Source organism: Bradyrhizobium sp. WD16 (assembly GCF_024181725.1).
Classification (GTDB): domain Bacteria; phylum Pseudomonadota; class Alphaproteobacteria; order Rhizobiales; family Xanthobacteraceae; genus Bradyrhizobium_A.
Window position 1 is genome coordinate 5217762 of the sequence record NZ_CP028908.1, and the last position, 54586, is coordinate 5272347.

Here is a 54586-nt window from a genome sequence, read left to right on the forward strand (position 1 = left end):
GCCGATGAGATCGTTCGAAGGATAGTCGTTCTCAGGGCACGTTCTCAAACAGGCCGCGGTCATGGATTTCACAACCGATCGCCCCGTCCCGCCGGCCAAAGCCGCCGCACGCACGAGCGGACAGGCATCCAGGAGTGCCTCTCCACTCCTGGTGGCTGGTGGTCCGATTCCAACATTCGCATCTAGCTCGGCTCCCGCCCGAATTTCTGGCGCATCTCTCTGCCCGCGTGGACAAAGAGCGCTTTGGCGGCCGGCGCTACACCAAGCATGTGCATGCAAGCATGCACCATTCCTTGGAGGAGAATGAGCTTGGCCGGAACGCCCCCCTCTTGAAGCTTTCGCGCATAGGCTTCGCCTTCACTGCGCAGCGGATCATATTCGTTGACCATGATCGTCGCTGGCGGCAAACCGGATACGTCAGCCCGCAATGTCGCCGCGTACAAGGGAGGTGTCGACATTTGCCCTCCCAGATACGCATCCCAGCAGAACCTCATTGTATCGCGCGTCAGATAGTATCCGTCGGCGAACTCCTCGTATGAGGCTGTATCGAGATCGGTATCAACGGCCGGATAGAAAAGGAGCTGATGGGCGATAGACGGACCACGGCGATCTCTGGCTAGCAGCGCGACTGCGGCAGCCAGATTTCCTCCGGCGCTGTCGCCGGCGATGGCGATACGATGTCCGTCGATCCCCAGTTCGCCCGCGTGGTCGGCGACCCAGCAAAAGGCACGATAGAAGTCTTCCAGTGGAACAGGATACGGATGCTCCGGGGCTAGCCTGTAACCGACCGAAACGACGACACAACCCGTTGCATTTGCGAGGGCGCGGCACGGATTGTCGTACGCCTCCAGCGAGACGAGGCACCATCCTCCGGCATGCGCGAATACGATGGCAGGCTGTTTTTCGCCCTTCTTCGTTCCGGCCGGCCAATAGGCCCTGACCGGAACGACGACATCAGGCTCGTCCCCTTCCACAGCAATGTCTTCAATTCGGTCGACAGCTTCCAGCACACCCTGCATCGACATCAGCGCGCGGTCGGTATTCGACCGGAGCTCGTCAAGAGATGCTGGTCGAGTGGTGGGCATGCGTGCCAGGAACGCGGCAATGTCTGCGTCGATCGTCACTTGCTTAACCCCTCAAGGAAAAAGGGAACGACCTGCGCATTGAACTCCTGCGGGCATTCTTCCATTACGAAGTGACCGCAGTCGCGGACGATATTCCCCCGCAAATCCGTCGCGTGCGGACGCAGCGTTTCGATCGGGGCGTCAGCGGTGGCGAATTCAGCGCCGATCGCAAGAACCGGCATGGATAGTGGCCTGCTCGCACGCTCCCGATTCTGCCGGATCGTCTCTGGGATAGCGCGGTAATAGGCAAATCCGGCCCGGATTCCTCCTGGCGTTCCGTAGGCGCCGGCATAAACATCCGCAGCGACCCGATCCCTTCGGTGGGACCATTTGTCGAACATGAAGCTCAGATATTCCTTCTCCCGCCCCGATGTAAGGAACTCCGGCAAGTCCAGAACCTGATTGAACATGAAATGCCAGAGGAAAATATTGTCGGATGGTGGCACGAAGATCTGTGGCGCGGGAGCCAGACCGGGGATGACGGCCTCTGTCAGCGCAATCCTCTCCACCGCCTCCGGATAGTCGCTCGCCAACGCATATCCGACCCACATCCCCACATCATGTCCGGCGACGCAGTAACGCTGGTGGCCAAGCCGGATCATGACCTGATGCAGCGCGCGAGCGGCCGAACCCGTGTCATAACCGCTATCCGGCTTATCGGAGTAACCAGCACCGACCGGATCGACGGCAACAACCTGGAAGCCATTCTCGGCCAGTGCCACCATGATATGGCGCCAAGCATACCAAGTCTGCGGCCATCCAGGGATTAAGAGAACCGGCTTGCCGTCGCCAAGGACAGAACAGTGAATTCTCTGCCCGTCGACGCGGACATAACGGTGCATGAGACCATCGGACGCAACGTCCAGCCCAATCGAGTTTGCCATGATGTATTCCTTGGAAAGGACGTCAGAAAATGCCGAGGATCTTGTTCATCTGAGCCGCGCTCAGAGGCGTTCCGGCAAAATCATCGAAGATTTTTTCCGTGACCTGAATGGTGTGGTCACGAATAAAGGCCGCCCCCTCGCGAGCGCCGTCTTCCTGATCCTTCAGGCAGCACTCCCATTCGAGCGTAGCCCAGCCTTCGAAGTCGTATTGGGCAAATTTCGAGAAGATCGAGCGAAAGTCGACCTGTCCATCACCCAGGGACCGGAAACGTCCCGCGCGTTCGATCCATGACTGATAACCGCCATAGATGCCCTGGCGTCCGGTGGAGTTGAATTCGGCATCCTTGACGTGGAACATGCCGATCCGCTCATGGTAAATGTCGATGAAGTCGAGATACTTGAGCTGCTGCAGGACGAAGTGGCTGGGGTCGTAGAGAATTCGGCACCGACTATGCCCGCCGACACGCTCGAGCAGCATCTCGAAGCTGACGCCGTCGTGCAGATCTTCGCTGGGGTGGAGTTCATAGCACAGATTGATGCCCTGCTCATCACACGCGTCGAGCACAAGCTTCCACCGTCGAGCCAGTTCGTCGAAGGCAGCTTCGACCAATCCCTCGGGGCGCTGCGGAAACGGGAAGAAATATGGCCAGAGAAACGAGCCGGAGAATGTCCCCATCTCGGTCAGCCCAAGTCGGCGCGAGGCCCTAGCCGCAAGCTTGATCTGTTGCAGCGCCCATTCGCTTCGAGCTGCAGCATTTCCGCGAAGCTCTTCGGGAGCGAAGGCGTCACACATCACATCGTAAGCCGGATGCACGGCAACGAGCTGCCCAAAAATGTGCGTCGTCAGTTCGCTGATGACCAACCCGTGCTCGGCCAAGACGCCAGAAACTTCATCGCAGTATGTCTGGCTCTCGGCGGCCTTGCGAACGTCGAACAAGCGCTGATCCCACGCAGGAAGCTGGAGGGCCTTGAAACCCAGGTTGCCGGCCCAGCCCGCAATGGTTGCCAGTTGGTTGAAGGGAGAGAGAGCATCACTGAACTGCGCCAGATGGATGCTTGGACCTTTGATCCGCTTCATCGCGCCACCATTCTTTGTCAGTCGCTAAAGAATGCGACCTTGCAGGAGGATGTCAAGGGGGTTATTTGTTGATCGATCAAGAATAGAGCAGCGGCATGGCTGGCAGGCCCAGAGAATTCGACAGAGACTTGGCCCTTGAGCGGGCTCGCGACCTCTTCTGGGCGCGGGGCTATGAGGGCACATCGATGTCCGATCTGGTGGCTGGCTTGGGCATCGCCTCGGCACGGATCTATGCGGCCTTTGGTTCCAAGGAGGCGTTATTCCGCGAAGCCATCGAACATTACGAGGCAAGAGAGGGCAGCTTTGCCGAACGCGCCCTGTCTGGGGTCAAGGACGTTCGCTCCGCCTTGGAAAACATGTTCCGGGAAGCCGTAAGGCTTTACACGACGGGACAGAGGGGATGCATGGTCGTTTCGGCGGCAACCAACTGTGCGCAGGAAAATACGGCCGTGAGCGCCTGGCTGGCCGAACATCGAAAAGCAAGAACCCAGTCGATCATTGAGCGTCTGCGGGAGGCGAAACACTCTGGCGAAATTCCGGACCACATTGATGAGGTGGCGCTCGGCGACTGCTGCGCAACGCTGCTTCACGGTTTATCAGTGCAGGCCCGGGATGGTATTGACCGCCATCGGCTGGACGCCATGGTCGATGCGTTCCTTGCGGCGTTTGATCTCATGATGGGCGGGAATAGTCGTCCAGATGTCCGGCTGAAACGATCATGAATGCCGTCTCTGCGTCGCGCGCGCTCAGCTCACGCGCAGGACTCCCGTTAAAGTCACATAAATATGAGATGGCAACCATGCGTATCTCGGCCGCAAATGTCGCGGACGCCGGTGCCGCCCGACGATAGCCGGAGCCTCGGAATCATTCACCCTTTAGGATAAAGCGGTCACGATGGGCTGACAGGCTCAGTCGATACAGAAGCCGTTCCAGCGCATAGCGCGTCAGCAGAATCCTGAAAGTCCGTGCGTTCGACGCGAGACCGGTCGAGCAGACGAGCCCGCACCGAAGCGCCAACGTTTTTTCTTGGTTCACGCGCCATCGGCCACCGTCGCTTCCACATAGTCACCTCTCCCGTCGGACGAACGTCGATGCGGAGAGCCCGCCTGGCCGACACGACGATCTACGAGATGGAACAGCGCGGCGAGTTATGTCGGCCCATTCCAGGAGCATGTGCCGCCGCTGCGGTTCGTATTCCGCTTTGTTGTAGACGCCGCGCGATGAGCGCCCGTCCTCGTGAGCTTTGTTTGATTTCAGCTAGTTATGCCGACGTGGTGATAGTTCGCGAAACGCCGCGAACCACATCATGTCATTCCCACTCAATTGTTTGAGATCGTTGCAACCACTTGAATTTGTTGCAAAAAGTATTTTTCCGTTCAAATACTACCGGCTCAGGTCGCGTCAGAAAACTACAATACTGATTTTATTGAAGAATTTCTGCTGGCCTTTGCAAGCCATCTATCGGCCACTATCGGATCTTTGCACGCCATTCCAGGCCTGACGCCCAAAACAGGTCAAAGCCAAAAGTGCCGTCAGCGCTTGTAAGATCACCCGCCCAGGCGTTCGTTAAAGGCATCAGCGCGGCTGCCCTTGGCCCGGCGCTCCAGCAGAGCCCGCTCGCGCTCGTTCGTGGCAAGGGCGGCGGCAAGGGCGAATGCTTGGCGGGCGTCCTCCACGCGACCGAGCCGTTCCAGAAGGTCGCCGCGCACACTTGGCAACAAGTGATAGGTTCTCAACTCTGGAGCCCCGGCGAGGCGTTCCACTATTTCGAGTGCGGCGGCCGGCCCGACAACCATCGCCACAGCCACCGCCCGGTTGAGTTCGACGACCGGCGAATGGGTCAGTGCTGACAAATGCGCATAAAGACCGGCAATGCCTGCCCAATCCGTATCCTCCGGGGCGGATGCGCGTGCATGGCAGGCGGCGATGGCGGCCTGCAGGCCGTAAAAGCCCGACCCTCCGCCAAGCGCCTGTGCGCGAGCGAGGGCGTTCAGGCCGCGCCGTATCTGCAACAGGTCCCACCGACGGCGATCCTGATCCATGAGAAGGATGGGGTCGCCTTCGGGACCGGTGCGCGCTGCATTGCGCGATGCGTTCAGTTCCATCAGCGCGACCAGGCCGTGGACTTCGGGCTCTTCGGGCGTCAGGGAGACAAGGACGCGACCAAGACGGCGCGCTTCGTCGCAGAGTTCCGGCCGCAGCCAGTCGTCACCGCGCGCGGCGGTATAGCCCTCGTTGAAGATCAGGTAGATGACCTCCAGCACGGCGGGCAACCGTTGAGCCCGCTCCTCCCCGCGCGGAGTTTCATAGGCGATGCCCGAGTCCGATAGCAGACGCTTGGCGCGCACGATGCGCTGCGCGACCGTCGCCTCCGGCAGCAGGAATGCGCGGGCGATCTCCCCGGTGGTGAGGCCACAGATCATGCGCAGCGTTAATGCGGCGCGCGATGGGGGCGGCAGCAGCGGATGACAGGCGGTGAAAATCAGCCGCAACATCTCATCACCAATGTCGTCATCGAGGGCAGAGTCGAAATCGGGCATCGCGTTTTGCTCGGCCTCCAGCGACACCGCGATCATCGCAAGTTTGCGGGTCAGCATCGGTGTGCGGCGCAAATGCTCCTGCGCGCGGCGTCTGGCGGTGGCCATCAGCCAAGCGCCCGGACGTTCGGGAATGCCGGCCGTTGGCCACCGTTCCAACGCCGCGACGAGCGCATCCTGGGTCAGTTCCTCAGCCAGCGGCACGTCGCGCAGCATCCGACTCAGGCTGGCGGTCAGCCGGGGCTGCTCGATCCGCCATGTGGCAAGGATCGCGCGGTGGATATCGCTCTCCGTCCCGCTGGCCGCCAAATGTCAGGCGCCCCTGGTCATCGAGCCGGCAATTCCGCGGATTTCACAGATGCCTTCCCAGCCGGGCATATGGTCCTTGTGCACTTGCATGAATTCCCGCGCGGCGGCGAGAGCCTCGTCAGGCCCCGGTAGATCAAAAATCGCGAACCCGCCGATCATCTCCTTGGCTTCGATGAACGGCCCATCGATTACCTTCATCTCTCCCTTGTCGATGGTCACCTGGGCACCCGTGGCCTGCGGAAATAGGCCGCCATCGTCTAGCATCCGGCCGGCCTGGATCTCCCGCTGCGCCATCTTGTGCATGACCTCCATGAGCGCCGGCGTTGGTTCAGCGGCATGATTCGACTTGACGATGAATAGGTAGCGCATCTCTCTTACTCCCTCGACGGTCGGCGGCGCCATCGCTGCCAGATCATGCCGTCATCCTGTCGATGGATGAGCCTCAGCAAAATCGACATGATAGCGAAAAAAATTTGCGTCGAGGAGATTTTAACTCATCACCTCCTCAATGCCACCAGACAGGAGCACTCCGACCCACTCCAGCAGCTTTGCATCACCCGCAGATCGGACCGGCAGATAGAAAGGAATAGGCCAGTTCAATGGGAATGAAAAACGGATGATAACAGCAATAAAGCGAGGGTGAAAATCACCGCAGAAACTACGCCATTGCCGCCGTTTGTATCCGTCACTCCCACTCGATGATTAACCGGAGCGGTAAGTATTTGAATTTTCGATGAATGCAAAACTGAGAAATCGACGCTTACCGTCATATATACCGTCAGATTCGCACGCAATTGATTTTCCACAATAAATGTATCGCGGTGCGCGGCGTCGATCTGATCGTTCGCATTATATACGAAGTGCGGGATCAATAGCTAGAGCCGATCGCAAAAGCCTGTGATTTACTGCGATAGACAACGAAGCGCCGTGCGCGTTTCGCGCTGCTCTGCAGGCTACACATTCGATGCCCTCCAGCCTTCGCCGGGCTTCCAACGCTCGTATCGTCGCCGGGAACGCCAAAGACGGATCCGCCCGTTGTTGGGCAAACCGATATCGCGGGTTTGGAAGTCACCTCTTCGGACTGACCAACCATACAAGGTGCGTAGACTGAGACGTCGCTCCCTGCTGGCACCGTCAGCGGCCGCACTTGCCGACAAAAATGCCTAAGGCAATGCACTGTCTCCTGCGCTTTGCGGTCCCTCTAGAATTCATTGCATTAGGTGGGATCGGGCGAAAAGAAGTCCGGCAGGTCATGTCTGAGTTTGGCGACGAGCTCATGATCTGGGAAGCGATCGATGGCCATCGTCCAAATCGCCAATGCCTCAATCTTCTCCCCCCTGTTCCAGTAAGCACCGCCGAGATTGAACATCGCCAGATCGTAGTGGGGATCCAGCGCAAGGGCCTTCTCATAGGCGTCGATCGCTTGCGCAGAATGCCCAAGGTCGCCGTAAGCCGCGCCGAGCTGAAACCAGCTCATAGCATCAGGCTGGATACGCTCGGCCTGTTCGCGCAAGATCGGCAGACTCTCTTCAAACCGACCGAGAAAGTTGAGGGCAGTCCCGAGACAGTAGCCGTAGTGACCGCCCGCCAGATCGTAGGCCTTCCGAAAACAGAGCTCAGCCTCGGCCCAGTCCGCCTCATCTTGTGCCCAGTGCCCAAGGCGATCCCATAAGAGGGCGGCTTCATCCTTGTCGTCGATGTGCTCGATTTGTCTGTTAAACTCGTCCCGAAATCCCGCGTAAGTCCGGCCGACATCCTGTCCCTCCGCTCGCAGGTACAAAGTCGACAACAGCAACTCGCGACGGCCTCCGGAGCTCTCGGGGTGGGCACCGACATAGCGGTGCCAGAAGCCCAGCGCCTGGCGCGCATTCTCCGCCGTTGTCCGACCGAAGCTCGCCACCAGCCGTGCGAAAAACGGCCAGATCCATGGTTCACAATCAGCTTGCGCAAGGAGGCCATTGATCTCACGGAACGCCGCGCTCCCCTCTCCCATGTTGAAGAGCACGTTGGCTCGCCACCCTGCAACGCCGGCTGCCTTGACGCGCGTAGGGTCGGTGAAGACGGCCTGATCCAGATGCGTGAGGGCATGCTTCCACTCGCCCTGGCGCACGTAGAACAGGGCCAAGGCATTGTGCGCTTCAGGAAGGTGTGGGTTCAGCCGCAAGGCTTCGCGATAGTGCTCGACTGCTCGCTTCTCATCTCCGAGCCGTTCAAAGCTCGTCCCGACGTTCTTATGGCCTTGGGATGCTAGGTCCGGCGAATTGGCGAACGCGGGGTCGGCGAGAGCCGCCTCATAGGCGGCCTTGGCGTCCTCCTCCTGGCCGAGCGCAGAGAAGGCATTGCCGATCGTGTAGTGAAGGCTGCCCCGCTCGTAGCGGCCCAGGTCGAGCTGACTCCTGAAAAACGTCACGGCGGCTTCGATCCGGGTGCGCGACCGACTTAACCCCGCCATCCCTAGGTTGACCTCAGCCATGTAAGCCGGGCCCATGGCTTCGTTGCCCACCCCGAGCACCGCCGCGAACCGATCGAACGCCGCGCTGATCACTACGTCGGCGTCCTGATTGTAGAGGTGCGCAAGGAGTTGGCCGGCTAGGGCCGGATCGTCCGGAACATGGATGTCCGGAATACCGCGCCGAACGAGACCAGCGACATCGCCAGGCGCTGCCCGTGTCTGCTCGATCCGACGATCGCGCGCCGCCCGCGCCGCGGATCTAGCCAAAGTGGCCAGCCGATCCAGCCGCGCGTTCGTCAGCTCGTCAGTGAAATTGACGGTGAGCGATTGCTGGTGGGTCCAGTTTTTTCCCGCGTGCTCGTATTGGTGGAGAACAGTCTCCGCTGGGCAGATGCGCAGCGACGACGTCGGGATGTGATAAGCGGCGTAGAAGCTGTGCGGGTGCATCAGCAGGTAATTCAGGTTTGAGCGGCTGACCTCAATGCTGAGAGAGCCATCCGCGTTGAGCGGGCGCTCTGTCCCTTTGAGCTGCACGTGGACCCTGACGTTGGTCGCCTGCTCCTGGTCGACGACTTCGACTTCGCAGTCCGTACCATAGTCCTTTCGGTCGGCGCGTTGGAGGATGAAGCGACCGCTCGCCGTGAGGCGCCCCTGGAAGGCCGTTTCCGCCTTCTCTTCCGCGACATGATTGGCGTCACGCTTCGGCAGATCGTCGAGGTGGTCCAGATCGTCAACCATCCCTATCCCTTACGGGTAATTAAGGCGAAGTCCGTGGCGCCAGCTTTCGCGGACAGCTCCGGCCAATTCTTGTTGAAGTCGGGCAGGTTGGCGTGCTCGAGCGCCGCAGTGGCCACCGCAGCACAGTAAGCGATCCCGACATGCACGGTCGATCCCAAGAAATTGAGGAATCGAGTCAGATCTGGCGGGTAAGCTAGGTCGGTATCGCTGCCAAAGATGCGGTGCCGTTCGCCATCCACGAAGGTGTTGATCGCGCTCTCCAACACTGCGTAGCCCAGAAACGCCTCGGCCGGCGCGCCAGGTTGCGTCAGAACGGCGTTGAGCTCGGGCCTGCGCGGCGACAATGAAGGTGAGAACGCAGCGACAATCAGGATGAGAGAGCGCCGGCGGGGGCGGGACGAAGGGAGGGCGTAGCCCGACCGGAGGACCGCTCCCGCCGGCGGCGTCCGTCTCGGGCCCTCTGGCGGCCGGGTGTGGTTAGCGCAAGCTGTTGATTCGTCTCGACAACGAGGGGATCGACGCCTTGCCTGGCCGCCACATCACCGATCACCAGATGAGGCTATACATGAGTTACCGACCGACGTTATCGGCCGAGGCCGCGGCGGCCAAAGCCGGGTTTTCGACCGCGACTGCCTATCGGATCGAGGCCGATCCACGGCTGCCGTCGCAGAAAGAGGAGCCCAGGGGCCGGCGGCGGCCTGATCCGCTCGCGCCCTACTGGGAGGCCGAGATCGAGCCGATCCTGAAGGCCGCACCCGGGATCCGGGCGATCGGCGTGCTGGACGAGTTGCGCCGGCGGCATCCCGATCTCAATCCCAACATCCGACGGACGCTGGAGCGCCGCATCACTGCCTGGCGCGCGCTCAACGGTCCCGAGCGGGACGTCATCTTCCGCCAGGAGCACGAGCCCGGGCGACTCGGCCTGTCGGACTTCACCGATACCAGCGCGCTTCGCATCACCATCGCGGGTGCTGTGCTCGATCACCGGCTCTATCACTTCCGCCTGGCGTTCTCCGGCTTCGAGCATGCCCATGTCGTGCTCGGCGGCGAGAGCTTCGTCGCCCTCGCCGAGGGCCTGCAGAACGCGCTGTGGGCGCTCGGAGGCGTTCCCAAGGAGCATCGCAGCGACAGCCTGTCGGCGGCGTTCCGCAACCTGACGCGTGATGCGCGCGAGGACCTCACGCAGCGCTACACCGCGCTGATGAGCCATTACGGCATGGTGCCCACCCGCAACAATGCCGGCATCGCGCACGAGAACGGTTCGATCGAGAGCGCCCACGGCCATCTCAAGCAGGCGCTGGAGGATGCACTGCTGCTGCGGGGCTCGCGTGACTTCGCCGACCTCGATGCTTACCGTGCCTTCGTCGATGTGGTTGTCGGTCGACGCAACGCCAATCTCGTGAAGCGGATCGCGCTCGAGAAGGAGACGCTGGCGCCGCTGCCGAGAAGCCGCACCAGCGACTTCGAGGAGAAGGTGATCCCGGTGACGTCATCGGGCGGCTTCATCCTGCGCCGCGTGTTCTACACCGTGCCGTCGAAGCTGATCGGCCATCGTCTGCGCGTGCGCATCTTCGACGATCGCCTCGAATGCTTCCTCGGGACCACGCAGGTCGCAACGCTGAGACGTGGCCGGCCGGTGTCGGAGAACCGGGGCGGCCATGTCGTCGATTATCGGCACGTCATCCACGCCCTGCGACGCAAGCCGATGGCGCTCGCCAATCTCGTCTATCGCGACCAGCTGTTCCCGCGGGCCGCCTACAGACGAGCGTTCGAGATCTTGCGCGAGCGATACGATGATCGGCATGCCTGCAAGGTGACGGTCGAGCTTCTCGCCCTGGCCCACGAGCGGGCCTGCGAGGCCGAGCTCGCCGATACCATCGCCATCGATCTCGATGCCGGACGGCTGCCCGATCTCGCCGCGCTGCGCGTCCGCTTCCGGCCCGAGAAGGCGCCGATCCCGCACGTCGCCGTCGAGCTGGCTCCGCTCGCCGCCTACGACGAGCTGGCCTCCGTCGGCTTCGTGCCGGTGACCTCGAACACCGGAGATGCAGCATGACCGGAATGACGACATCGATCGATGCCGCCCGCGTCGAACTGCTGCTCACCGAGTTGCGCCTGCCCAGCGTTAAGGCGATCTGGCCGAAGCTCGCAGCGCAATCGGACAAGGAAGGCTGGCCCGCCGCACGCTTCCTCGCCGCGCTCGCCGAGCACGAGGTGGCCGACCGTGCCCGCCGCCGGATCGAGCGGCACATGGCCGAGGCACGCCTGCCCGCAGGCAAGACGCTCGCCACCTTCGACTTCGACAGCGTGCCGATGCTGTCCAAGGCGCAGGTGATGGCGCTCGCCTCCGGCGATGTCTGGCTCGAGACCGGCTCCAACCTGCTGCTGTTCGGTCCGCCTGGCGTCGGCAAGAGCCATCTCAGCGCGGCCATCGGCCTGGCTCTCGTCGAGAACGGCTGGCGCGTCCTGTTCACGCGCACGACCGATCTCGTGCAGCGGCTGCAGATGGCGCGGCGCGAGCTGGCGCTGGAGGCGACCATCGCCAAGCTCGACCGCTACGACCTGCTGATCCTCGACGACATCGCCTACGTGTCCAAGGATCAGGCCGAGACCAGCGTCCTGTTCGAGCTGATCGCCGCCCGCTACGAGCGGCGCTCGCTTCTCATCACGGCCAACCAGCCGTTCGGCGAATGGGGCCGCATCTTCCCCGATCAGGCGATGACGCTCGCGGCCATCGACCGTCTCGTGCACCACGCCACCATCATGGAGATGAACGTCGAAAGCTACCGCCGCAAGGCCGCCCTTGGCCGCAGGCGCGGCGCTGGCCGCCCGCCGGTTCACGCCACGCCGAAGGAGATCGAGAAATCTGCTGATTGACGCTGGCAGCGCTTCATGATTGTCGCCCAGCGTCAATCAGCCCTTGCCAAGCCGACCATCCGCGACAATGATCACAGCATCCGGCTCCAATCTTCTCATCCAGATTGACGCCCAGTTCTCATCCAGATCGTCGCGCTATACGGGCCGCCATTCGAGGGTCTTCTGACTGAGCGCCGGGTTGACGTGACCAACCGCAATGTTCCGGATGTACTTGGCGAACTCGAAGTTGCGCCGATGCGGCGTGATGATCTCGGAAATCGCCGGATGATCCTTGTAGAGTGCACGACAGATCAGCTCGAGATCGGTGACGTTCGCGCAGGATACCAGGAGCTGTTTCATCAGAATAAGCCGGACGCCGTCATCGGTGGGGCCGGCTTCAAGGGCGGCGTCGGCGGCGACGAGATCGCCGTGGGCCAGGCGGGCAGAAATAGCGATATGAACAAAATCCATGAACTGACTCACTCAAGCGTTAACGGTCCGGAGCCTGTCCGTTCCGCACAAAATGGTCGAAAACGTCACTCTCCTCTTCTTCCTCCTGAAAGCGTGGGCCGTCTGCTTCAAATTGCAGCACGGTGATTTCCTGATCGTAGCGATCGGAGCGAAGGCATATCTCGTGCACCGGCTCGGGAAACCAGACTCCGGCTTGCTGCGTGACTCCGATCAACGCCGCATCGGAATAGTCGCGTCGTGCAGCGAAGGCCTGCACGGGAAGTTCGAATACGGTGTCCCGCGTGCGGATGTAGCGCCCTGATTTAAGCGCTGCGTTGCTAGGCTTCGCCCAATGGGCGAACCCCTCATTCGACACCACCATGATTGCCCGGGTCTCAGTGTATTCGAGCCAACGCAAAATCGCCGCAGTCAGCGAAACGCCATAGCGCTTTGCGAGCCGACTGAGCGCTTCGAAATCGGTCCGAGCCTTCGCCGGCAGTTGGCGACGGAAGTCGTGAAACGGCATCAGCAACGCTGCGGCGAACTCGTCGGCTTCCTGCTCGATGCCGGCCCCGCTACGACGAACCACCGCATTCTCGTCGCAATAGATGCCGCCGTCGAAGCCCTCTTCTTCTTCGATCAACTGGCGGTGCAGGACGTAGTGGGCGAACTCGTGCCCCACGGTGAACGAGCGGCGTCCGTCTGACTGGCCGACATGGTACATGATGGCCCATTGGCGCGGCCTCGCCTCGCCATAGACCAACGCGCCGACGCAGCCCGGAATATTGCGCTCCACCACCTCGTGGATCGGGCCGTCGGGCGCGACCTTGCGCGAGTACTCCAGCGCGAGGCTGATCACGTCGACCGGAGCGCGATCAAACCGATCAGCTCCAAGGACCAGGTCGAGCATCTGCGTGATGCGCGCCGCCTCCTTCAGCGGCCGGGGTCGGTTCGGCTCGCTCATTTGCGGGTCTTTGTGTCCAGGATGCGGGCCATCTCGCGAATCTGCCGGCGCGTCTCCTCCGGCAGGCCGCTATACTGCCGGAAGAAGGCGGTATCCTCCGCCTCGCTGAGCGTCTGCGTGTCGGCCCCGAACAGGTAGTCGACGGTCACCCCCAGCGCGCCGGCAATCGCAGACAGCTTCTCGGCGGACGGCCGGGGCGGATTCTTGTTTTCGAGCTCCCAGATATAGCTTTTCGATGACCCGGTCTCCTGCGCGAGCTGATCGAGCGTCAAGCCCTTCTTCGTTCGTAAGTTCTTGATTCGCTCACCAAATTTCATAGCCGGTCCTTCCAATCAATCCGTCCCGCGTCGCGTTCGGAGTAGCGATATTCTAAGTTCCTTGACAGACGCATTCAAGCTCCTCATCTTGTTCGGAGTAGACGTACAGATGTTGATATCATCCCGAACATCGCGCGGGCGGTGGCGAGATGCTCAGACGCAGCCCAGCCCGCCGTGGAGATCGATGTGAACATCCAACTTGCGCCGGCAGGCCTCAATCCTTTCGACGATCCCCTCGACCGTATCCTCGCCGAGATTGCGCTAAGCGTTCAGCTGCCACCCTCGCTGCACGACAAGGCGAAGTCGCGTTACGAGGCGGTGCGGCGCCATCTCGAGGCCACGACCGCCTTCGTCGACCAGATCGAGCACTTCTACCCGCAGGGCTCCATGGCGATCGACGCCACGATCTCGACGCGTGGCACCGACGACGAGTACGATCTCGACATCGTCTCGCAGCTCGGCGGCCGCTTCCGCGGCATGGCCCCTCTTGAAATCCTGACCGATCTCGAAGCTGCGCTCGCCGACTATCCCGTGCAGCGGGTGCTGCGACAGACGCGCTGCGTCACTCTTTTTTACGCCGACAAGATGCATCTCGACGTTACTCCGTCGCTGCGCGTCTACGGCACGCTCGATCGCGAGAGCCTGATCACCCACGCCAAGGGTCCGCGCCGTTCGGCCAACGATCGCCTCGTCGACATGAACGCCTATGGCTTCGTGCAGTGGTATGCGAGCAGGACCCCGCTCGAATTGCGCATGGCGAAGGCGTTCCATCGGCGGTGGCTTGACCATGCCGGCCTTGCCGCTCGCGCCGACGCCGATGTGGACGACGTTCCGGATCAGTGCGACTTCATCGTCAAGAACACTGCGACGCTCGCCCTCCAGCTCCTTAAGCGCTTCCGCAACATTCGCTACGCCAGTTATACCGGCCGCATTCCGCCGTCGGTGATGCTCTCCTACTACGCCGGGCTCGCCGCGCAGCCGAACATGTCGCTCAGCGCCATGCTCGTTCGCCTTGCGAGCTGGATCATCCGCGACATCGAGCAGGCTTCGCTCTACGGACGGCTCCTGCATGTCGCCAATCCGGTCTGCGAGGCCGATGTCTTCACCGACCGTTGGCCGGAATCCATTGCTCAGCAGGACGAATTCGCCGGGCACCTGGGCGAGCTCGTCCGTTCGCTCGAGGCGATGCGCAAGGGCGAGATGTTCCCCAACACGATGATAGACGCGTTGCGCGAGAACTTCGGAGATCGCGTCGTGACCCGGGCCGCCGACCAGATCGCCACCGAGATCGGTGGCGGCATCCAGCAATCCCGTCAGCTCTATACGCGGCGCGGCGGCGTGCTGTTGCCTTCCGCCGCTGCAGTCGCCGCGCCGATCGTCAATCCGGCGGTTTCGGCGGCCCGGCCTCACACCTTCTTCGGGCGCAAGATCTGATGATGGCGGCGATCCTCTCCATCGACGAGCAGGTCGCCGCCATGAAGGCGACCTGGCCGCAGTTCGCGGCACGCCGGATCGACCGCCGCGCGCAGTCCGCGCGGTGGGTGGGGAGCGTGAGGCCGCAATATGCGAGCTACTCGCTGGAGATCCGCTGCGAGCTCGGGTCGTTCCCCGAGGTGCGGGTGCTATCACCGGAGCTGATCCGATTGCCCGGTAATTCCGAGGGGCAACTGCCTCATGTCTACCCGCCGGCCGAGGATCCGACCCTTTGTCTGTTCGACCCCCGTGAAAGGGAATGGACACCGGCGATGACAATCGCAAGCACGACCGTGCCTTGGGCGCTCGACTGGCTCGCTTGCTACGAACTTTGGTTGATGACCGGGCGGTGGACCGGCGGCGGGCGCCACGCCGGACAGGACCTCGGCGAGGCAAGGGAGACAACAAGATGAACTATGTTCCGCCGCGGCGATCGGACGGCACCATCCAGCACGCGCGCCTGAAGCAGCCGTGGCCGCTGGGCCGGCCTTTCCGCATCCTCTCAATCGACGGTGGGGGCATTCGCGGCGTCTTCCCTGCAGCGGTGCTGGCCGAACTCGAAAGCCGCTTCCTGGGCGGCGCCTCCATCACGAATCATTTCGACATGATTGCCGGCACCTCGACGGGCGGCATCATCGCGCTCGCCCTTGCCCACGGGATGACGGCCCGACAGGCCTTGAACATCTATCTCGAGCGCGGCGAGCGCATCTTTCCGCCGGCGGCAGGGCTCGGCAAGCTGTCGAGGGCGCTGCGCTGGGTGTTCAAGCCGAAGCACGACCAGGCAGCCCTCAAGGAGGAGCTACTGCGGATGTTTGGCGACAAGGTACTCGACGATGCCGTCACCCGCCTGGTGATCCCGAGCTTCGAAGGGCGTCACGGCGAGCCGTTCCTCTACAAGACGCCGCACCACCCGGACTACCAGAAGGACCGCCACAAGAAGTTCGCCCATGTGGCGCTCCACACGACGGCGGCCCCCTCCTATTACCCCGGCGTCGAGGACGACGGCTACATCATGATCGATGGCGGCATCTGGGCCAACAATCCGGTCATGAACGCCCTGGTCGACGCCCTCGCCTGTTTCGACATTGCGCGCGAGGACGTGCGTATCCTGAGCCTGGGCACCGGTGAGTCTACCTTCACTGTCGATGAGCGGACGCGCAACGGCGGCATCAAGGATTGGGCGTTCCTGCGCTCCTTCAATGCAGCCGCCCGCGCGCAGTCCCGCAATGCCCTTGGCCAAGCCTATCTGCTGGTCGGCAAGAACAACGTCACGCGGATCGATGTGCCGGAAAGCGGCGCGCCGATCGCGTTGGATGACGTGCAGCGATCTGTTCGGGAACTGCCGTTGGTGGCACGTAGTCTCGTCGAAGGCGCCGGTCATCGCATCGAGCAGGTGTTTCTCGACAGCGCGGTGGAGCAATTCATCCGCTGCCCGATGACGTAGACGTCTGATCAAGCTCCAGTCCTTACCGGGTCGAGAGCAGACGACACGCGAGCTCTCGCTCGCCCCAGCGTGTCGAGAAAGTGTCGGAGACTTCGAACCAGCTTCCGTCATTGCCCATGCCATGGTTGACGCCCATGCAGGAGCACTGGCATTCGTGCCCCTGTGCTTCCTGGCACGCCCGCGCGCAGATTTCCTGCTCGCGATAAGGCTGGATGATGTAGACCTTGCCGTAGCGCTGCAGCGCCCGATCAACGAAGTCGTTGAACCAGGACTTCGGTAGCTCCCAATAGGCGTGATCGCCGCCGATCCACTCGGGTGCCGTTCGCCGGCCGTCCTGCAGCCATTGCCGATTGTTGTCAGCAAACGGCAGTCGCACTCGAAGCTTCTCACCACGTCCAGTCCGGCGCAGCACAACCGGCGTTGATCTCTGCTTCCAGACGTAATTGAGGGTGAGCCGATCCATGGACACCTTCTTCAGATCACCGACCGCCGCGTCGTGCTCAGATTTATCTTAGCGCGGCTGCCGCCCAAGGGCCTGCGCGCATGCGACATCTATATTCCCGACCCGCACATCAACAAGATAAAGGTACGAAGCCGCGATTGTCACTGATAGACCAGACCGAAGTCGCACGTCGGGGGATCCATGACCAAAGATGAACTGCTAGAATTACTGGAGGCGCGCAAAGCGCTCATCGTCCATTGCTCGCGACCGGGCAAAGCCGACGAAGGGACTGGAGGCCTCCTTTTTCCCGATGATCTGATGAACGCTACCGAGATCTGCGCCAACCAGGGCAAGGAGCTGAGCTGCTCGCTAGTCTGGCCCGCTCACACCCACACCTACGGCGCTATCGGTATCATCCTGAACCCACGCTCGACGGCCTCAATCGCATCCATCAGCCCGGATGACGCCGGAACCTCCTATGATCCGGTCACCGGCAAGAGGACAGGAGCCGGTGTCCCATTCTCGCGGCATGCCGTGGAGCAAACTTTCGCCAAGGCGGGCGACTACAATGAATGGACCGTAACGGACGCCGATACGGTCGGCATATTCGTCAACCTTGCCGAGGATCTTATCGTCGCCAAGGTGATCCCTTTCACGGAAATCCCCGGCTACGATTCGTCGATGCCTGACCTCGGCCCAATCGTCGGACAGGTTTGGCTTAAGCTGGCAGATGTCATTGCTGCCTTTCCGGGTCTGCCCGTTTACGGCTTCCTTGGAACGGAGATCATCGAAATCGGCATCGACGCCGCGCGATTCTATTCCTAGTCAAGCGTATCCCCGCGCGCATCGTTGCGCCGTGTCGGCCCGAACGCAAGTCACCCCCTGACGCAAGCAACGTTTTCTGATATTTTGCATGCGTCGGGGGGCGGGGGGAAGCAACTTGGACACCACTGAAGATCAAGATGAGACGGCCCAGCCGCCTGCAACGGTGAAGTCGGTCTCCGCAACCATCCTTGACGAGTTCTTCGACACCCTGGAACAGGAAGAAGGCTTCGGCGAAATAGCGTCCAGGCTCCGCAAGGTTGTTCTCAAAGACGGCGTCTTCGCAGACCCCTCGCTTCGCGCCGCTCTGTTTCCGGACGCCTCATGATCCGGATCGACAAGATACATATTAAGGAATTTCGTGGCATCCACGAACTGACCCTTGAGCTTAAGGGCCAGAACTTCGCCGCCTGCGGACCGAATGGGACCGGCAAGAGCGGCATCGTGGATGCGATCGAATTCGCCCTGACCGGTAACATCTCGCGCCTAGCCGGCGCGGGGACCGGCGGTCTTTCGGTCAAGGCGCATGGTCCGCACGTCGACAGCCGCAACAAGCCCGAGGCAGCGTTGGTCACGCTCCACGTCACCATCCCCTCCCTGGGCAACAAGAAGGCCCAGATCGGCCGCTCCGTGAAATCGGCAAGCGTGCCTGAGATCAAGCCCGCCGACAATGACGTCATCGCTGCGTTTGAGAGCGTCAACCTCCATCCGGAGTTCGTTCTCTCGCGCCGCGAGTTAATCCGATACGTCCTCTCCGAACCCGGCCAACGATCGAAAGAGGTCCAATCACTCCTGCGCCTCGACGATATCGAGAAGCTGCGCGGCGTACTGCAAAAGATCGCGAACGCCTGCACCAAGGACCTCCCAGGTTTGGAGCGCGCGGAAAAGGAAGCCGTCACCAATCTTCTTGCCGCGCTCGACACCGCGCAGCTCAGCAAGAAATCTGTCCTAGACGCGGTCAATCCGCGCCGGGAATTGCTTGGACTCTCGCCGCTGATCGACCTCGACGCCAACACCTCAGTCAAGGACGGGTTGACCACCACGACTGCCAGCGCACCCGGCCGCGTGCCAAAGGTACAGACCTCCGCCGATCTGGCGACATTGCGAGAAGCGCTCCAGGCGCTCCAGGCCGATCCATTCAAGCAGGCATGCTCAAACGCCGACGCCAACGCTGCCGAACTCGGCAAGGATACCGAAAGCCTTAATGGCCTATCTCGCGAATCCCTCCTGAAATCGGCACTGGAGCTCTATGACGGGGCCGCCTGCCCGGTGTGCGACACGCCATTCGAGCCTGACGCCTTCACGGGTCATCTGGCCGGAAAGCTTGCTCACCTCGAAGACGTGAGCAAGCGACGCGCTACGCTCGAAGCTGAACTGAAGCCGATCCTCGACACCCTCCACGCCGCCGGCGCAGCCCTCAACACCATGATCGACTATGCCGGCATGTTCGCGCCGAAGATCGACGCTACCGCGCTCGCCGAGTTCAGGACCGTTCTTCGAGGACGATACCAGCAGCTTCAAAAGCTACTGCCGCTCGACGACACACGCGCGGTTCTAGCGACAGCTCACAACGTCCCGGACATGGAGCCATCGCTGGACGTGCTCGCCGCTGCGATTGCTGCGATACCGGAACCCACCAAGCAGGATGCGGCGCGAGACTTCCTTGTCCTCGCCCAAGAACGGCTAGAGACCTACCGGACCGCGCGATTGAAATTCGCGGCTGGCAAAGTCCGAGCGGAACGCGCCACGAAAGTCTTCACCATCTATGGCACCGTGACAACGACCGCCCTCGAGAAGATCTACAAGGACGTCGAGACCGACTTCGCAAATTACTATCGCAAAATCAACGAGGACGACGAGAATACATTCACAGCGAAGCTGATGCCCTCGATCGGCAAACTCGGCTTCGACGTCGACTTCTATGGTCGCGGCCACTTTCCACCGGGCGCATACCACAGCGAGGGCCACCAGGACGGAATGGGCCTCTGCCTCTACCTCGCGCTGATGAATCATCTGCTCGGCGCAAATTTCACGTTCGCGGTCCTCGACGACGTGCTGATGTCCGTCGATGCCGGCCACCGCCGTCAGGTCTGCGCCCTCCTCAAGGAGATGTTCCCCAACACGCAATTCATCTTCACGACGCATGACGAAATCTGGCTGCGCCACATGAAGTCCGAGGGCCTCATCAAGGGCCGCAACTTTGCCCATTTCCGGACCTGGACGGTAGACTTAGGGCCGACCGAATGGGACGATCGCGATGTCTGGGCGGAGCTGGAAGGCTACCTCGTCAAAAACGACGTGCGCGCAGCTGCCGCTCTACTCCGCCACTACCTCGAGCATTTCGCCAAGGAAGCGTGTGATCGCCTGCGCGCCAATGTCGAATTCCGAGGCGACGCCCAATTCATGCTTGGCGACCTTCTTCCGAACGCGACCAGCTCGCTGGGCGAACTGCTTAAGAAGGCCAAGGTCGCCGCCAATTCCTGGAACCAGAAGGATGCCGTTGAGAGGATCAGCGCGATCGAGGCCGCGTTTGGTGAAGCCAAGACCAAGACCGGTTACGAGAATTGGCAGATCAACACAGCCGTCCACTTCAACGAATGGGCCGACCTCAAGAAAGAGGACTTCACCCCGGTGGTTTCCGCGTTCCGGGCTTTCTCCGGCGCGTTCGGCTGCGACACCTGCAACGAGATGTATTTCGTCTCTCCCAATCGGGGCAAGAAAGAGGCGTTGAGGTGCGGATGCGGCGCCCTTAATTTCAATCTCCTGCAGAAAGGTGCATAGCCTCGCCCGCCGATTATCAGCTGCGCAAACTTCTATGCCTTTTTGTTTGAGCTGCCACTGACCGCGTTGCGACGTGATCCTCCGATAGCCCTGCTCGTCGAACAGGGAGGTGACGGCTTTTGTCGCCTCACTCAAACATACCGTGGCAAACCAAGCAGCGAAGATTGCCGCAGCAGCCCCCCGAGGCCCGCCTTCTCGACATGCTTCGTCACGATCTCGCGCTCCTCTTCTGAGGTAGTCGACCCAAGCACAATTCCTTCGATCAGCACCCTGAGATCAACGTCCACCAAGATTCCGTCGGCCGGAACAGCCACACCGAACTCCTCTGCCATCCGAAGCGAGATCGCCAACCGGAACTCACGCTCCCATTCGAATGCACGGTGTTTGAAGAAGAACCTCTCTAGCATTCCGGCGCCCCTCATTCGGATCTGTGTGAGATCCACATAATCGACAGGCCCCGCCCATAAATCCTCAATCCCGTAGTCCGCCCGCAGACGGAACGGACCGAAAGCGGCACGCATGCGCTCAGGGGTCGTGCAGATCGCAATACCCTTGTGTTCCCCGGCGTAGAGCTTCCACATAGCATCGCTTTCATATGGGGCGCGATGCCAACAGCTTATCTTCGTCAGTCGCTTCAGTTCGAAGAACGCCTTCTCGAGCTATCGCCGAAAGTTGGTGACGGCCGGAATCGGAAAGGCGGCATATCGTGGGGGTGCTTGACGCCTCCACTTCTCCACCGAAGGAGCGATATGCCGTGTCCAAAGATAACATTCTCAAGCTGATTCAGCCAGGAAACGTCGACGACCAACTCACTGAAATCTTGCGCAACGGGGCGCGTGCCCTGTTGGCCCAGGCGGTCGAGGCCGAAGTCGCGGACTTTGTCGGCAAGCATGCCGATTTGAAGACCGGGGACGGCCGCCAGCGCGTGGTCCGCCACGGTCACCTGCCGGAGCGAGAGGTAATGACCGGTATAGGTCCGGTCGCCGTCCGCCAGCCGCGTGTGCGCGATCGCGAGGCGGCCGCCGCCGATCCCGATCGCATCCGGTTCTCGCCGTCGATCCTGCCGCCCTATATGCGCCGGTCGAAGTCGATCGAAACGCTGCTGCCGATCCTTTACCTGAAGGGGATTTCGACCGGCGACTTCTCCGAGGCGCTGGCGGCGCTGCTCGGCAAGGACGCGGCCGGGTTGTCGGCATCCGCCATCGGCCGTCTGAAGGACGGCTGGCTCGACGAGCACGCCGGGTGGCAGAAGCGCGATCTGTCGGCGAAACGCTACGTCTACATCTGGGCCGATGGCATCCATCTCCAGGCGCGCCTCGAAGACGAAAAGCAGTGCATCCTGGTGCTGATCGGGGCGACGCCGGAGGGCCGCAAGGAACTGGTCGGCTTCACCGATGGCGCCCGCGAGAGCGCGCAGGACTGGCGCGATCTGCTGCTCGACCTCAAGCGGCGCGGGCTCGAGGTGTCGCCGCGGCTCGTCATCGCCGATGGCGCGCTCGGGTTCTGGAAAGCCGCCGGTGAGGTCTGGCCGAAAACACGCGAGCAGCGCTGCTGGGTGCACAAGACTGCGAACGTGCTCGCCAAGCTGCCGAAGAGCCAGCAGCCGAAGGCCAAGCGCGCATTGCAGGAGATCTGGATGGCTGAAACCAGGGCCGCCGCCGAGCTGGCGTTCGACGCCTTCATCGAGAGCTACACGCCCAAATACGAGAAAGCGGCCGACTGCCTGAGCAAGGATCGGGACGCTCTACTGGCGTTCTACGACTTCCCGGCCGAACACTGGAAACACCTGCGGACGACCAATCCGATTGAAAGCACCTTCGCGACCGTGCGCCACCGCACGATCCGGTCGAAGGGTTGCCTGTCGAACAGGACCGCGCTCGCGATGGTCTTCAAATTGCTCGAAGGCGCACAGAAAAGCTGGCGTCGCCTCGATGGCCACAACCAGTTGTCAAAACTCGTTCTCGGTGTGACATTCAACGACGGGATCGAGGTCATCGCCAAGCCGAACGACCGTCAGCCCGTAACCGCCGCCGCCTAACCGGTCCGGCCGTCACCAAAATTTGGCGATAGCTCCGCCTTCTCACCCCGCTCCATCTCCGCATACCGCGGGTCAACGGGAGCTGCGTCCATCTGGACCGCGACCGCCCCTTCGAAAGGGTCAGAGAACTGATTGGCCGACGCAAAATAGATCTGGCTGGTCTCAAGGATCGAAATGAAACGCTCCATTCTGAAATATTTCCAGAGGCCTTCCTGCCATTCTATTTTTCCACTATTGATTTCGCGCACGTAGTAGCCTCTCCCGTTTTTATTGCCGCGTTGAACATGGTATGTGCGGGGAAAAATCTACGCGCCCTCGCCAACATCGCCGTTTGCTGCGTCAAATAATGGTATGAACGGGTCACCTGCCTGTCTGCGGATAGCGACGCAGTCATCGCAAAGGCGGAGCGTGTCTACTCCGCCCGGCGGGCGGTGGTTTGCTTCCAACCGATAGTCCTTGGCAGGATCGTCGCCGCAGATCGAACAGACGTCCATTCGGCCGGCGAGTTCGATGACTTTGCGCGTCATCATCGCCTTTGGCGAGTCCCATTGCTCCAGGGCAGTGAACCATTCGGGCGTATGCGGCGTGAGATGTGTTGGCGCTGGTCGTGAGAAATGACCATTTGCGTGGAGCCATTCAGCCGCTACGTCTATGCGTTGTTGGTGGAGCGCCGCCAGATGCTCGTACAACGCCGCCATTACCCGGAAAAACTGAAGATCGTATTGCCGCGAGAAAAGCAGATATCCGCCGCGATTGACGATATAACGGTTCGGCCCACCATCCTCGTTCTCCAGCACACTCCAGCAATAGGCCTCGGCCTGGTCGGCCGGCGCGGCGTTTAGGAGGGCGAGATCATACTGCCAGGGATTCTTGTCCAGCTCGACCTTCCAGAGCGAGAGGTAATTCGACGTCTCAAGTAGCCGACAGAAGTCGCTATCACATTCCGGATGGCTCACAAGATGACAGTGGAGATCGTCGAAGGTTTGTATGTCTGGGTTCTTTGCACGGGCACCACCAAGAACGGTGTTGATCGCATCCCGCATGAGCTGCGGGACGTCGTCGTTTCCGTCCCACCATGCGGCTTCTTTGGCAGTCACCGGCACGGTCGCATCTGCCACCGAAGCCAGAAGCGGGCTGTTCTGAATGTTGGCGGGTGAACAGAAATTGGGATTAGCGACAAGATGGATACCCGCAGACGCGAAGGCTTGCGCGACGAGGCGGGAGCAGAACTGTCTCTTGCTCAATTGACGCGCCCCGCCCAGCAACGTCAACATCGCCTCCTTGGTGGAATATTGCGTGCCGATGTGCCCGCGCATGTAATTTCGAACCGCCGCGAGTTGGTGATCGGAAAGGCCTTCACGCAGACGCAGGACGTAGACCGAGCAATCTCCATCGAAGAGCAGTCGCTGCGTATTGCGCGCATGAACACCCTCGCCAGTTGCGTCGATGATCGATCTGTCCTCGACGCACACCATGGCATGAGAAATGTCGCTGCCGGTTGCGACGCGAATGGCTTTGCTTACTGCAGCAGTCGTGGTCGTGAGAACGATATCGCCGGGCTTCATCACGGCCTCGTTTAGCCGCTTCAGACCTGGGCGCGCCTCTTTCGCAGCCTGCAATCCGGCAATTGCGATCTCGCCGCTCATTTGCTCAATCTCGCTGCAGAAGCGGCTTGAGGCATAAGGAACGCTGCCAAATCTCTGATGACGATCCCTAGATCACCAGGATCATGAGCGACGTCGCCGACGAACGCCCGCCACTGTCGCTGCTTCTGCGCATCCTCGGCAAAGGCCGTTGTCAACGCATCGGGTGGGTCTTGAGGAACTGGCGTTCCACGTCGCGCGAACGTGGCGGCAATCGCTCGTGGCAATCTGTCATCGTCGAAGGTGAAGGACCGGCTGAGAATCCAGATGTCGTAGAAGTCCTTCATCCGGCTGTTTGCTCGCCCCAACGCTATCATCGCCTGGAACTTCTCGGCGATCACCGTCTCGCGCGCATAGGCTCGCAGGCGGGGCGCGGGAAACTCCAGCATAGAAGGATAGTCCAATACCTCGAGCCCTGGCTCCATTGCGTCTCCAAAGCCGATGTCGATGGTCAGGCCGACGCGGGCTCCGCTTATCGAAGCCGTTGTTCGCAGCCGCAGTCCCCCGTATTCCAGCTCCTCACGGATGCGATCGACGCGCAGCGCCGCAATGTCGAATTCCACGCCATCGGCGATTTCCAGCGCCATGATTTCGCGGAACGTCGCCAGCATTGGTTCGGCTTCGGGATTTCCAAAACCCAACAGATCAAGATCGCGCGTGCCACGATGAGGGTCGTCAAACCAGCTCATCATCAGCATCGCGCCTTTCAGAACGAAGCGGTCGGCATGCGATGATTGACCGAGCCTGAAGAGTAGCCGTTCGAGGGCGAAGCGCGTCAGGACGAGATCGAAGCTCTGTCCACTCGCCTTGGCGAGTTGCAGCAGGCGGGTGCGCACCGAGGCACCGATATTCTTGAGCTCTTTAGCCATTGGCGGTCAGTGCCTCGAGATAGGGGCGAATGACTGTCGCGACCGCGCCACGCTCCGCCTGCTTGGCAATTTCGTCTGGGGTCGCCTTGCGCTGACGCAGCGCTTCCTGGAGGCCTTCAATCGCGACGGACAGGCCAATCTTGTTCCGATATCGGAAGCAGTCTGCGATCGTCTTGGCGACGCCGAAGACATTCACTGACACCCCCTCGATGGTGTGGGTCTCGACACCATCCGCTAGCAGGCGATCCGTGAATCGTACGAGCCGAATTGACACGCCGTCAGCCTTGGGCGCCCAATCCTTTTGGCCGATGGCCATCCACACATGCCTGGGCAGTTGATCGGTAAGGCCATGGAACGCGAGCGCTGAGACGAGGCAGACAACCCCCTTTGGCAGGCGTTTTGCGGCCTCTGCGAGACTGTGGTGAACGTCGAGAGGGGCATCAGGGAGCTGATAAAGCCCGCGCGCGAGCCGGAGCACCTCGCCATCACGCTCCATGCGGCTCATGGTGGCAGCCGTCACTCCCTCTGCGCGCAGTTCCGCCAGGCGCGCGATGCCACGCGCTTTCAGCACGGTCTGGGCAATTCGGCGTTGGGACACGGGTTCGGGCAAGATACGTCAGCTCGGAGAGTTGGTGCTATTATCCGAGCTTTTGTATCACGCCTCTCTTCCAAAAGGAAGGTATGCCGCAACACAATCAGGCAACTAAGCCGGACTGCAACCGATGAAACAGGTCCGAAAATCTAGGCATCAGATTTACCCCGCCGCGCCCTCGCAAATCCCCGGTCGGTTGCCATGAACCGCTCCAGCATCGGCACGATCAGCCGAACGGGATCGGCGGCGACTTGTCCTCCCTCCCGTCCGAGAATTTCGGAATAGGCGGTCAGGTCTCGATGGATACTGGCGGGCAGCTCCAACGTGACCTTCACCGGCTTGTCGTCGGCGATCGGGCCGAGTTTCAGCTTTGCCATGTCAGCCTCCATAGGGCTCAAGCACGAGATCGCGGGTAACTATCACGCGGACCGGGAAGCCTGGCCGGATAGTCAGCGTCGGCGCGATGTTGAGCTGGCGCTGCACGATCTGCTGACCGGTCTGGTTGATGCTGTCGGATGCGCCGTTGCGCAGCGCGCGGATGATGTCACTCTCCTGGCCCGATGATCCCGCCTCGGCACCAACGCTGAGCAGCGTTGACAGCGCCGCGGCCTTGAACAACTCACCCCAATGGTAATCGACGCCATCTTCGAGCCCGGCATAGCCTTCGGCGTCCGCACCCGGCTGGCGCTCCAATACGATCGAGCGGCCATTGGGGAAGATGAGCCGGTTCCAGACGAGCAGCAAACGGCGCTGGCCGAAGCCGACGCCGTTGTCGTACTGACCGATGATCCGCGTGCCCTGCGGAACGAGCAGGATGCGCCCGGTCGGGCTATCATAGACGTTCTCCGTGACCTGAGCAGTGATCTGGCCGGGAAGATCGGAGCGGATGCCGGTGATGAGTGCCGCCGCGATGACCGCCCCCGCCTGAAGCACATTGGCCGACGCAGGAGCGGCGATACGATCCGGTGAGACCGTGCGCTTGTCGGGTGCCTGGTTCAGAAATGCGAGTTGACGATCCTGCGCGGACGGCGTCGCCGGCTGTGGTGCCAGCCCAAGGCTGGAGAGGTCCGCCTGCGGCGTGACCGCCGCTTGCGGCTGCGGGACAGCGGTGCTGGCTGGCCGCGTCTCGGTCGAAGCAAAGAGACGTGCCGTCCGTGCGGCCTCCGACTCCTGAATGCGGCGCTGCTCTTCCTGACTGATCCCCGGATTGGGCGTCGCGATCCCCGGTGTCGGCACCGGCTGCCCGGCATTCTGGGCGCTGAGGATCGGGCGGCCGAGGTCGCCCGGCAGCGGCGGACCGAGCTTCGGGATACCGGCATAGTCCTTCGGCAAGGCGGCGAGGCCGTCGGGCGTCGTCCGGTTGTCGGTCGAATACAGTTCCTCGTTCGTCTTGCCGCCGCGCTGGGTTTGAAGCGCGTAGATCAACGTTCCGCCGATACCGGTGCCGGCAAGCACACCAAGGGCGATCAGCACCTTTCGCGACAGACGCGTCACGCGCGGCGGTTCGGGCCGCAGCCGCATCGGGGCGACCGGCTCGCCGGTCAGCGGCCGGGCCTCGTCGTCCGCGTCCGGCTTCTGACGATCGGGGTCGATCTCACTCAAGATGCCGGCCTCCCGTCGGTGCGAGAAATGCGAACGCTCTTCTGGTTCTTGTCGGAGCCGAAGCGCAGCTCGGCGGCGGCGAACAGCCGGTCGACGATCATGTAGTTGTCGCGCACCCGATAGTTCACCAGCTCCGACGTGTCGCCCTCCGGACCGACAACGAAGAGCGGCGGCATCTCGCCCTGACCGATGCCGCGCGGGAACTCGATGAACACCTGCTTGCCGTCGTCGAAGGCGCGGAGCGGCCGCCACGGCGCGCGGTCACCGGTCACCTCGTAGCGGAAATTGACACGCGAGAGATCGATGCCGGTCGCCACCGGCTGGACGGCTTGCGCTTCCGCGTTCTGCCGGCGCAGCGCGATGAGCTGGTCCTGCGGATACTGCCAGGACACCGAGGCCATGTAGGTCTTCTCGGTCGCGCGCAGCTCCATGTGGTAGGTGCGCGCATTGGTGTTGATGACCAAGTTGGTCATCAACTCGGGCCGCGTCGGCTTGACGAGGATATGAACCTGCTTCGTCGCGCCTGCGCCGCTTTCGGTGTCGCCGATGATCCAGCGCACAGTGTCGCCGGCGGCAACGGGGCCGGAGCCGACCAGCGTTTCGCCAGGCTGCAAGGCGATGTCGCTGATCTGGCCGGGTGCGGTGTAGACTTGATAGAGCGCGCCTTCGACGAAGGGGTAGACCTGGATGGCGTTGATGAAGCCATTCCTGATCGGCTGCATCCGCGCGGTGGCGTTGGCCTCGTTCACCCGCGCGGCTGGATCGGGCAGCTCGGGCGTCTGCTTGCCGTCTTTGCCGACCGGCTTCAGCTGACCGGGCAGCGGAAGCGGCTTCGGCAATTCCACCACCCGAACCGGCGCCGGCGGATCCGCGGTCTGAACCGCAGGCATCGCATCGTCATAGGAGATTTCGGGCGGCTTCTGCGCCGTGGCGCAGCCGGCGACCACGGATGTGAAAGCCAAGAGAAGCGGCAAGGCGGATTTACGGAAAGCCGGACGTCCCGCTTGTCCGGGGGCGGCTTTGCGGAAGGTCGGCGTCATTGGGTCAGCTCCTTCGACCAGTTGATGGCGGTGACGTAGATTCCGAGTGGGTTGGCCCGAAGCTTTTCGGCGTCGCGCGGCACCTGCACGACGACGGTCAAGATGGCGGTCCAGCGCTCGGTGGAGGCGAGCGAGCCGTCCTGATAGGTCCGCTGAACCCAGGCGACACGGAAGCTGTCGGGCGACGCGCGGATGACGCTCGAGACATCGACGGCGATCTGCGTCTTGCCGACTTTGGTGAAGGGGTCGTTGGCGCGGGCGTAGTCGTTGAGCGCCAGTGCTCCGGCCTGCGTGGTGAAGTCGTAGGCCCGCAGCCAGTTCTGGCGGACAATGATCGCGTCGGCCGGGATCGAACGGACCTCTTCGATGAAGCGCGCGAGATGGAAGGCGATCTGCGGATCGGTCGGACGATAGTCGGCGGTTGCCGGAGCGATGGCCTGCGCTGCCCCGAGCTTGTCGACCTGCACCACCCACGGCACGACCGAGCCGCTCAGCGATTGCCAGACCAGCGCCACGGAGAGGCCCGCCGACAAGGCCAGTGATCCAAAGGCCATCAAGCGCCAGTTCTTCGCCTGCACACGAGCCGAACCGATGCGCTCGTCCCAGACTTGGGCAGCGCGCTGATAGGGCGTCTCGGGTTCGGGAGATTTGCCGTAGTGGGTGGAGGGTCGTTTGAACATCAGCGGTCACTTTCAGAAAGATGGACGGACGAGCCGCCGCCATGGCTGTCACCGGACTTGACCGCATGGGCGGCGGCCTGGACGCCGTGCGACATCGCTTGCGAGCGCTTCATGCGCTTGGCCCAAGCGGGCGGATCCTCGGTGGTTGCGGAAGAAGATGCAGCTGCATCCGTTGCGCCGCCTTCGCCGGTGACCGACTGGCCACCAGATCCGAAGCTCTCCTTCATCGACGCGGCGGCGCGCTTGAACGGGCTACCGATGGCTGCGCCGAGTTTGGAGGCGCCGGTGCTGGCGACATTGCCGAGGCCAGAGGCGACGCCTGACGCGCCAGTGTGTCCGGCGGCACCGAGGCTGTAGGCGGTGGACGCCCCACCGGCGAGTGCTGCCCCGCCACGCGCTGCTGCGGCAGCACCTCCCGCCAATGCGGCGCCACCGGAGGCGACAGCACCGACCGTCGCAGCACCCGCCATCGCTATGCCGCCAGCGGCAAGGCCTGTTCCAATCGCCGCACCGGCGCCGAGTTGCGGCCCTCCGGAGACGAGACCGTTGGCGATGCCGGGACCGAAGATGCCGAGGCCGAGCAGCGACAACGCCGCCAGCACGATCGCCATGGCGTCGTCGATGGTCGGCGTCGCGCCGTTGAAGCCGGCGGTGAACTCGGAGAACAGCGTGGAGCCGATGCCGATGATGACGGCGAGAACCATCACCTTGATGCCCGACGAGATGACGTTGCCGAGCACCCGTTCGGCCATGAAGGCGGATTTGCCGAAGAGACCGAAGGGGATCAGCACGAAACCGGCGAGCGTCGTCAGCTTGAACTCGATCAGGGTGACGAAGAGTTGGACGGCGAGGATGAAGAAGGCGAGCAGGATCAGCGCCCAGGCGAACAGCAGGCAGGCGATCTGGATGAAGTTCTCGAAGAACGACACCCAGCCCATCAGATCCGAGATGGAGTCGAGCAGCGGTCGTCCGGCATCGAGGCCAGTCTGCGCCACCTTACCGGGACGCAGAAGATCGGCAGTTGAGAACCCCGTACCCGACGCCTTCAGACCCAGCCCCGCGAAGCTCTCGAAGACTATGCGCGCGAGGTTGTTCCAGTTGCCGATGATGTAGGCGAAGACGCCGACAAACAGGGTCTTCTTGATCAGCCGCGCGATGATGTCGTTGTCGGCACCCCACGACCAGAACAGCGCCGCCAGCGTCACGTCGATGACGATCAACGTCGTGGCGATGAAGGCCACCTCGCCCTGCAACAGGCCGAAGCCGCTGTCGATGTAGCGGGTGAAGACCTCAAGGAAATGGTCGATGACGCCGGAGCCGCCCATGGTCAATGCGCCTCCCGCGAGGTGGCACCGAGGAACCGGTCACGGTTCTCCGCCCATGCCTTGAGGCAGCTTGCATCACGGCTGGCGGCCTCGCCCATGTCGCGGCAATGCCGTAGCGTGGCGCGCAGCGATCCGGGATCACCGACGTGAGGACGGCTGACGGTGCGGATCTCCGTCGCTCCGTCGTTACGCGTCAGTTCGATCACCGTGGCGGTGATCGCCACCGCGACGAAGGCAACGGCGCCGAAGCGTGCGAGGGTCTTGCCGTCCATCGCCGCGCCCTCAGTTGCTGCCGTAGAACATCTTGGCCGAACCGGGCTGATAGCCCGTGCCCGGCGTCAGGAAGCGGCGGCGCTGTTCGCGGCCCTGCTCGGCCGCGGCCGCCCGCTCGGCATCGGTGAGCGCCTGCGCCCGGCCGTTCGCCGCAACGACGGCCGTGAGGTCCGCGAGCTGCTGCGCCTGGAGCGCGAGAAGCTGATTGCCGGCCTGCGTTGCCTGGAGCGCGCCGGTCGCCGACTGGCTGGCGCCGACAAGCGTCGACATCTGCGTACGATTGCTGTCGATGTTGCCGACGACGCCGGCCTGCACGCGCATGGCGTCCTGCAAACCGCCGACCGTGTTCTGCCAGCGCGACCGAGCATCGGCAACGAGCTGCTGGTCCGACGCCGACATCGAGGCGGTCGAGTACTTCTGCTGAAAGGTCCGATCGACCAGCTGAACGTCATAGGCGATGTTCTGCGCTTGCCTCAGGAGCTGCTGCGTCCGCTGCACGGACTGTTGAAGCTGCTGGAGCGACGAATACGGCAGGCTCGCCAGATTGCGGGCCTGATTGATCAGCATCTGCGCTTCGTTCTGCAGCGAGGTGATCTGGTTGGTGATCTGCTGGAGAGCGCGGGCGGCCTGAAGGACGTTCTGCGCATAATTCGTCGGGTCGAACACGATGATGGCGTGCGCGGGTGTCGGCAGCATCGGCGCGATGGCGGCGGAGGATGAAAGCAAGGCAGCGGCGAAGCGCGCCGCGCGCGAACGGCGCAGGGTCATGGACGTGTCTCCAGATTGGTGAGGTCGGGAATGAGGTCGGCGGCCCAGCCGGCGCCGCGATGGCGCAGCCATGCGTCGAGGAAACCCTCGCGGCCATGCTCGGCGACGATCTTCGCGATCCCCGCCTGATCCGTCTTCGAGGACGCGGCGCAGAGCGCCAATGCCACCCCCGACAGGCCCAGCTCGAACAGCCGGTTGCCGCGCCGAGATTGGCAGTAATAGTCGCGCTTGGGCATGGCCCGCGCGATGATCTCGATCTGCCGATCATTGAGGCCAAAGCGACGATAGATGGCGGTGATCTGCGGCTCGATCGCGCGTTCGTTCGGCAGCAGAAGCCGGGTCTGACAGCTCTCGATGATGGCGGGTGCTATCGCCGATCCGTCGATGTCCGACAGGCTTTGTGTGGCGAAGATGACGCTGGTGTTCTTCTTGCGCAGCGTCTTCAGCCATTCGCGAAGCTGTCCGGCGAAGCCCTCGTCGTCGAGCGCCAGCCAGCCTTCATCGACAATGATGAGCGTCGGCGATCCGTCGAGCCGATCCTCGATGCGGTGGAAGAGATAGGCCAGAACGGCGGGCGCGGCTTCTGTGCCGATCAGCCCTTCGGTCTCGAAGGCTTGCACCGTCGCAGTGCCGAGATGCTCGGCCTCGGCGTCCAGCAATCGGCCCCAGGCCCCGCCGATGCAGTATGGCCGGAGCGCCTGTTTCAGGTCGTTGGACTGCAACAGGACGCAGAGACCGGTGATCGTGCGTTCCTCGATCGGCGCCGATGCCAGTGATGTCAGTGCCGTCCAGATATGCTCCTTGACCTCCGGCGTGATGACGATGCCTTCTCGGATGAGGATGGCGACGATCCAGTCCCCGGCCCAAGCCCGTTCGGCCGTCTCTTCGATGCGGGCGAGCGGCTGGAGGCTGACGGAGGTTTCCGAACCGTCCGTCAGCCCGCCACCGAGATCGTGCCAGTCGCCACGCATGGCGAGCGCGGCGGCGCGGATCGAACCGCCGAAGTCGAAGGCGAAGACCTGAGCCCCGGCATAGCGGCGGAATTGCAGGGCCATCAGCGCGAGCAGGACGGATTTGCCAGCACCGGTCGGGCCGACCACCAGGGTATGGCCGACATCGCCGACGTGAAGGGAAAACCGGAACGGGGTCGAGCCCTCGGTCTTGCCAAAGAGCAAGGGGGCGGCGCCAAAGTGCTCGTCCCGTTCCGGCCCCGCCCACACGGCACTGAGGGGGATCATGTGGGCGAGATTGAGCGTGGAAATCGGTGGCTGCCGGACATTGGCATAGACATGGCCCGGCAGGCTTCCGAGCCAGGCGTCCACGGCGTTGATGGTCTCGGCGACGCCCGTGAAGTCGCGGCCCTGGATGACCTTCTCGACCAACCGCAGCTTCTCGTCGGCGACGCGGGGATCGTCGTCCCACACCGTCACCGTCGCGGTGACATAGGCGATGCCGGCATAATCGGCACCCAGTTCCTGTAGGGCGAGATCGGCGTCCGCCGCCTTGTTCGATGCATCCGTGTCCATCAGCACGGATTGTTCGTTGGTCATCACCTCCTTCAGGATTGCTGCAATCGACTTGCGTTTGGCGAACCATTGGCGGCGAATTTTGGTCAGCAGCCTCGTCGCGTCGGTCTTGTCGAGCAGGATCGCGCGGGTCGACCAGCGATACGGAAATGCCAGTCGGTTCAACTCGTCGAGCAGGCCCGGCGTGGTCGCGGTCGGGAAGCCGGTGACGGTGAGGACGCGCAGGTGCTGCGCTCCCAGCCGCGGCTCCAGCCCGCCGGTGAGCGGCTCATCGGCTAAGAGCGCGTCGAGATACATCGGCGTCTCGGGAACGCGGACGCGATGCCGGCGCGTGGAGACGCAGGCGTGCAGATAGGTCAGCGTTTCCGCGTCATCGAGCCAGAGGCATTCCGGCATGAAGGCTTCGATGAGATGCAGCAGCCGGTCGGTACGGTCGGCAAAGCCGGTCATCACCTCGTGCGCGTCGATGCCGGTCTTCTCGCGACCTTCGTAGAGCCACGTCTCGGCACGCGCAGCGTCCTCAGCCGGTGGCAGATAGACGAAGGTCAGGAAGTAGCTCGACTCGAAATGGCTCCCCGCTTCTTCGAAGTCGGATTTCCGTTCGGCATCGACCAAGGCCGAGGCAGCATCGGGAAAGCGGCTCACGGGATAGACGCCCGCCGCATGGCGTTGAGCTTCGACGAAGATCACCCAACCGCTGCCGAGACGGCGGAAGGCATTGTTGAGGCGGCCAGCGACGGCAACCAGTTCAGCCGGCACGGCCGAATCCAGATCGGGACCACGGAAGCCCGCGGTGCGCTGGAAGCTGCCATCCTTGTTGAGCACGATGCCGGGGCCGACCAATGCCGCCCAGGGCAGGAAATCGGCGAGCCGGCGGTTGCGATTGCGATATTCGGCGAGGTTCATCACTGCCGCGTCCCCTCAGACCGAAAGGTGCGCGGGGATGCGCAGATGGCGACGGCCGACCTCGACAAAGAGCGGGTCGCGCTTCGCCGCCCACACCGCCGCGAAGTGGCCGATCATCCATATGGCGATGCCAACCAGCCAGAGGCGCAGGCCGAGGCCGACCGCGCCGGCGAGCGTGCCGTTCATGATGGCGATGGCACGCGGCGCGCCGCCGAGCAGGATCGGCTCTGTCAGCGACCGGTGAACCGTCACGGTGAAGCCCGAAACCTCGTTCGCCTGTTCGACGACGCCCGCCATCAGACCAGCGCTCCGCCGCCGAACGAGAAGAACGACAGAAAGAAGCTCGATGCGGCAAACGCGATCGAGAGGCCGAACACGATCTGGATCAGGCGGCGGAAGCCACCCGAGGTGTCGCCGAACGCGAGCGCCAAGCCCGTGGAGATGATGATGATGACGGCGATGATCTTGGCGACCGGGCCTTCGATCGACTGCAGGATCTGCTGCAGCGGCTGTTCCCACGGCATCGACGAGCCCGAGGCATAGGCGGGTGCCGTCACCGTCGCGCTGAGCGCGACGATGGATACGGTCATGGCGAAACGTTGGCGCGCGAGGCGTGCGACTTGGATCACGGAGTTTCTCCTTCAGGGTTGGTGCTGATCGCGTTCGATGCACCGTCGATGGCAGGCACGACGCGGTAGTCGCCGTCCGGGCCAAGGCCATCGACACGGGCGAGTTCGGCGAGCCGGCGCGCGGCACCACGGCCGGAAAGCACGGCGACGAGATCGATGGTCTCGGCGATCAGCGCGCGCGGAACGGTGACGACGGCTTCCTGGATGAGCTGTTCCATCCGTCTCAGTGCGCCGATGGCGCTGCCGGCGTGGATCGTGCCGACCCCACCTGGATGGCCGGTGCCCCAGGCTTTGAGCAGATCCAACGCTTCCGCGCCGCGCACCTCCCCGACCGGGATGCGGTCCGGGCGTAGGCGTAGGGATGAGCGGACAAGATCGGAGAGTGAGGCGACGCCATCCTTGGTGCGCATGGCGACGAGGTTCGGCGCGGCGCATTGCAGTTCGCGCGTATCCTCGATGATGACGACGCGATCCGACGTCTTGGCCACCTCGGCCAACAGTGCGTTGGTCAGCGTCGTCTTGCCGGTCGAGGTGCCGCCCGCGACGAGGATGTTGGCGCGGGCGGCAACGCCTTGGCGCAGCGCCTCGGCCTGAGCAACGGACATGGTCCCGGCACGGACGTAATCGTCGAGCGTGAACACGGCGACGGCGGGTTTGCGGATGGCGAAAGCGGGAGCCTCGACCACGGGCGGCAACAGCCCCTCGAACCGTTCGCCGGTCTCCGGCAGTTCGGCCGAAACGCGCGGGCGCCCAGCATGAACCTCGGCCCCGACATGGTGCGCGACCAGGCGCACGATGCGCTCGCCGTCGGCCGGCGATAGTCGCTCGCCCGAGTCCGACAGCCCTTCGGAAAGCCGATCGATCCAGATGCGCCCGTCAGGGTTCAGCATCACCTCGACAACGGAGGCGTCTTCGAGAAACCGGGTGATGGCGGGGCCAAGCGCCGTGCGCAGCATCCGCGCGCCGCGAGCCAAGCCTTCCGTATTGTGATGCGAAACCGCCATCTGATCCCCGATCTCGCCGGGGAGAAATCAGACGGTCCCCAGACGGGGTCGATTAAAAGAGCCGGAAATTGGGCTGATTCAACAAGGATTTGATGACGTGCGGCCTTGGCGAAGAAAAGGCGGCGATCGGCGGGATCGGATATTCGCTACGGGCCAATCGATTCAGCTCAGCGCTGTGCGTTCTCGACGTAGGTCGCCACCGCCTTCTTGTTGTGCGCGTCGATCAATTGGGCTCCGTCGGCAACGAGATCGGCAAGGGTCTGCTGTTTCAGGACAGCCCGCCAAGCTTCCTCGGCGGCGATCATGCGGGTCTTGATGAAGCAGTCCGCCTTGTAGACGCACGGGTCCTTCGCCTTGCCGGGGCCGCGCCGGCGGATTTCGCGGCAGACGAAGGCGGGCTCCCGTCCGTCGATCGCTTCGACGATGTCGAGCAACGTGATGCGCGCCGGGTCGCGCGCCAGCCGATAGCCGCCGCGCGGCCCCGGCACGGCATCAATGACGGAAGCCGCAGCGAGCGCCCGCAGGTGCTTCAGAAGATAGGTTTCGGAGACGCCGTGCAATTCGGCGAGGCTCTTGCCCGGAAGCACCTTACCCTCCGGCAATCCGGCCAGCACCAGAGCGCAGTGCAATGCCGCCTCCACCCCGTCACTCATGCGCCGCATCGCCTTCTCCCGTTCCGTTCTTGGATTGCGTCCAAATCATGGATATATATTATCCATGATTCTCAGCCAACCCCTCTCGCTACCGGAGGCACCCATGCACCCCAGACTGAACATCGCCGCGCTGGCACCCGAACTCTATCAGGCTGTCCGCACCCTCGACGGCGCCGTGACCAAGTCGGGCCTCGACAAGCGCACGCTTCACCTCGTCAAGCTACGCGCTTCACAGATCAACGGTTGCGCCTACTGCGTCGACCTGCATGTGAAGGACGCTCTGGCAGACGGGATGGACGCCCAATTGCTGCATCTCGTCGCCGTCTGGCGCGAGTCCCCGTTCTTCGATGCGCGCGACCGGGCAATTCTCGAATGGACCGAGAGCGTGACGCTCGCCGCCGAGACGGGCATTCCCGACGCTGCTTTTGAAACCGTCCGCGCCATCTTCTCGGAGACCGACATCGCCAAACTGACGATCGCCATCGGAACCATCAACATCTGGAACCGCATCGCGGTCAGTTCCCGCATGCAGCACCCGGTCGGCACGGAAAAGAACGCGGTTGCTCCTTGATCGATTTGCCCTTGACCCTGACATTGATGTCAGGGGTTACGAGATGCAGCAGGAGGGCGGATGAAGATCGGAGACGTTGCAAGAAGGACGGGGGCGAGCGTGCGCTCCATCCGTCATTATGAGAAGGTCGGCCTGATCCGCGCCACCCGCGAGGAGAATGGCTATCGCGATTTCGACGAAGCCGATGTGCTTCTGGTGCGCCGCATCGGCCGGATGATCCGGCTCGGCTTCACCACCGAGGAAATCGCGACCTTTCTCAACTGCATCGTCGACGATCCCGCCACGGTCACCGCCTGTCCGAAGGTGGCCGCTGCTCATCGGTTGAAGCTCAAGGCGATCGAACAGCAGATGGCCGATCTCGAAACTCGTCGCCAGAAGCTTCTCATCACCCTGAAGGCTGCCTCCGGTCAGGACGACACCAGCGTACCGGAGACGCTTGCCCATGCCGAAGCCATCCCCATCGCCCTCGCTCATCCTCGCCACCCTGGCGCTCGCGGTCTATTTCGTCGGCGCCGTTGAGTTCATGCTCGCGCCGATGCTGACGCCGCTGGCGTCGGCCTTCGCCGCGAAACCCGCCGATATCGCCTGGCTCGTCTCTGCCTATGCGGTGTCCTACGCCGTGCTTGCCCCGCTCATCGGCCTCCTCAGCGATCGGATTGGCCGGCGGCGCCTGCTTCTCCCAGCATTGGCGCTGTTTGCCGCCGACGCGCTGGCCGTCGCCTTCGCCCCCTCGCTCACCTTCGCGATCGTCGCCCGCATTCTCGGCGGCGCAGCGGGCGCGGCCCTGACGCCGACCGCCTTTGCCCTCATCGCCGAGACCGTTCCCGAAGACCGCCAAGCCGGCGCCATGGGCCTCGTCCTCTTCGGCCTGACCCTCGGCATCGCCACCGGGCCGACCTTCGCGGGGCTCCTCACCGATGCCTTCGATTGGCAGGCGCCGTTCATCGCCGTGGCCTGCGGCTGCCTCGCCGTTCTCGTGCTGGCCGCGCGCATTCTGCCTCCCTCCGTGGCGCGGCAGGGCCGACCGCTCAAAGCCTCGGCGGCCCGCCTGCTCGGTGGCGCGACCTTCCGGCCCAACCTCTCCAAGGGCTTCTGGCTCGGCGCGACCATTGCCGGCTTCCTGATCTCCGGCGAGGTTCTGCGCAACCGCTATGGTCTCTCCACCAGCATGGTCGGGCTCTCGGTCACCGCCTTCGGGGTCGGTCTCGCGGCAGGCAACCTTGCCATCGGGCGCCTGACCGCCTGGGCCGGACGGCCAGAGACTGTCCTCATCTTCGCTATCGCGCTCATCTTCGTGACGCAGAGCGCCTTCCTGGCGACCGACCCGAGCCTCGGTTTGGCGATCGGACTACTGGCTCTCTGGGGCTTTGCCTCAGGCCTCGCCGCACCCGCCAACACCGCCATTCAGGCGAGCCGAGCCGGCTCGGACGCCGGCTTCGTGCTGGCGTCGTCGGAATCGCTGAACAACGGCGCGCTGCTCGTGCTGGCGCCGATCGTCGCGAGTTGGATCGGAGGTGGGGACACCATCAATGCGGCCATTCTGCTCGGCGTCTGCACGCTTGCAGCACTCGGCGTCAATCTTATCGACCGGCAGTACCGACCGACAGCCCTTCCATGCGAGACGAATTAGGGGCTCGGCTTTGCCACTTCCTGGCTCGCTTCCACATCTCGCGACAGCTCCTTCAAAAAGCGATCTCCGCCGGCGAGTTTCCGTCCGAGCGTTTGCAGGAAGTTCTCGAAGCGCTCTGCGCCCTTCGCCCTCGCCGAGGCCTGCGCGCTGTCGGGCAATGGTGGTGTGATGGTCAGCCAGAAGCGGATGAACAGCGAGAGCGTCTCTCCGACGATGGCGATGTCTTCATCGAGTTCATCGATCTGGCGGCCGATACGATCCATGCGGCGGGCGAACACGGCCTCAAGTCGCTCGGACGCATCCGCCGACAGGAAGGACGCGACGGCTGCTTCGATCACGGCGGATTTGGAGATGTTGCGACGGAGCGCCAGCGCCTCGACCTTCTTCAGGAGTTCGGGGTCGAAATAGACATTCATGCGGGTCTTGGTCTGCATGGCCATCCTCACAGTTCGAGGCCATCAGCCGGGTCCATCGTTGCCTGCCGGGCATTCGATGTGACCTGCTGGCGCAAGCGGCTGGCCCGGGCGGCGTCCACATCGGGATCGTCGTCGAGAACATCGAACTCACTGAGGGGTGATCGCTCGGGTGGCGCGATCTCCTCATGTTCCGGCAATTCCGGCTCGCGGCGAATGCCGGCATTGGCCGGATCGAAGCTCACGCCATTCCCGTTGTCGGATGTTGCTCCAGCCGATGCCGCCGGGATCGCCAGCGTCGACCAATCATCCGCGGACTGCGCTGCCGGCGCGGTCGCTGTCGGCGCCTTCGGCGGCGGCAAGATGCGTTCCTTGAAGCGAGCATCCTCGTAGTAGCGCGCCTTCTTTGCCCGCACGGGCGGCACACCTGCGACCAGCAGCAATTCGTCGGCGGGCGGGAGCTGCATCACCTCTCCGGGGGTGAGCAGCGGCCGCGCCGTCTCCTGCCGCGAGACCATGAGATGGCCGAGCCAGGGCGACAGCCGGTGCCCGGCATAGTTCGTGGAGTCGCGCATCTCGGTGGCGGTGCCGAGCGCATCCGATACCCGCTTGGCGGTGCGCTCGTCATTGGTAGCGAAGGCGACGCGCACATGACAATTGTCGAGCACGCTGTTGTTCGCGCCATAGGCTTTCTCGATCTGGTTGAGACTCTGCGCGATCAGGAAGGATTTGATGCCGTAGCCCGCCATGAAGGCCAAAGCCGACTCAAAGAAATCGAGTCGGCCGAGAGCTGGAAACTCGTCCAGCATCAGCAGGAGGCGATGCCGGTTGGCGGATGTCTTCAGGTCTTCAGTCAGACGCCGTCCGACCTGATTGAGCAGCAGGCGGATCAGCGGCTTGGTGCGGTTGATGTCGGAGGGCGGGACGACCAGGTAGAGGCTGACGGGTTTCTCCGCCGTGACAAGATCGGCAATGCGCCAGTCGCACCGCGCCGTCACCTTCGCCACCACGGGATCGCGATAGAGGCCGAGGAATGACATGGCGGTCGAAAGCACGCCAGACCTCTCGTTGTCGCTCTTGTTGAGAAGCTCGCGGGCCGAAGACGCGATGACGGGGTGAACGCCGGTCTCGCCCAGATGCGGCGTGCTCATCATGGCGCGCAGCGTCGCCTCCACGGGCCGCTTCGGATCGGAGAGGAAATTGGCGACGCCGGCCAGCGTCTTGTCGGCTTCCGCGTAGAGAACATGCAGGATCGCGCCGACCAACAGCGAATGACTGGTCTTTTCCCAATGGTTGCGCTTGTCGAGCGCGCCTTCGGGATCAACGAGGATGTCGGCGATGTTCTGCACGTCGCGGACTTCCTTGTCGCCGCGCCGCACCTCCAGCAGCGGATTATAGGCCGACGATGCCGGATCGGTCGGATCGAACAGCAGCACGCGGCCATACCGTGCGCGAAAACCAGCCGTTAAGCCCCAATTCTCGCCCTTGATGTCGTGGATGATCGTGCTGCCCGGCCAGGTCAACAGCGTCGGCACGACGAGGCCGACGCCTTTGCCCGATCGCGTTGGGGCGAAGCACAGCACATGCTCGGGGCCGTCATGACGGAGATAGTCACCGTCGAGCCGGCCAAGCAATACGCCATCGGGGCCGAGCAATCCGGCGGCGCGGATTTCCTCCGGTTCGGCCCATCGCGCCGAGCCGTAGGTGGCGACGTTCTTCGCCTCGCGCGCTCGGATCACCGACAGGGTGATGGCGACGATGATCGAGATGAAGCCGCCCGACACGGCGATGCAGGCGCCTTCAATGAAGATCGGCGGCGCATAGGCGTCGTAGCAATACCACCACCAGAAGAAGATCGGCGGATAGTAGATCGGCCAGCCGGCTAGCTCGAACCATGGGACGCCAAGCTGCGCCTGAAAGCCGAGACGCCATGCCGTCCACTCGGTCGCACACCAGATGGCGGTGAGCACGATCACGAGAACGACGGCGACTTGTCCCCACAGGACGCGGCTTCCGGACATAAAGGCTCCAATCGGCAAAAGAGACGGAGCCGATCAGAGAATGCCAGCAATGGCGGCAAGCAACAGAAATGACCGAAGATCGTGCTATCGGATACCGTCGCGAAGAAAAAGGAGGGAAGCCATGTCGCGGAGCATCAGGAGCATCATGCCAGCGATCAGCTTGAGCGCTTACCTAACAAAACCACAGACCGTATAATGGCTCTATCTTGCGCTGAAAGAAGCACGGCGCGTCTGAAATTTGGATAATTGCCCGATGACAACAGTGAGCCGCCCCGATCTGACCGACATCCATAGAGGTGATTGGGTGGATCGGCTATTGCCGCAGGTGATGCGGCCCTATACTCGTCTTGCGCGGCTGGATCGGCCTGTGGGAATTTGGCTGACGCTTTTCCCGTGCTGGGCCGCATTGTTTCAGGCTACGCATGGCTTGCCTGACATCCGTGATCTGCTGGTGTTTACACTCGGCGCCTTCTTGATGCGCAGTGCCGGCTCGACGATCAACGACATGGCTGACCGCAACTTCGATGGTCATGTCGAGCGCACGAGGTTCCGGCCACTGGCGAAGGGCGAGATCAGCCTGATCCGGGCCATGGTCTTTCTTGCCGTGGAGTTGACGCTTGCTGCAACGCTGCTGGTCTTCCTGACGCCGTTTGCCAGCCTTCTGGCGATTGGCGTCCTGCCGCTGGTGGCGCTCTATCCGTTCTGCAAACGCTTCACCCATTGGCCACAAGCGGTTCTGGGTGCTGCCTTCAACTGGGGAATGTTGGTGGCCTGGGCGCAGATCGTCGGACACGTCCCCCCGGGCGCTATGCTGATGTGGGCTGGCGCGATCGCTTGGCAGATCGGCTATGACACCACCTATGGCTATGTCGATGTAATGGACGACAAACGCCTGGGCCTGAAATCGACGGCGATCCTATTCGGCGCGCATGGTAAGGCCCTGATTGGGCTGTTCTATGGCTTGGCGGTGCTGGCGTGGTCGGTTGGCGGCTGGATGCTAGACATGTCCGGCCCTTATGCCATCGGGATGCTGGTGATCGCGGCACATCTCGGCTGGCAGGCATGGCGATTCCAGCTTGATCGTCCCGAAGTCAATTTCCGCCTGTTTCTAGCAAATATTCTTACTGGTGCGCTTCTGGCTACCGCCGCGCTTGCCGGAGCCATCTGAAGCCACGTTCACTCCGTCCCGCGAAATGGATTCGATTCCCGGCCTTTCCGATCTCGAGAGTACCCAGCGAAACATCTATGTCAGTTATTGTGGTCAGTGCCGCGTCGATCGCGCCTTAGACGCCGCCCGTTCCAGTATCTTGCGGTAGCCAGTCTTGGTCATCCACCGCGCGCGGGCAAGGTGGCTTTCCCAGCATGTCCGGGCTCGACCTGATGCCGATTTCGGATCGCGGTGCAAAACGATGCGAGCCGCCTCTGTCCAGTCGGCTCCATCCATCTCAGCATCGAGCAATCGCAGATACGTGACGAAGTGTCGTTCGTCGTAGACCGTGATCTCCGGTTCGCTGGGAGCGAGATCGTCGACATCGGGATCGAGTTCGGGGCGTATCCGCATCGGATGGCCCTCCTTTTGACAGTACAGCGGCCCGAAAGGAATAGTTCAACAGCTCTTCAATTTTGAGACAAACAGCTTGGTGAGCCACGGCTCTTTGCGGCAGCGGGCTGGAATTCATCGTTTGGCCGAGCGGATCCATAGCACGTTTCAGCACGAATCGGAATGATCGTTCCTGGAACGATCATTCCGATACAGGCCCTCATATCGCCATGGATCTCAAGGAGGTTATGGCGGTCAATCTGCGTCGGCTGCGCCATGACAAGCAAATGACGCAGGAAGAGCTTGCTGACCAGTCCGGCCTGAGCGCGCGCTATATCGGCGCGATCGAGCGCGCCGACGTTTCCGCCAGCGTCACGGTTCTTGGGCAGATTGCTGAGGCGCTTGGGATTGAGCCGGGCGAGCTTCTGAAGGAATTAGCCAGATCGCGCTGATTTGCTTATCTCGGTGGCGAGATCGAGCAGATTCCTGAGGGCCGGATCGCGATTATGCGGCGACCAGACCGCGCTGAATCTGGCCCGGTCCGGCTCGTCGGCGATAGGTCGGAACAGGACACCAGGAAACGGGACGTGAGACGCGGCTTCGCTCGTCAGCGTGATCCCCTCGCCATCTGCAACCATGTGCATCAGCGTGTCTCGACCGACATCGCACCGACGAATGCGTGGCGACTTCTCTCGCTCGACGAGTCTGCGAACGATATGGTCCTGGACTTGCGGACCGGCGCCGCTTTGTCGGACCAGGAAAGTTTCTGCGGCAAGGTCGCGCCACGTGAGACGCTTCATGCACGCCAATGGATGGCCCTGCGACAGCACGGCCATCAAGGCTTCCGACCATAGCTGTCGTGAATGGCAGTCGGGCACGTCCACGGCCCCAACCACGAAGGCGATGTCCAACTTGGCCTCGCGGACCTGACGAATAATCTCGTCGGTGCGTCCCTCGAAGATAGCGAGTTCAATTTCCGGACGTTCTTCCCGATGCCGACGGCGCAGATCGGCCAGGAACCCCGAACCGATCGAAGACAAGAGCCCGATCGACAGGCGACCAACCGCGCCGTTCATGACCGCCCCTGCGGTCTTGATCGCAAGATCAAGGTGGCCAATTCCAGCGGCGACCTCGGTAGTGAAATTGCGCCCAGCGTCGGTCAGACGGACGCCACGGTGGCGGCGCTCGAACAGAACGACACCAAGATCCTCCTCCAATGCCTTGATCCTGGTGCTCACGCTCGACTGACTGACGCCGAGGGCATTCGCAGCGTGGCGGAAGTTGAGATATTCGGCAACGGCAAGCGTCTGAATGAGTGACGCGAGAGGAATGCGTGACCCTAGCGAGATCGGCATTCCCCATTGGCGGTCAATCATTGGTGCTGTATGCCGCCGTCGTCGCATGGGTTCCAACCGCGCCGTTAATCGTTGTGAACTACGCCCCTGTCGGAGACCAGAATCCGGTGAACCGCTTGTCCCAGGCGGCTGCGTGCAAGGATGCGACAAGCCGACGATTAGAGGCCGGTCGGAAGGCGAAGTAAGAGCCGTGTTGCACGATCAACGACCGACTTCCTAACCGGGCAAAGCGACGACAAACAGCACAGGCGATGCCAACACCGAGCAACGATAGGAGATAACGCTTATCGTGATCATCTGCCTTCAACAATGTCCGCTGCTATGGCGCGGGCTTCGTCAACCGTAAAGTGGCCGGAGATTTCGCCAGCCCCTCCGTCGATCCCAGCGCGAATAGTCAGCACGGACATCACCCGTCCATCCACCAGCATAGCCAAGCGGTGACCGATGTTGTTGCGCGTGACCACCGCCAGCCGGCTGGCCCCCTCCGGTGTGAGGCGGAATCTGACGACAGGCCCGCCTTGCTGATTTACGATTGCTTCCGCATCGACGACCATATCGCCTGAGATGACAATCTCGGGCTCCAGCGAGACGGTGCTGCCCTTCGTCGCGACCCCGCCACGTTCATCCACAAGGCGCATGGTCAATCCCCGGACGGATTTAGCCGCCTGCGCAATGACCGGCGCTGGTGCGTCCTGCGTTGCGGACGCTGCGTAACCGGTTCCCAACGAAAGCATAGCAACAAGGACAGCGCCCAAGAGCCGCCAGGATTTATCAGGTCGAACGTGTTTCAACATCGCAATTCTCTCCTCTAGAGGGTGGATTGTCCGGGCAGGCCACGAGCATCCCAATGGCACAGAGGCCGAACTTTGGGTTTTCAGCATGGCGTTGGCGTAGATGCGCCGCTTATGCGGAAACTGAGCAATTACATCCGCGTCGCACGCGAGTTCCTGGTCGAGGCGGGCTAGATGTGCGGCGAGATGCACCAGCGGATTGAACCAGCCGAGGCATTGGATCAAGGTGATCAACCCAGTAACTACTGGGTCGCCGCAAGCGACATGTGTCCGCTCGTGAACAAGGATCATCTGCTGTTCATCAGGTGTGAACCGCTTTTCGAAGTCCCACGGCAGGACAACTTGCGGGAAGACAACGCCGACGACCGCAGGACCGGCTGTGCCTGCCTTTGCACGTCGAATGAAACGCTGCTGGCTTGCAATCACCCACAAAAGACTTACGACCACTCCGACCACCCAAATCGTGAGGATTAGGCCCGCATGATCGGCAGAGTTCCCCGTTGAATTGCTCCAAGCGACCACCGCTGCGACCGGCGAGAATGCCACATTCAGCGATGGAGACGACGGGAACACATCAGGCGCGATGGGCAGAGAAGCGCCGAGGAGCGCAGCCGGAGTAATGAGCCACAGCTGATACGCGACACGTGCACCGAACCATCTGCGGACCGGTTTTCGCAAGACGACCGCCAATATAATCGCGACGGAGACTGCGAGCGTGGCTTTGATCAGCAGAATAAGGATGTCACTCATTTTCCAGCGCCTTGATGAGAGCCTTGAGGCGCGCGATATCATCCGCGTCGAGTTTGCGATGTTCAGCGAAATGCGCTACCAGCGGTGCGATTCGGCCTCCGAATAGACGGTCCAACAAACCCTGGCTTTCTGCGAGGGTATAGTCCGACCGCGCCACGACGGCGCTATACTCGTAGCGGCCAGCGTTCCTCGCCGACCGGATGTGCCCCTTTTTGAGGAGGCGATTGATCAGGGTCTTGACCGTCGCGAGCGCCCATTCTTGGGCTGCTACTTCGGCCACGATCTCATCCACTGTCAGGGAGCCTCTGCGCCACAGCGCCTCCATGATATGGCTTTCCGCCGCAGTAATTTGCATAAATTTACACCCGTAATTCGTCGCTAAAATTACACATGTAAATTCTCTTGTCAACGAGGGTAGCTGACTTTCGAGCCTGCTCCTCATACTCCGCGCCGAGCATGGCGCTCACAGCCCTAGCTCCTGCTGCCGCCCCAATTGCCACGACACCGATCCGCCACGGACGATGCCCGAGACCTCGCGACCAAGCCGGCGGTCGATGACCGGCCGCCACGGGACAAGTGTGAACTCGTGGGACTTCTCGACGATCGCGAACTTGCCGCTCGATAGCTGCATGGTCCCAGTGAATGCACCGCTGACGGTCTCGCCATCGGCAGCGGTTCGGAACGGCAGCGCCTTCTTCGCCGCCATTTCTTCGCCAACGCGGGCGACCTCACGCTCTTGCAGCGCGGCGATCAGGTTGCGCCGATAAGCGACGCGGCCGTCGGACTGACGGACAGCATCGCCGTGATCGATCAGTGCCTCGCGCCGGCGCGCCATCGCCTCGCGCACCTGGTTGCCAAATCCTGACGACGACAGGTCGGACACACCCACACCAACCAGCCGCCGGTCGAGCCAGGTCGCGCCGTCCGATCCGATCTGGTGTTCGAGGTCGAGGGTCGAGAGGATACGGATATTGGCGCGGGCATTGCGCCCTGAATCATAGGCAGCAGCCCGCTCCTCGAAATCTGCCGGGATACGCCAATGATCGGCGTCGATCCGCTCGGCGATGCCGGCGCGGCGCAACGCCTCCAGCCGATGGACATGGGCATCAACGAAGCCCTCATAGTCACCGTTCGGCACGCGCCCATCGAACCGCGCCTGTTCCAGATGGCGGCTCGGCCGATAGAGGCCGTCTTCGACCATGCCGGCGATGGCGCGATCGGATGGTCGGCCGGTGCTCTCCGCCGGCCCGATCTCGATGATGCTGCCAATCCTGGCGTCCTCGACGTGCGCCGGGTCGATGCCGGAGACATGATGCGTGCGTCCGTCGATGCCATCGACCACCAGCGTCAGGTTCTCACCCAGTTCGTCGGAGAGATACTTGTCGATGACGCGGCCAAGGACCGGCGTCGCTGGCGCGGCATCGTGAATCTGGAAGCTCATCGGGTCGCGCTCGGTCCCTTCGGCCCGGAGTGCCTTCTGCATGGTGCGGATGATATCGCCGCGCTCGCCCATCTCGCGCAGGGTCGGCTCCAGCCGTTCGCCCAATTCCCAGACGCCGGGCGCATGCTCAGTGGCGAGGCCCATGTCGCCGAGCTTGCCAAGACGGCGCAGGCGCATCGTCCGATCGGACTGGCCGCGCAGGCCGCCCGGCTCTTGACGCAGCTCGATGAAGCGGTCCTCGGCTTCTGCGATCAAAGCCCGGTCGATGCGAGTGAACCGGTCCTGGTCGATCTCCACCATGAGCTTGCGGCGCTGCTCGATCTCGGTGACGGGGCCGAGTTCCAGCGTCGCCAGTTCGCTTGCCCGCTCACGAATGCCATTGGCGAGATAGTCGCCATTGATGACGAGATCCTCGCCGAGCGCATCGCGACCATTGACGATGACATGGACATGCGGATGGCCGGTGTTGTGGTGATTGGCGGCCACCCAATCAAGCTTGGTCCCAAGATCGGCTTCGACCTGCGCCATGAGTTCGCGGGTGTAGCCGTTGAGATCGGCGAGATCGCCGGCATCTTCCGGCGAAACGATGAACCGGAACTGGTGGCGATCATCCTGGCCGCGATCGAGAAACGCCTGGCCATCAGCGCGGTCCTCCGTCGCCGAATAGAGCTGGCCGCGCACACCGTCGCGCGATGTGCCGTCGCGTTGGATATAGCGCAGGTGCGCGGCGGCCTTTCCGCTCTTGCCCGCGCGCCGGACGGAACGGGATTTGACGATGACACGGCGGCTGCCGGGTTGGCGGTGGCTCCAGCCGTTCGACAGGTTGCGGGCGCGCACAAAAGATGCGCCACGCCCTCGCTGCACGCCCCGGCCGGAGGCGACAGTAAGCGTGCCCTTCGCCGCGTGTCCGGGACCGCCGCCCTTCGCGGATCGGCTTCGGCCGGACGTCGCTTGCTGCTGGCGCGTGACCTTCCGCACCTTGCTGAGGAAGCTCTTGGCTTGTCCGCCTTTCCCGCCGCCAGATCGGACGCGGCCCGGCTTCGGCCGGAAGCGATTTTCGTCGTCGTCGCTCATGGCCGTCGATCTGTTCGAAACCGACGATTACGGGCAGGAGTGCCGCGAGAAGCGCAGGAAGTGCTGGCTTTGCCGCGCCTCGCGGCACCATGACGGCCCGAAGACGGTGCCGCCCCAAACAGTGTGCAGACAAGGGCTTGCCCTGCGGATCGGCCCCATAGGGTGCCGTCCGCTTTAATCTTGCCCTCCGCCCTTTGCCCCCTTCGTGCCCCTCCTGCTGATGGATGAGACCGTTGCCAGCCCCATCCGCTGCACACTGAAGTCTCCCGCCGGGCGGACGCGATCACGAGCTTCATGGCTGTTGTCTCGCATCCGCTCGCGCAACGAACAGACCGCCCGACTGCGGCACGATGGCGGACAGGTCGCGCACGGTGACCGCGTTCGGAGTGTCGTCCTTGTGCTCGTCGGTTTGCACGAGAGTGGCCGTCGTCTTGCTCAAAGGCTGCATGACGAAAAGCGGAGCACGGGTCCAGGAGAGCGGACCGGCGGACGCAATCATGACCGCCCTGGTGGTCTGGCTGCCGCTGATGATCGGCGTAAGAGCCGCGACATAAGCACGGGTCTCCGGTGGAAGTGGGCGGCCCTTCAGGGCCTCCTCGTAGCGCCCGGGACCGGCGTTGTAAGCCGCTATCCACTCCGGCGAGCCGTAGCGGTCGAACAACTCGCGGATATAGGCCGCGCCCGCCACGATGTTGTCGTGCGGGTCGTAAGGATCGTCACCCAGACGGTAGCGCACGCGTAGCTCGGCCCAGGTCTCCGGCATGATCTGCATCAGCCCGATCGCCCCTTTTGGCGAGAGGGCACGTGGATCACCGTCACTCTCGGCGCGCATCACCGCGCGAATCCAGGCGGCGGGAAGCTCGAAGCGCTGTGCCGCTTCGGCGATGTGATCACTATCGAGATCGCGCGCAGACGGGTGAGCGACGGGCTTCGTCTGCGCCAGCGCAATCGCCGGGATCGCAACGCCGTAAAGCAAGCCTGAGAGAAGAATGACCGCCATTCGAACAGGCGCGCCTTCTCCACTGCGGCACCAGCCTGCCAGCGTGCTCGCCGCGGTCAAGGGTACGCGCAATGCGCCGATCTTCGATCGCCCTTGACCTCCGCTGCGCGCGCCGGCCGACCGGTCGTCGAGCGGGGCGAAGGGATGAGACGGCTTTTCCGCGAACAAAGGGATGACCGATCGTAATGGGATCGCGCTCGCGCGCAGGCTGACGGGTCGCATGATGTCACTCCCGCTCGCCGCGCTTCGGGGCACGGTTCCAATGCAGCGACCAGGACGCGCCGGCATCATCGTCGCGGAACAGGTTGGCGCGGATCGGCTGCGGCAAGGCCGGGTCATCGATGACGAGCGCGATGTAGTCCCCGGCCCGTTCGCCTGTACGCTTCCAGCCCGCGCCGATCTCCGGCCCTTCCTCGTTGCCGTTGTGGACGCGGTAGTCCGGCGCGTTGTCGGCATCGGACGGTTCAGCCGGAACGATGGTGATCTCGCGGAAGAGCGTGAAGGTGTGGACGCGCCCGACAAAGCCGGTGGTCTCGCGCGTGAACTCGCCAATCTGCGGCATGTGGAACCTCCGTGAGCTGGTAGTGATTGAACTGTGGCGCGGCACTCACCGCGTCGGAGCACGCCAGACGAAGCGGCCATCACCCTCCTCGTCGGTGTAAATCGGCGTCGCCTTGCCGATGACGGCGCGTGCCGGGATCGGGCCGAAGTAGCGGCCATCCAGGCTGTCGGGCACTTCGGGGTTCATCACGAAGAGATCGCCTTGTGCGATCTTCTGGCAACCCTGCCAGACCGGCAGAGGTCGGCCCAATCGGTCGCGATCGAGCGCTTCGCCGAGCGGCACATGATCGACCGTGATAGCGAGCCCGATGCGACAGACCTCTTGCCCCGGCAGAGCCATGACACGCTTCAAGAGTGGCACGCCATGACCGATGTAGCCGCGCTCCACCATGAAGTCGGCGAGCGGCTTGTCGGGCAGGAGCGCGACGAGATCGCCGGTCTCCAGGCTCGGCGTGGGGGCGAGATCGTAGAGGCCGATCGGAACACTCGCGGATGCGTTCCAGACGAGGCGCAGCGGCGTAGGAATGAACGATGCGACGGCAACGCCCATCACGGAGAAGTACGTCACCATGACGTAGCCGAACCGGCTCATGGTTCAGCCCTCTGGCGCAACAGAAACGCCTGATGCTGATCGACGGTGTAGGCACGCGGCTCGTGTCCAACGGTCAAACGGTTGTGGACGTGCCGCCAGTGATCGGGCGACACCTCAGTCGGATCAATGCCGGTCTCCTCGATAGCATCGATGTGCTGAAGGACGCTCTCGACCTTGGGCCAGTCCTCGATTCTGAGCAGCATCTCGCCGCCGGGACGCACGAAGGGCAGCGTCTGGAACGGCTCGCCCGGAGCCACCGCACGCACGATGTCGATGCGCGACGTGATCGTGCCGAAGTCGTTCGACGCCCACCGCACGAAGGCGAAAACGCTGCCGGGTCGATAGAAAAAGACACGCCGACGGCGGTCGAGCACCTGTTCGCGCACCTTGTGGCCGAACCTGATCCAGTTCTCGAGCCGCTTCTCGATGTGCGTCAGTTCGACTTGCGTGAAAGCGTCGGCCGACTGGGTGCGCGGTGCGATACCGACATGTGAACGGGAAGCGGTGGCGCCGGTCATAGGCGATCTCCATCGGTGGTCGGCGGGAATTCATGCGCGAGCAGTTCGCGCAGCATGTCGGCCACGGTGATGCCGCGCTGAAAGGCGACGATCTTGATGCGGCCGCGCAGTTCGGGCGTGATGTCGATGGTCAGCCGCGCGGTGAAGCGCGCCGCCTCGTCGGTGCGCGGCGCGTCGGCTGCCTTGATCCAGGTTTCCGGATCGGCGGGGCGGGCGGCAAAACGGCGACGGACCGGGTGCGCGCTCATGGCAATGCCTTTCCCGTGATCAGCCGTCCGATCTCCGTAGCGAGTGCCGCAATCTCGCGCGCGGCCTGACTGTCGGGATCGATTTCAGAGGCGAGCCGACCGGACTGTGCGGCATCGGCGAAGACGACACGCTGGCCGATGGTTGTCGACAGCACCGGTGGGTCATGATCGGCGAGCGTCTCGGCGGTCTCTCGGGCGATGATGGTGCGCGCGCCGCAGCGGTTGAGCACGAAGCGCGCCGCCAGGGCTGGCCGGTAGATGCGCGCTTCGGCGACGAGCGCCAGCATCTCGGCCGAGGCCCAGCCGTCGAACGGCGATGGCTGCACCGGGATCAGCACAAGGTCGGCGGCCAGCAGCGCGGAACGCATGAGCCCGGCAATGCGTGGCGGCCCGTCGATGACAATGTGATCGGCATCGCGCGCCAGCTCCGGCGCTTCCCGGTGCAAGGTATCGCGCGCCAGGCCGACGACGCCGAACAGCCGGACGCCGTTCTCACGCGCCCGCTGCTGCGACCAATCCAGCGCCGAGCCCTGCGGATCGGCGTCGATCAGGGTGATGCGCTTGCCTCTCCCGGCCCATTCGCCGGCGAGATGCAGCGCCAGCGTCGTCTTGCCGACGCCGCCCTTCTGATTGAGGAGCGCGACGATCATGGCTCCCGCCTTCCGGCGGCACCGGCACCACGGCCGCATTTCCCGCGCGCCAACAAAGAAGAGTTAGATTCTCTGTTAGAGTCTAAGTTAGTGGCCGGATTTCGTGTTTCAGGCCAGAGCGTTAACTGAGGTCCGTGCGCCCGATCTGCCGATAGGCCTGCGCCTGATGTGCCGATACCCTTTGCGCCTGATCTGCCGATGCTGTTCACAGGCTCATCCACAGGCACTGTGAATTGTTGGACGGGCCGTATGCGGAGCAGTTCACGCCGCCCCTCGCGTTCGATCGACAGGCGATATCCAGGCAAGGGCTGACGGAGAGCGATCCGGCGCAGATCGAGCGCGAAATCGGAGATGCGCGCAAGGCTGCCGGATTTGGCGTGGAGATGGGCGATCTCGAACAGCCAGCCGTGTCGCTGATGGCCGGCGTGCTTGCGCGCGACGCGATAGAGCCAGCGCTCGATACCGCCGGTCAGCCGGAAATAGTCCGGGTCGATGGTCAGCACCAGTGAGCGGTCGACGACCCCGTTGTAGAACCACTCGGGCAGGACAAATTCCATGCCCTCGACGCGGCCCTCTCGCGTCGTCATCTCTTCCCATTCGTTGATCCAGGAGAATTGTCGGCGGCGCCATTGCACGCCGTTCCGAATCGTCGTGGCGATGACGGTCGATTGCAGCCGTGCCAGCGAGGCCTTCAGGAGAAGATACTGCTGGTTTCCGGTCGGACGGCCGACACCCCGCAGGAGCTGGTAGGGCGTGAAGCGAAAGAAGCGCGAGGTACGGAGACCATGGTTCTCGGCCGCGACGATCTGCGAGGCGGCCCAGATCAGCACATCGGCGTCCCATATCGTCGCCATGCCGTGTTCGGGCATCCCCAGCACCTGCACCTCGACATCGGCGGCCTTGTAGAGGATCGGCTTGACGCGCGGCGTCTTCGACAACGAGAAGAACGGCCGTTCCATGAGATCGCGCTGATCGCGCGGGCTGGCATCGCCGGTGGCGACCACGAAGGGATCGAGCCGCTGGCGTTCGCTCCCGTGCTTGCCGTCTTGTCGAGAGGAGCCGCTCATTCAGCGCGCTCCCCGCTCGGCAGGCGTCAGAGGACGCGCCGGAAAGACCCGGCCGGCATTCTGGTCCGTGGTGGATTTGCGCGCGCCGATGGCCGTCCAGGCCTGCAGGTCCTCGAGCGCGTAGATCACGCGGCCGCCGATCTTGCGATAGGTCGGGCCAGTGCCGTAGGTGCGGTGCTTCTCCAGCGTCCTGAGCGAGATGCCGAGGAAACGCGCCGCGTCGGGCGTGCGCAGGAAACGCGGCGGCAATCCCGTCTTCGGGTCGAGCATGATCGGGCCTCCGGGGCGGTTCGGATGGCTGCCGATGACGGCAGCGGGTCATGGCGAACCGTGGCGGAGGAACGGCGGCTTGCAGCGTGCCGAAATTAGGGGGTAGCGTTTCCGGCCCCCCGGAGGCGCGAACGAAGACGATCGAACGGCAACGTTCAGCGGGGCGGCAGACGCGCGGGATAGCGCAGCAGATCGCGATATCCGCCATGCACATAGTGGGTGCCGTCAGCAACGAGGCGGCGCGTCCGGTTCTTGCGAGGATCGCTTTCCCAATCGGCTTTGTTGCCACGAAATCCAAGCAGGGCTTCCGCGATCTTTCGATAGCTGGCGCCGTCTGTGCGACCGTCGAGGGCGCGCAAGATCAGGATGTGTCGGTCTCGGGTCTGCGCTGGAAGAGCGTGACGACGCTCGCCGATCGGCCGCCCCATCAGCGTTCGCCAGAAGCGCGACACCGCTTCGGCGCGATGCTCCAGCGAGGCGTCGAGCGGCAGCATAACGAAATAGGCCGTCTTGGTGCCGGACGGCGGATCTGCGAGCCAGAACTGATGGTCCACTCCCGCCGACCGCCAGAGGCCATGCCACTTCCCATCCTCGGTGGCACGAGCGTCGAGACCCGGCAACGTCGGCAGGCTGATCGTCATGCTGGCGGGATCAGAGTCGACGCACGCGGATGGGCGAAGCTCAAAGGCATCAGGCAGCAGCGACGGCATCCAGAATAGCGCAGCCCGGTCGGCGGAGAGAGTCGGGTCTGTCGGGAAATCGCACCCCCCAGCGTTCCGAGAACGCCGTCTGCGCATCGCTGTCGAGGCGTGGCAATCGCCTCACGCGATGAAAGTCGCGGCGATAATCCTCATCGCGACGAAGATACTCCCAGGCAAAGCCGGCGGCAGAAATGCTCTTGGCATGTGCATAAGCGGCCGGCGAGCGCCAATCTGTACTCGGCATGGCGTCACCTCTCGTCCAGCATTTTCGCGTTGCTGGAAAGAGGAAATGTTCGCGATACGAGGCTCACGTTGAAGCTACTGTTGCCCGATATGTTGATCGCGTTGGACGATCAATATTTGAAGATAATTCGGATCGTTTTTGAGGTTCCTTCGCGAGCCGGGCCATGCCCGGCGAGCCGCGTTTCGTCTGCTCAGCGGAAACCCGCCGATCCGCAAAGACGGATCGGCGCGAAATCTGATCCACGCTTCTGCGGAAAGCCGTGAAGCCGGGTTTCCGGCTCCACGGCTTTGCGAGGGTCAGGCGGTCTTCAGCCGCTGCATTCCCTCGGCCAACGTCCACAGGGCGCGGTTCAGCCCGACATTCTGGTCGATACCGTTGATCGGCCGCGTCCGGCTGCGGCGGATGCGTCCATCCGCAGTCTGCCGTCGTCCATCCAGCCCGCCCCGAATGAGGTTTTCCTGAATGACGTTGAAGGTCTGCCACAGGTTTTGCCCGACATCCTCGCGGCGGCGCGGAGCGATGATCTGATCCGGGCGAACCGGGCTTTCCTCCTCGCCATAGCGCGCGACAAGGCTCGCAGCGGCCAACACCTGCTGTTCGTCCCGTGAGAGCCGCGTGTCCTTCATGGTCTCGGTCGCATCGATCAGGCGCGGAAAGTCCTCCGCGACGGTGTAGACGCCTTCGATGATCTGGTTCTGAATGCCCCCCTTGTGGGGCACGCGGACTTCCTCGAACCGCTCACCAGCAATCATGCTGTTGGTGCAGACGAAGCGCAGCATCCCGGCGAACATCTGATAGGCGCTGGTCCCGTCGTGGCTGTTGACGATGATGACTTCCGCCGCCTCGGGTTTGCCGATCCCATCATCCCGGCGCAGGCGTAGCATGTGCTTGGCGTGACCGTGGCGGCTGCCGTCGCGCGGCACCGATTGC

Annotated in this window: 61 protein-coding genes and 3 pseudogenes (2 of these 64 only partly in view); 17 read left to right on the forward strand and 47 right to left on the reverse strand. The window is 62.9% G+C overall.

What is annotated here, in order from left to right; genetic code table 11:
* Positions 1–8: the final stretch of a GFA family protein gene (locus DB459_RS24105; RefSeq protein ID WP_253708919.1), read on the forward strand. It extends 496 nt beyond the left edge of the window; only the last 8 of its 504 coding nucleotides appear in the window; the start codon falls outside the window, past its left edge; it ends in the stop codon at positions 6–8.
* 174 nt (positions 9–182) lie between these two features.
* Here the strand turns inward: DB459_RS24105 and DB459_RS24110 are convergent, their stop codons facing one another.
* Genes DB459_RS24110 through DB459_RS24120 form a run of 3 tightly spaced genes read right to left on the reverse strand, consistent with a single transcriptional unit; the run spans position 183 to position 3086 of the window.
* Positions 183–1124 carry an alpha/beta hydrolase gene (locus tag DB459_RS24110; protein WP_253708922.1) on the reverse strand — a complete coding sequence of 314 codons (942 nt, stop codon included), beginning with the start codon at positions 1122–1124 and terminating at the stop codon, positions 183–185.
* Positions 1121–2008, reverse strand: coding sequence for an alpha/beta fold hydrolase (locus tag DB459_RS24115; RefSeq protein WP_253708925.1), 888 nt, complete (start codon positions 2006–2008; stop codon positions 1121–1123). The genes DB459_RS24110 and DB459_RS24115 overlap by 4 nt, the downstream gene beginning before the upstream one ends.
* Before the next feature lie 22 nt (positions 2009–2030).
* The gene (locus DB459_RS24120; protein WP_253708928.1) at positions 2031–3086 is read right to left on the reverse strand and encodes a sugar phosphate isomerase/epimerase; all 1056 of its coding nucleotides are present in this window, start codon (positions 3084–3086) and stop codon (positions 2031–2033) included.
* Positions 3087–3181: 95 nt separating this feature from the next.
* Between DB459_RS24120 and DB459_RS24125 the strand changes: the two genes are divergently transcribed.
* A complete protein-coding gene (locus DB459_RS24125) occupies positions 3182–3808 on the forward strand; it encodes a TetR/AcrR family transcriptional regulator (RefSeq protein WP_256519228.1) in 627 nt (208 codons plus the stop codon).
* A 148-nt stretch (positions 3809–3956) separates the two neighbouring features.
* Here DB459_RS24125 and DB459_RS24130 read toward each other — a convergent pair.
* The 5 genes and pseudogenes from DB459_RS24130 to DB459_RS24150 all read right to left on the reverse strand — a co-directional run.
* A pseudogene (locus DB459_RS24130) lies at positions 3957–4128 on the reverse strand (nucleotidyl transferase AbiEii/AbiGii toxin family protein); the annotation flags it as partial.
* 505 nt (positions 4129–4633) lie between these two features.
* Complete coding sequence (locus DB459_RS24135; RefSeq protein WP_253708933.1) at positions 4634–5932, reverse strand: RNA polymerase sigma factor; 1299 nt, start codon at positions 5930–5932, stop codon at positions 4634–4636.
* A gap of 3 nt (positions 5933–5935) precedes the next feature.
* Positions 5936–6334 (reverse strand): YciI family protein, encoded by a 399-nt coding sequence (locus DB459_RS24140; RefSeq protein ID WP_253708936.1) that lies wholly within the window; start codon positions 6332–6334, stop codon positions 5936–5938.
* Between the two features lie 814 nt (positions 6335–7148).
* A complete protein-coding gene (locus DB459_RS24145) occupies positions 7149–9122 on the reverse strand; it encodes a tetratricopeptide repeat protein (protein ID WP_253708939.1) in 1974 nt (657 codons plus the stop codon).
* 2 nt (positions 9123–9124) lie between these two features.
* On the reverse strand, positions 9125–9385 hold the full coding sequence (locus tag DB459_RS24150) for a hypothetical protein (protein WP_253708942.1): 261 nt from the start codon (positions 9383–9385) through the stop codon (positions 9125–9127).
* 290 nt (positions 9386–9675) lie between these two features.
* Here DB459_RS24150 and istA point away from each other — a divergent pair, with 290 nt between their 5' ends.
* The gene (istA, locus tag DB459_RS24155) at positions 9676–11178 is read left to right on the forward strand and encodes an IS21 family transposase (protein ID WP_253713630.1); all 1503 of its coding nucleotides are present in this window, start codon (positions 9676–9678) and stop codon (positions 11176–11178) included.
* Positions 11175–11999: an IS21-like element helper ATPase IstB gene (gene istB, locus DB459_RS24160; RefSeq protein WP_305884140.1), complete on the forward strand. Its 825-nt coding sequence runs from the start codon at positions 11175–11177 to the stop codon at positions 11997–11999. The genes istA and istB overlap by 4 nt, the downstream gene beginning before the upstream one ends.
* A gap of 135 nt (positions 12000–12134) precedes the next feature.
* Here the strand turns inward: istB and DB459_RS24165 are convergent, their stop codons facing one another.
* Genes DB459_RS24165 through DB459_RS24175 form a run of 3 tightly spaced genes read right to left on the reverse strand, consistent with a single transcriptional unit; the run spans position 12135 to position 13709 of the window.
* Positions 12135–12461 carry a hypothetical protein gene (locus DB459_RS24165; RefSeq protein WP_253708945.1) on the reverse strand — a complete coding sequence of 109 codons (327 nt, stop codon included), beginning with the start codon at positions 12459–12461 and terminating at the stop codon, positions 12135–12137.
* 7 nt (positions 12462–12468) lie between these two features.
* Positions 12469–13392: an ImmA/IrrE family metallo-endopeptidase gene (locus tag DB459_RS24170; RefSeq protein WP_253708948.1), complete on the reverse strand. Its 924-nt coding sequence runs from the start codon at positions 13390–13392 to the stop codon at positions 12469–12471.
* Positions 13389–13709 (reverse strand): helix-turn-helix domain-containing protein, encoded by a 321-nt coding sequence (locus tag DB459_RS24175; protein WP_253708951.1) that lies wholly within the window; start codon positions 13707–13709, stop codon positions 13389–13391. Before DB459_RS24175 ends, DB459_RS24170 begins: the two co-directional genes overlap by 4 nt.
* A gap of 186 nt (positions 13710–13895) precedes the next feature.
* Between DB459_RS24175 and DB459_RS24180 the strand changes: the two genes are divergently transcribed.
* From DB459_RS24180 to DB459_RS24190, 3 genes are read left to right on the forward strand one after another with little or no spacing between them, the layout of a single operon-like run.
* On the forward strand, positions 13896–15143 hold the full coding sequence (locus tag DB459_RS24180; RefSeq protein ID WP_253708954.1) for a nucleotidyltransferase: 1248 nt from the start codon (positions 13896–13898) through the stop codon (positions 15141–15143).
* A gap of 2 nt (positions 15144–15145) precedes the next feature.
* On the forward strand, positions 15146–15595 hold the full coding sequence (locus DB459_RS24185) for a hypothetical protein (protein ID WP_253708956.1): 450 nt from the start codon (positions 15146–15148) through the stop codon (positions 15593–15595).
* Positions 15592–16626: a CBASS cGAMP-activated phospholipase gene (locus tag DB459_RS24190; RefSeq protein ID WP_256519402.1), complete on the forward strand. Its 1035-nt coding sequence runs from the start codon at positions 15592–15594 to the stop codon at positions 16624–16626. The genes DB459_RS24185 and DB459_RS24190 overlap by 4 nt, the downstream gene beginning before the upstream one ends.
* Positions 16627–16648: 22 nt before the next feature.
* Here the strand turns inward: DB459_RS24190 and DB459_RS24195 are convergent, their stop codons facing one another.
* Positions 16649–17089 (reverse strand): hypothetical protein, encoded by a 441-nt coding sequence (locus DB459_RS24195; protein WP_253708961.1) that lies wholly within the window; start codon positions 17087–17089, stop codon positions 16649–16651.
* A gap of 180 nt (positions 17090–17269) precedes the next feature.
* Between DB459_RS24195 and DB459_RS24200 the strand changes: the two genes are divergently transcribed.
* The 3 genes from DB459_RS24200 to DB459_RS24210 all read left to right on the forward strand — a co-directional run bounded on the left by DB459_RS24200 (position 17270) and on the right by DB459_RS24210 (position 20671).
* Positions 17270–17893 carry a hypothetical protein gene (locus DB459_RS24200; RefSeq protein ID WP_253708964.1) on the forward strand — a complete coding sequence of 208 codons (624 nt, stop codon included), beginning with the start codon at positions 17270–17272 and terminating at the stop codon, positions 17891–17893.
* A gap of 115 nt (positions 17894–18008) precedes the next feature.
* Complete coding sequence (locus DB459_RS24205; RefSeq protein WP_253708967.1) at positions 18009–18218, forward strand: hypothetical protein; 210 nt, start codon at positions 18009–18011, stop codon at positions 18216–18218.
* The gene (locus tag DB459_RS24210) at positions 18215–20671 is read left to right on the forward strand and encodes an AAA family ATPase (RefSeq protein WP_253708970.1); all 2457 of its coding nucleotides are present in this window, start codon (positions 18215–18217) and stop codon (positions 20669–20671) included. Before DB459_RS24205 ends, DB459_RS24210 begins: the two co-directional genes overlap by 4 nt.
* A gap of 131 nt (positions 20672–20802) precedes the next feature.
* Here DB459_RS24210 and DB459_RS24215 read toward each other — a convergent pair whose 3' ends face one another.
* Positions 20803–21252: a DUF2971 domain-containing protein gene (locus DB459_RS24215; RefSeq protein ID WP_253708972.1), complete on the reverse strand. Its 450-nt coding sequence runs from the start codon at positions 21250–21252 to the stop codon at positions 20803–20805.
* A gap of 173 nt (positions 21253–21425) precedes the next feature.
* Between DB459_RS24215 and DB459_RS24220 the strand changes: the two genes are divergently transcribed.
* Positions 21426–22709, forward strand: coding sequence for an IS256 family transposase (locus tag DB459_RS24220; protein ID WP_253707432.1), 1284 nt, complete (start codon positions 21426–21428; stop codon positions 22707–22709).
* Here DB459_RS24220 and DB459_RS24225 read toward each other — a convergent pair.
* From DB459_RS24225 to DB459_RS24300, 16 genes are all read right to left on the reverse strand, one after another.
* Positions 22706–22957: a hypothetical protein gene (locus DB459_RS24225; protein ID WP_253708975.1), complete on the reverse strand. Its 252-nt coding sequence runs from the start codon at positions 22955–22957 to the stop codon at positions 22706–22708. The genes DB459_RS24220 and DB459_RS24225 overlap by 4 nt on opposite strands.
* A gap of 57 nt (positions 22958–23014) precedes the next feature.
* Entirely contained in the window at positions 23015–24355 is a 1341-nt protein-coding gene (locus DB459_RS24230) for a YiiX/YebB-like N1pC/P60 family cysteine hydrolase (protein ID WP_253708978.1), read from the reverse strand.
* Entirely contained in the window at positions 24352–25221 is an 870-nt protein-coding gene (locus tag DB459_RS24235) for a nucleotidyl transferase AbiEii/AbiGii toxin family protein (protein ID WP_253708983.1), read from the reverse strand. Before DB459_RS24235 ends, DB459_RS24230 begins: the two co-directional genes overlap by 4 nt.
* Positions 25214–25831: a type IV toxin-antitoxin system AbiEi family antitoxin domain-containing protein gene (locus DB459_RS24240; protein WP_253708985.1), complete on the reverse strand. Its 618-nt coding sequence runs from the start codon at positions 25829–25831 to the stop codon at positions 25214–25216. Before DB459_RS24240 ends, DB459_RS24235 begins: the two co-directional genes overlap by 8 nt.
* Before the next feature lie 131 nt (positions 25832–25962).
* A complete protein-coding gene (locus tag DB459_RS24245) occupies positions 25963–26190 on the reverse strand; it encodes a DUF2274 domain-containing protein (protein ID WP_253708988.1) in 228 nt (75 codons plus the stop codon).
* Position 26191: 1 nt separating this feature from the next.
* The gene (locus DB459_RS24250; protein ID WP_253708991.1) at positions 26192–27415 is read right to left on the reverse strand and encodes a TrbI/VirB10 family protein; all 1224 of its coding nucleotides are present in this window, start codon (positions 27413–27415) and stop codon (positions 26192–26194) included.
* Positions 27412–28455, reverse strand: a complete 1044-nt coding sequence (gene trbG, locus DB459_RS24255) for a P-type conjugative transfer protein TrbG (RefSeq protein ID WP_253708993.1) — start codon at positions 28453–28455, stop codon at positions 27412–27414. The genes DB459_RS24250 and trbG overlap by 4 nt, the downstream gene beginning before the upstream one ends.
* Entirely contained in the window at positions 28452–29135 is a 684-nt protein-coding gene (trbF, locus tag DB459_RS24260; protein ID WP_253708996.1) for a conjugal transfer protein TrbF, read from the reverse strand. The genes trbG and trbF overlap by 4 nt, the downstream gene beginning before the upstream one ends.
* A complete protein-coding gene (gene trbL, locus DB459_RS24265) occupies positions 29135–30460 on the reverse strand; it encodes a P-type conjugative transfer protein TrbL (protein WP_253708999.1) in 1326 nt (441 codons plus the stop codon). The genes trbF and trbL overlap by 1 nt, the downstream gene beginning before the upstream one ends.
* Positions 30461–30462: 2 nt before the next feature.
* On the reverse strand, positions 30463–30732 hold the full coding sequence (gene trbK-alt, locus DB459_RS24270) for a putative entry exclusion protein TrbK-alt (protein ID WP_253709002.1): 270 nt from the start codon (positions 30730–30732) through the stop codon (positions 30463–30465).
* A gap of 10 nt (positions 30733–30742) precedes the next feature.
* Positions 30743–31501, reverse strand: coding sequence for a P-type conjugative transfer protein TrbJ (trbJ, locus tag DB459_RS24275; protein WP_253709004.1), 759 nt, complete (start codon positions 31499–31501; stop codon positions 30743–30745).
* Entirely contained in the window at positions 31498–33936 is a 2439-nt protein-coding gene (gene trbE, locus DB459_RS24280) for a conjugal transfer protein TrbE (RefSeq protein ID WP_253709007.1), read from the reverse strand. Before trbE ends, trbJ begins: the two co-directional genes overlap by 4 nt.
* Before the next feature lie 12 nt (positions 33937–33948).
* The gene (locus tag DB459_RS24285; protein ID WP_253709010.1) at positions 33949–34230 is read right to left on the reverse strand and encodes a VirB3 family type IV secretion system protein; all 282 of its coding nucleotides are present in this window, start codon (positions 34228–34230) and stop codon (positions 33949–33951) included.
* Positions 34230–34523, reverse strand: a complete 294-nt coding sequence (locus DB459_RS24290) for a TrbC/VirB2 family protein (RefSeq protein WP_253713684.1) — start codon at positions 34521–34523, stop codon at positions 34230–34232. The genes DB459_RS24285 and DB459_RS24290 overlap by 1 nt, the downstream gene beginning before the upstream one ends.
* Positions 34524–34558: 35 nt before the next feature.
* Positions 34559–35566 carry a P-type conjugative transfer ATPase TrbB gene (gene trbB / locus DB459_RS24295; protein WP_253709013.1) on the reverse strand — a complete coding sequence of 336 codons (1008 nt, stop codon included), beginning with the start codon at positions 35564–35566 and terminating at the stop codon, positions 34559–34561.
* 167 nt (positions 35567–35733) lie between these two features.
* A complete protein-coding gene (locus DB459_RS24300; RefSeq protein ID WP_253709016.1) occupies positions 35734–36219 on the reverse strand; it encodes an Rrf2 family transcriptional regulator in 486 nt (161 codons plus the stop codon).
* Between the two features lie 103 nt (positions 36220–36322).
* On the opposite strand from DB459_RS24300, the gene DB459_RS24305 reads away from it, so the two are divergent.
* From DB459_RS24305 to DB459_RS24315, 4 genes and pseudogenes are all read left to right on the forward strand, one after another.
* Positions 36323–36790 (forward strand): carboxymuconolactone decarboxylase family protein, encoded by a 468-nt coding sequence (locus DB459_RS24305; protein ID WP_253713685.1) that lies wholly within the window; start codon positions 36323–36325, stop codon positions 36788–36790.
* A 60-nt stretch (positions 36791–36850) separates the two neighbouring features.
* Positions 36851–36988 (forward strand): annotated as a pseudogene (locus DB459_RS27645) (MerR family DNA-binding transcriptional regulator); the annotation flags it as partial.
* A 45-nt stretch (positions 36989–37033) separates the two neighbouring features.
* The gene (locus DB459_RS27650; RefSeq protein WP_371927007.1) at positions 37034–37309 is read left to right on the forward strand and encodes a hypothetical protein; all 276 of its coding nucleotides are present in this window, start codon (positions 37034–37036) and stop codon (positions 37307–37309) included.
* Positions 37233–38420, forward strand: a complete 1188-nt coding sequence (locus DB459_RS24315) for an MFS transporter (RefSeq protein WP_253709022.1) — start codon at positions 37233–37235, stop codon at positions 38418–38420. Before DB459_RS27650 ends, DB459_RS24315 begins: the two co-directional genes overlap by 77 nt.
* Here the strand turns inward: DB459_RS24315 and DB459_RS24320 are convergent.
* Together DB459_RS24320 and DB459_RS24325 are read right to left on the reverse strand one after the other, a co-directional pair.
* Positions 38417–38854: a CopG family transcriptional regulator gene (locus DB459_RS24320; RefSeq protein WP_253709026.1), complete on the reverse strand. Its 438-nt coding sequence runs from the start codon at positions 38852–38854 to the stop codon at positions 38417–38419. The two genes, DB459_RS24315 and DB459_RS24320, sit on opposite strands and share 4 nt — an antisense overlap.
* A gap of 8 nt (positions 38855–38862) precedes the next feature.
* Complete coding sequence (locus DB459_RS24325) at positions 38863–40854, reverse strand: conjugal transfer protein TraG (RefSeq protein ID WP_253709028.1); 1992 nt, start codon at positions 40852–40854, stop codon at positions 38863–38865.
* Between the two features lie 253 nt (positions 40855–41107).
* Here DB459_RS24325 and ubiA point away from each other — a divergent pair, with 253 nt between their 5' ends.
* Positions 41108–42022 (forward strand): 4-hydroxybenzoate octaprenyltransferase, encoded by a 915-nt coding sequence (gene ubiA, locus DB459_RS24330; RefSeq protein WP_253709031.1) that lies wholly within the window; start codon positions 41108–41110, stop codon positions 42020–42022.
* Between the two features lie 93 nt (positions 42023–42115).
* Here the strand turns inward: ubiA and DB459_RS24335 are convergent, their stop codons facing one another.
* On the reverse strand, positions 42116–42415 hold the full coding sequence (locus DB459_RS24335) for a DNA -binding domain-containing protein (protein ID WP_253709034.1): 300 nt from the start codon (positions 42413–42415) through the stop codon (positions 42116–42118).
* A 209-nt stretch (positions 42416–42624) separates the two neighbouring features.
* Between DB459_RS24335 and DB459_RS24340 the strand changes: the two genes are divergently transcribed.
* Positions 42625–42846, forward strand: coding sequence for a helix-turn-helix domain-containing protein (locus tag DB459_RS24340; RefSeq protein WP_253709036.1), 222 nt, complete (start codon positions 42625–42627; stop codon positions 42844–42846).
* Here the strand turns inward: DB459_RS24340 and DB459_RS24345 are convergent.
* The 15 genes and pseudogenes from DB459_RS24345 to DB459_RS24415 form a co-directional block, all read right to left on the reverse strand.
* Positions 42829–43770 carry a LysR family transcriptional regulator gene (locus DB459_RS24345; RefSeq protein ID WP_253709037.1) on the reverse strand — a complete coding sequence of 314 codons (942 nt, stop codon included), beginning with the start codon at positions 43768–43770 and terminating at the stop codon, positions 42829–42831. The two genes, DB459_RS24340 and DB459_RS24345, sit on opposite strands and share 18 nt — an antisense overlap.
* A gap of 272 nt (positions 43771–44042) precedes the next feature.
* On the reverse strand, positions 44043–45290 hold the full coding sequence (locus tag DB459_RS24350) for a M56 family metallopeptidase (RefSeq protein ID WP_253709039.1): 1248 nt from the start codon (positions 45288–45290) through the stop codon (positions 44043–44045).
* Positions 45283–45732, reverse strand: a complete 450-nt coding sequence (locus DB459_RS24355; protein ID WP_371926813.1) for a BlaI/MecI/CopY family transcriptional regulator — start codon at positions 45730–45732, stop codon at positions 45283–45285. The genes DB459_RS24350 and DB459_RS24355 overlap by 8 nt, the downstream gene beginning before the upstream one ends.
* Before the next feature lie 21 nt (positions 45733–45753).
* On the reverse strand, positions 45754–47805 hold the full coding sequence (locus DB459_RS24360) for a relaxase/mobilization nuclease domain-containing protein (protein WP_253709043.1): 2052 nt from the start codon (positions 47803–47805) through the stop codon (positions 45754–45756).
* A 292-nt stretch (positions 47806–48097) separates the two neighbouring features.
* Entirely contained in the window at positions 48098–49027 is a 930-nt protein-coding gene (locus DB459_RS24365) for a lytic transglycosylase domain-containing protein (protein WP_253709046.1), read from the reverse strand.
* A gap of 4 nt (positions 49028–49031) precedes the next feature.
* Complete coding sequence (locus tag DB459_RS24370) at positions 49032–49367, reverse strand: DUF736 domain-containing protein (RefSeq protein WP_253709049.1); 336 nt, start codon at positions 49365–49367, stop codon at positions 49032–49034.
* A 45-nt stretch (positions 49368–49412) separates the two neighbouring features.
* Positions 49413–49958: a S26 family signal peptidase gene (locus DB459_RS24375; RefSeq protein ID WP_253709052.1), complete on the reverse strand. Its 546-nt coding sequence runs from the start codon at positions 49956–49958 to the stop codon at positions 49413–49415.
* Entirely contained in the window at positions 49955–50476 is a 522-nt protein-coding gene (locus DB459_RS24380; RefSeq protein ID WP_253709055.1) for a DUF2840 domain-containing protein, read from the reverse strand. The genes DB459_RS24375 and DB459_RS24380 overlap by 4 nt, the downstream gene beginning before the upstream one ends.
* The gene (locus tag DB459_RS24385; RefSeq protein WP_253709058.1) at positions 50473–50724 is read right to left on the reverse strand and encodes a hypothetical protein; all 252 of its coding nucleotides are present in this window, start codon (positions 50722–50724) and stop codon (positions 50473–50475) included. Before DB459_RS24385 ends, DB459_RS24380 begins: the two co-directional genes overlap by 4 nt.
* Positions 50721–51374, reverse strand: a complete 654-nt coding sequence (parA, locus tag DB459_RS24390) for a ParA family partition ATPase (protein WP_253709061.1) — start codon at positions 51372–51374, stop codon at positions 50721–50723. Before parA ends, DB459_RS24385 begins: the two co-directional genes overlap by 4 nt.
* Complete coding sequence (locus DB459_RS24395; protein ID WP_253709064.1) at positions 51371–52441, reverse strand: replication initiator protein A; 1071 nt, start codon at positions 52439–52441, stop codon at positions 51371–51373. The genes parA and DB459_RS24395 overlap by 4 nt, the downstream gene beginning before the upstream one ends.
* Positions 52442–52711: an AlpA family transcriptional regulator gene (locus DB459_RS24400; protein WP_073625759.1), complete on the reverse strand. Its 270-nt coding sequence runs from the start codon at positions 52709–52711 to the stop codon at positions 52442–52444.
* Between the two features lie 155 nt (positions 52712–52866).
* On the reverse strand, positions 52867–53421 hold the full coding sequence (locus DB459_RS24405) for a DUF2285 domain-containing protein (protein ID WP_253709066.1): 555 nt from the start codon (positions 53419–53421) through the stop codon (positions 52867–52869).
* Positions 53402–53656, reverse strand: a complete 255-nt coding sequence (locus tag DB459_RS24410; RefSeq protein ID WP_253709070.1) for a transcriptional regulator domain-containing protein — start codon at positions 53654–53656, stop codon at positions 53402–53404. Before DB459_RS24410 ends, DB459_RS24405 begins: the two co-directional genes overlap by 20 nt.
* Positions 53657–53952: 296 nt before the next feature.
* Positions 53953–54586: pseudogene (locus tag DB459_RS24415) on the reverse strand (DUF932 domain-containing protein); it runs 207 nt beyond the window's last position.

What these genes read in the sequence shown, in the direction of transcription:
- DB459_RS24120 (WP_253708928.1), bottom strand. Translation starts at nt 3,086, where the DNA reads ATGAAGCGGATCAAAGGTCCAAGCATCCATCTGGCGCAGTTCAGTGAT.
- DB459_RS24305 (WP_253713685.1), top strand. Translation starts at nt 36,323, where the DNA reads ATGCACCCCAGACTGAACATCGCCGCGCTGGCACCCGAACTCTATCAG.
- DB459_RS24140 (WP_253708936.1), bottom strand. Translation starts at nt 6,334, where the DNA reads ATGGCGCCGCCGACCGTCGAGGGAGTAAGAGAGATGCGCTACCTATTC.
- DB459_RS24375 (WP_253709052.1), bottom strand. Translation starts at nt 49,958, where the DNA reads ATGAGCCGGTTCGGCTACGTCATGGTGACGTACTTCTCCGTGATGGGC.
- DB459_RS24175 (WP_253708951.1), bottom strand. Translation starts at nt 13,709, where the DNA reads ATGAAATTTGGTGAGCGAATCAAGAACTTACGAACGAAGAAGGGCTTG.
- DB459_RS24365 (WP_253709046.1), bottom strand. Translation starts at nt 49,027, where the DNA reads ATGCGACCCGTCAGCCTGCGCGCGAGCGCGATCCCATTACGATCGGTC.
- DB459_RS24210 (WP_253708970.1), top strand. Translation starts at nt 18,215, where the DNA reads ATGATCCGGATCGACAAGATACATATTAAGGAATTTCGTGGCATCCAC.
- DB459_RS24200 (WP_253708964.1), top strand. Translation starts at nt 17,270, where the DNA reads ATGACCAAAGATGAACTGCTAGAATTACTGGAGGCGCGCAAAGCGCTC.
- DB459_RS24325 (WP_253709028.1), bottom strand. Translation starts at nt 40,854, where the DNA reads ATGTCCGGAAGCCGCGTCCTGTGGGGACAAGTCGCCGTCGTTCTCGTG.
- DB459_RS24350 (WP_253709039.1), bottom strand. Translation starts at nt 45,290, where the DNA reads ATGAGTGACATCCTTATTCTGCTGATCAAAGCCACGCTCGCAGTCTCC.
- DB459_RS24115 (WP_253708925.1), bottom strand. Translation starts at nt 2,008, where the DNA reads ATGGCAAACTCGATTGGGCTGGACGTTGCGTCCGATGGTCTCATGCAC.
- ubiA (WP_253709031.1), top strand. Translation starts at nt 41,108, where the DNA reads ATGACAACAGTGAGCCGCCCCGATCTGACCGACATCCATAGAGGTGAT.
- DB459_RS24320 (WP_253709026.1), bottom strand. Translation starts at nt 38,854, where the DNA reads ATGCAGACCAAGACCCGCATGAATGTCTATTTCGACCCCGAACTCCTG.
- trbJ (WP_253709004.1), bottom strand. Translation starts at nt 31,501, where the DNA reads ATGACCCTGCGCCGTTCGCGCGCGGCGCGCTTCGCCGCTGCCTTGCTT.
- DB459_RS24300 (WP_253709016.1), bottom strand. Translation starts at nt 36,219, where the DNA reads ATGAGTGACGGGGTGGAGGCGGCATTGCACTGCGCTCTGGTGCTGGCC.
- DB459_RS24190 (WP_256519402.1), top strand. Translation starts at nt 15,592, where the DNA reads ATGAACTATGTTCCGCCGCGGCGATCGGACGGCACCATCCAGCACGCG.
- DB459_RS24370 (WP_253709049.1), bottom strand. Translation starts at nt 49,367, where the DNA reads ATGCCGCAGATTGGCGAGTTCACGCGCGAGACCACCGGCTTTGTCGGG.
- parA (WP_253709061.1), bottom strand. Translation starts at nt 51,374, where the DNA reads ATGATCGTCGCGCTCCTCAATCAGAAGGGCGGCGTCGGCAAGACGACG.
- istB (WP_305884140.1), top strand. Translation starts at nt 11,175, where the DNA reads ATGACCGGAATGACGACATCGATCGATGCCGCCCGCGTCGAACTGCTG.
- DB459_RS24400 (WP_073625759.1), bottom strand. Translation starts at nt 52,711, where the DNA reads ATGCTCGACCCGAAGACGGGATTGCCGCCGCGTTTCCTGCGCACGCCC.
- trbG (WP_253708993.1), bottom strand. Translation starts at nt 28,455, where the DNA reads ATGACGCCGACCTTCCGCAAAGCCGCCCCCGGACAAGCGGGACGTCCG.
- DB459_RS24410 (WP_253709070.1), bottom strand. Translation starts at nt 53,656, where the DNA reads ATGCCGAGTACAGATTGGCGCTCGCCGGCCGCTTATGCACATGCCAAG.
- DB459_RS24405 (WP_253709066.1), bottom strand. Translation starts at nt 53,421, where the DNA reads ATGCCGTCGCTGCTGCCTGATGCCTTTGAGCTTCGCCCATCCGCGTGC.
- DB459_RS24335 (WP_253709034.1), bottom strand. Translation starts at nt 42,415, where the DNA reads ATGCGGATACGCCCCGAACTCGATCCCGATGTCGACGATCTCGCTCCC.
- DB459_RS24355 (WP_371926813.1), bottom strand. Translation starts at nt 45,732, where the DNA reads ATGAGGAGCAGGCTCGAAAGTCAGCTACCCTCGTTGACAAGAGAATTT.
- DB459_RS24230 (WP_253708978.1), bottom strand. Translation starts at nt 24,355, where the DNA reads ATGAGCGGCGAGATCGCAATTGCCGGATTGCAGGCTGCGAAAGAGGCG.
- DB459_RS24185 (WP_253708956.1), top strand. Translation starts at nt 15,146, where the DNA reads ATGGCGGCGATCCTCTCCATCGACGAGCAGGTCGCCGCCATGAAGGCG.
- istA (WP_253713630.1), top strand. Translation starts at nt 9,676, where the DNA reads ATGAGGCTATACATGAGTTACCGACCGACGTTATCGGCCGAGGCCGCG.
- DB459_RS24360 (WP_253709043.1), bottom strand. Translation starts at nt 47,805, where the DNA reads ATGAGCGACGACGACGAAAATCGCTTCCGGCCGAAGCCGGGCCGCGTC.
- DB459_RS24395 (WP_253709064.1), bottom strand. Translation starts at nt 52,441, where the DNA reads ATGAGCGGCTCCTCTCGACAAGACGGCAAGCACGGGAGCGAACGCCAG.
- DB459_RS24145 (WP_253708939.1), bottom strand. Translation starts at nt 9,122, where the DNA reads ATGGTTGACGATCTGGACCACCTCGACGATCTGCCGAAGCGTGACGCC.
- DB459_RS24340 (WP_253709036.1), top strand. Translation starts at nt 42,625, where the DNA reads ATGGATCTCAAGGAGGTTATGGCGGTCAATCTGCGTCGGCTGCGCCAT.
- trbF (WP_253708996.1), bottom strand. Translation starts at nt 29,135, where the DNA reads ATGTTCAAACGACCCTCCACCCACTACGGCAAATCTCCCGAACCCGAG.
- DB459_RS24345 (WP_253709037.1), bottom strand. Translation starts at nt 43,770, where the DNA reads ATGATTGACCGCCAATGGGGAATGCCGATCTCGCTAGGGTCACGCATT.
- DB459_RS24125 (WP_256519228.1), top strand. Translation starts at nt 3,182, where the DNA reads ATGGCTGGCAGGCCCAGAGAATTCGACAGAGACTTGGCCCTTGAGCGG.
- trbL (WP_253708999.1), bottom strand. Translation starts at nt 30,460, where the DNA reads ATGGGCGGCTCCGGCGTCATCGACCATTTCCTTGAGGTCTTCACCCGC.
- DB459_RS24285 (WP_253709010.1), bottom strand. Translation starts at nt 34,230, where the DNA reads ATGGCGGGCGTCGTCGAACAGGCGAACGAGGTTTCGGGCTTCACCGTG.
- DB459_RS24380 (WP_253709055.1), bottom strand. Translation starts at nt 50,476, where the DNA reads ATGACCGGCGCCACCGCTTCCCGTTCACATGTCGGTATCGCACCGCGC.
- DB459_RS24170 (WP_253708948.1), bottom strand. Translation starts at nt 13,392, where the DNA reads ATGAGCGAGCCGAACCGACCCCGGCCGCTGAAGGAGGCGGCGCGCATC.
- DB459_RS24290 (WP_253713684.1), bottom strand. Translation starts at nt 34,523, where the DNA reads ATGACCGTATCCATCGTCGCGCTCAGCGCGACGGTGACGGCACCCGCC.
- trbB (WP_253709013.1), bottom strand. Translation starts at nt 35,566, where the DNA reads ATGGCGGTTTCGCATCACAATACGGAAGGCTTGGCTCGCGGCGCGCGG.
- DB459_RS24385 (WP_253709058.1), bottom strand. Translation starts at nt 50,724, where the DNA reads ATGAGCGCGCACCCGGTCCGTCGCCGTTTTGCCGCCCGCCCCGCCGAT.
- DB459_RS24195 (WP_253708961.1), bottom strand. Translation starts at nt 17,089, where the DNA reads ATGGATCGGCTCACCCTCAATTACGTCTGGAAGCAGAGATCAACGCCG.
- DB459_RS24235 (WP_253708983.1), bottom strand. Translation starts at nt 25,221, where the DNA reads ATGGCTAAAGAGCTCAAGAATATCGGTGCCTCGGTGCGCACCCGCCTG.
- DB459_RS24215 (WP_253708972.1), bottom strand. Translation starts at nt 21,252, where the DNA reads ATGTGGAAGCTCTACGCCGGGGAACACAAGGGTATTGCGATCTGCACG.
- DB459_RS24245 (WP_253708988.1), bottom strand. Translation starts at nt 26,190, where the DNA reads ATGGCAAAGCTGAAACTCGGCCCGATCGCCGACGACAAGCCGGTGAAG.
- DB459_RS24315 (WP_253709022.1), top strand. Translation starts at nt 37,233, where the DNA reads ATGCCGAAGCCATCCCCATCGCCCTCGCTCATCCTCGCCACCCTGGCG.
- trbK-alt (WP_253709002.1), bottom strand. Translation starts at nt 30,732, where the DNA reads ATGGACGGCAAGACCCTCGCACGCTTCGGCGCCGTTGCCTTCGTCGCG.